The following is a 55,399-nucleotide window of genomic DNA, read 5'->3' as shown; positions in this document are numbered from 1 at the left end:
CTTTTACTCCGCTTCTGCTCTCCCTGAGGGACGGCGGGGACTGGAGCTATTCTTCCGAGGACATAAAGACAATGGCAGTGATGGACAAGACCACGATTTACGATGATGAAAGAAAACTCGGATATTCTCTTGAGGAAATATATTTGTTCGTTAATCCTGAAATTAGAGATGAAGAGGGAACTGTCCACAGGCTTGAGAAATGCGGGAATGAGGAGATGAGATTGCTTGTCAGGCGACCATACAAAGTTCGAGTAATGAGTGACCGCATAATAAAAACTACTGTAAATCCTCTTGAAAAGGAGATAAAGATAGAGGAACTGGCTGAAAAAGAACTCGTTTTCGATGGCTCTACTGCTTATGATATTGCCCATGAGATAGAGCACCTGAGGCAGAAGGAGATCAAAGGCGGGAGTTTGTGGGAGTTCAGGTTTACGGGCGAATTTAGACAATAATACTTTCGCTTCCGCTCTTGCTGAATAGATATATGAACCCAATTCGTTTATATATAATAAGTACCTTCATTTCTGCACAAAAGAAGATCTGGAGGAGGATTTCAGATTTCTTTCTATTAAGGAACTGTACGAGCGCGAGTACGATGAACCCGGAACTCAGGGGAAGACGCATCATCACATTTCATGGATACTCATAGCGGAGAATACCGGGCAAGGATCGGAGGCAGCAATGGATACAAAGGAACACTATGAGAATCACCTGGCGAATTATTATTCCTGGATGTTCGGTGATTTTAACGCTAAACTGAACGAAAACCAGCGATTTTTTCAGTGCCATAATATCAAACCGGTTTCATCGAAAATCGCTATTGATCTGGGAGCCGGTTGCGGCTTTCAATCAATTCCGCTGGCAAAAATCGGATTTAAGGTTAAAGCGATTGATTTTAGCAAAAAACTATTGAATGAATTGAAAAGTAAAAGTAACGGCTTAAGTATCGAAGCAATAGAAGACAATATTTTAAATTTTGATATTTACTCTAACTGCAAACCTGAATTAATAGTTTGCATGGGAGATACTATTACCCACCTTGATAGTCTGGAGTCTGTCCAGAAATTGATTAAAAATAGTTATAAAATACTTTTAAAATCCGGGAAACTGATTTTAACATTCAGGGATTTGACATTTGAACTAAAAGAAGAACAGAGATTTATTCCTGTTAGAAGTGATGATAACAGGATTTTTACTTGCTTTTTGGAACGTCGCTCTACTTATGTAAAAGTTTTTGATATAATTTATGAAAAAGAGAATGGGAGATGGATCCAAAAAATAAGCTCATATAAAAAATTGATAATTTCGCGGGATGTAGTAAAGGATTATTTTAAAGATGCCGGATTTAAAATAGAATTTAACGATATTGAAAATGGGTTAGTTACAATAGCAGGGATAAAATAACGCTACCAGCATTAAATGAAACCATGAGCCTGAAGAGATGCCGCAGAAATCAAGCGAACAGGATAAATTCAAACTAAAAAAGGACTTTTTGAAACCCCTGCTTTCCATAGCACTTCATCGAGCGAAAGCTTTTACTGATATAACATATAACATTAATATGTGAGTGGAAGCTAAAAAATCACTCATTCAATAACATGGGGAGAAAAATATGCCAAAAGTAGTAGTAGTGTACCTGAGCACATCAGGAAACACAAAAGCGATGGCGGATGCCATTGTAGCAGGGATTCAATCAAGAAATGTTGAAGCAATAGCCATGAACTTCAATGAAGCAAGGATAGAAGAATTGGAAGATGCAGATGCGATTGCAATAGGTTCTTCCACATTTTACTATAGAATGCTGCCTCCGATGGAGAAATTTATCGAAAGCCTTGAAAAAGCAAAGATAAAAGCTAAATTAGGAGCGGCTTTCGGCTCTTACGGGTGGAGCGGTGAGGCACCTGTAATGATTGCAGAAAAAATGCGAAAACTCGGCATGGAAGTGATAGACCCGGTATTGCGTATCCAATATCAACCTACCGATAAAGATCTTGAGGAGTGCAAACGTCTGGGAAAAGATATCGCCGTTAAAGTGAAAAAGATACATGGCATGCCGGGAGGCGAACAAAAGCGTGAAGCTGCACCTGTCATGCAGGAAGTCAAAATGGGTGAAGGGGGTCACTGAGAGAAGCATCCACGCCGATACCTTTCGGGTTTTAATCCGCGGTCAACGACTTTGACTGGATTTCCTCCTGTTGGGAAAATCACGATGGATACGCGAAATTTAAATATCTATTGTACCTTTCAGGAGACATATGTTATCCCGCAGAGTAGACCATTTTATGGAGTCGGTCATCCGCGACATGACGCGTCTCTCATTAAAACACGGTGCGATCAACCTGGCGCAGGGATTCCCGGATTTCCCTGCGCCGGAAGAGCTAAAGCGCGCAGCAGCTTCGGCGATCCTGGAGGATTATAACCAGTATTCAATTACATGGGGCGCAAAAGACCTGCGGGAAGAGATATCACGAAAAGCCCGCGAATATAATCATATCGAAGCCGACCCCGAAACAGAGATCACGGTAACCTGCGGCTCGACGAAGCCATGATGGCTTCCATGCTCGCTTTAATAAACGAGGGGGATGAGGTCGTTGTATTTGAGCCGTTCTATGAGAACTACGGCCCCGATTCAGCCGTCTCAGGGGCAGTTCCGCGGTTCGTGCCTTTAAACGATGATAACAGCATAGATGAAGAGGCTCTTGTTTCTGCTTTTAATAAGAAGACGCGCGCACTTATCCTTAACACGCCAAATAACCCGTGCGGGAAAGTGTTCACTGCGAATGAGCTAAAACTGATCACGGAACTATGCGTGGACCACGATATTATTGCTGTGACCGATGAGATATACGAATACATCCTGTATGATAATAAAAAGCATATCAGCATCGGGTCGCTGGATGAGATGAAGGACAGGACGATAACCATAAGCGGATTCTCAAAGACCTATAGCGTTACAGGATGGAGGATAGGCTATGCGCTCGCAGGGAAGAACCTGACCTCGGCTATACGGAAGGTGCATGATTTCCTCACGGTGGGCGCTCCCGCGCCGCTCCAGCATGCATGCGTAACAGCCCTGGGATTCCCTGATTCGTATTATGAAGAGCTTGTGCGGATGTACGACGGGAAGAGAAAGCTGCTCTATAAGGCATTAATAAAAGCAGGATTTAAATGCCGTCTGCCGGAGGGCGCGTATTACATACTGGCGGATATACCTGAGGGCACAGGTATGGATGATATGGCTTTTGCGAAATACATGGTAGGCGAGATCGGAGTTGCTGCTGTGCCGGGGAGCAGCTTTTATAAGAGCGAAGCAGGAAAACATAAATTTCGGTTCACGTTCTCCAAGAAGGATGAGACTTTAATGGAGGCTGCACTGCGGCTTGAGAAGCTTGAGGTTTAATTGGCCCGGATCTCCAGCAACATTGTCCATAAAGTTTTATATTGAACCATAACAATTTATAATTAAATAAGCAACGAGTTTGAAATGGATTAACGTCGAGCCTAATTGGAGTTCGTACAGAGTTCGTATTAGTTCGTTGTTTGTCTTTATGCTATATAAACTACAAGCTGAGGCGATAACATTAACATACGATTTTTAGGAGGAGCAGGCGAAGTCGGAAGGTCCGCAATACTTGTCAATGATGAACTACTTCTCGATTACGGCATCAAACCAACAGACCCGCCCGCCTATCCATTGAATGGCATGCGCCCGAAAACCCTGATAATCTCGCATGGGCATCTTGACCACTGCGGGCTTGCACCCAATCTCATGGACCTTGAACCTGAGATATATTGTACGGGCACAACATCAAAGCTGTCAGGACTGCTGGCAAGGGATACCCTTAAAATAAGCGAGAATAAAGGTCATAACATACCTTACTACAACGAAGAGATCCAGGAGTTCGAGAGGCGCGCAAGAGCGGTAAAATACAGGCAGGAGTTCGAGACAAGTGGCTACCAGGCATGCCTGTACGATGCAGGTCATATCCCAGGCTCATCGTCCGTACATCTTGTAAAAGGTAACCAGAGCCTGTTCTATACCGGGGACATAAACACAATCGAGACCGAACTCCAGAAAGGCGCGGACACGGATTATCCTGAAAACGATATATTGCTGATAGAAAGCACGTATTTTGGCAAGAACCACACGCCCAGGAAGGAACTGGAGGAGCGGTTCATCGGATCTGTAAGAGATACCCTTGATAACGGTGGAAAAGCCATAATCCCGGCTTTCAGCATAGGGAGGACGCAGGAAATAATGCTTATCCTGAGAAAGCACGGGCTTCACGCTTATGTCGACGGCATGGGAGTCGATGTCTTCAACCTGATAAAACGATCGCCTGAACATGTGAAGGATATACACAAACTTGAAAAAGCGTTCACGAGCTTAAATATCGTAGAGCCTGAGCAGCGCAAGGAGATAATCAGCGAGCCCTCTGTGATAGTGACCAGCGCCGGGATGCTGAACGGCGGTCCTGTGCTCTATTATATCAGCGAGATGTATGACGACCCGAGATCAAAGATCCACCTCACGGGTTACCAGGTCGAGGGAACGAACGGCAGAAAAGCACTGGAAAGCGGGTATATAGAGGACAGGAATAAAATAACCCACCTCAAATGCAGGCTTGAGCTATATGATTTTTCGGCGCACTGCGGGGATGCGCAGCTAAGAGACGTTGTAAAAAAATTCTGCGATAACGGAACGCAAACGGTTATCCCTGTTCACGGGGATAATACGGGCGGCTTTGCGAGCTGGATAAAAGAAGAGCTGGGAGTGGATTCGATTGCCCCAGCCAACGGAGAAACTGTTTACATTTGAATATGAGAATAGTCATTTTAAGGCTCGGGCATAGAATCCAGAGGGACCAGCGGATAACCACGCATGTGGCGCTCACAGCGCGCGCCCTGGGCGCTGAGGGGATGCTCCTTGATTCTGATGATGCAGGCATCGAAAAAAGCCTGGATGAAGTAAAGAACAGGTGGGGCGGCTCTTTCTACGTCAGGAGAATAACTAGCTGGAAAAGCGAGATCAAAAAGTGGAAAGAAGCCGGAGGCAAAGTGATGCACCTCACGATGTACGGGCTCAATCTTCCGGACGCGATCGATGAGATCACGACCTGCAGCCTTATGATTGTCGTGGGGGCTGAAAAAGTGCCGCCTGAGGTCTATGAGCTTGCGGACTGGAATGTCGCCGTGGGTAACCAGCCGCATTCCGAGGTTGCAGCCCTTGCGATCGTGCTTGACAGGCTTAATGCATCATCGGGCAAAGATTCCCTGAGCTCCCGGTTTACAGGCGGCGAGATTGAGATCATCCCATGCAGGAAAGGTAAAGAGGTAAAGAGCAAATGAAAGTACTTGTGATTTGCAAGAGCAGCCGCAGTATCGTGTGCTCTGCAAAAAAAGCGGGACACACAGTCTATGCCCTTGACCATTTCGGCGATGTGGACATGGTAAAATGTGCAGATAAAGCGAGTTCCTTCGGGGATATTCCTGAGACAGGTATATACGAGCTGGCTCGCTCTTTTGGCGATGTCGATGCTGTGGTACTAGGACCGGGTTATGAAAAGCTGAAATTCAAAAATACCCTGAATAACAGGTTATCGTTAATTGAAGAAGTGAATGACAAATTAAAGATAGCAAAGAAATTCAGGTCAATGGAGATACCTCATCCTGAGACCGAGCCGCTTGATAAAGCATCGGGGCTTGGATTTCCACTGATGATAAAACCGAGGTCGGGCTCCGGGGGTATGAGGAACGCCATCGCCATAAACGAAGATGAACTGGCTGTTTTTAGCGCGCGGGATGATGCTGGCGAGCTCATAGCACAGGAATTCGTGGAAGGCATACCGTGCAGCGCTTCTTTAATAGGCACCGGGGATGATGCCGTTGTCGTGTCCCTGAATGAGCAGTTGATTGGTGTTCCCTGGCTTACAAGACTGCCTTTTGCTTATTGCGGCAACATCACGCCGTTCGTTTCAGGATTTAGCGAAGAAATGATAAGATATTCGACACAGATAGCTCTGGAATTCGGGCTTGCAGGTACAAACGGCGTGGATTTCATCCGGACGGAGAACGGAATAGTCGCCATCGAGGTCAATCCGCGTTTCCAGGGAAGTATCGACACGGTGGAGCTGTCAACCGGAATAAATGTTTTTGATGCACATGTGGAGGCATTTAAAGGCTGGCTTCCAGAACCAAAAAAAGCTAAGTGTTTTGCAGCCAAGACCATACTGTACGCAGACAGGAAAGTTGTTATAGATAACAGGCTCTCGGACAGGTTAATTAAATGCATGAATACCGGACGTGCTGTGGATGTCCCTCAAAGCGGGTGGATTGTGCAGCCCGATGAACCTGTGACCACATTCCTTGGAACTGGCAAAACACGCGAGACAGCTTTAGGGGAGGCGGGCAGATATGCACATAGTATTAAGGTCACGACGGAAACTTAAAGTCATAATAAATCAAGAATAGGATGGTGATGATTTTTGGTTGATTTGAATGATCCCGTTATCAGAGGTTATTTCATAAATCTTGTTGGCGACGAGGGTTTCAAAGTCGTGCAAAAGATGCCCGAAGGCGAGGTTACGGATGAGAAGATAGCCGAGGTGACCGGAGTTTTATTGAATATCGTAAGGAGGACCCTTTTCATTTTATACGAGAACAGGCTTGCACTGTATCGCAGGGTAAGGGATACAGATAGCGGCTGGCTTACGTATCTATGGAAGCTTGACCTTGGCAGCCTGAACCGACAGCTTGAAATTGAGGCTAAAAGAACTTTGAGGAACCTCAGGGCCAAGCTTGAATTTGAGGACGGGAAAGTTTTCTATACATGCAAGAACCAGTGCGGACGTTATCTTTTCGATGATGCGGCAGAGCTTGATTTTATGTGCCCGGTATGCGGTGAGGACCTGGCATACCAGGACAATGAACCTGTTATCAAAGCCCTGAAACAGAGGATATCAGAGCTTGAAGCAATGACCGCAGGTGCGCCTGCTTGAGATCAACTGGTGCGCGCAAAAAAGAGGGACATCAATAAGAGTAGATGTGGACGCTGTTTTCTCAGGCGGGCTGCTTCATGATATCGGCAGGTCAAAAACACATGGTATCGACCATGCAGTTAAAGGCGCCGGGATAGCGCTTGAGAATGGGCTTGGCGAAAAAATAGTGAATATTAATGAAGAAAAGGTAGTTGCGCATGCGGATAATCTTGTATCCGGCTCCAGGGTCGGCACTATGGATGAACTGTTACTGACCCTGAGAGAAAAACTGTTTGATGAAAAAATAATCAAACGCTTTATTGAGTTAAATAATGAGATTAACTCTATGATATGCTAATAGGTTTTTTATTAACTAAAGCACTTTTGATTAAATCCACGTACTCTTCTTTTAATGAGTACACAGTGGGTGTTTTATACGATTCTTTGAAGGCATGCAGGATGCCTAGCTTGGAGTGGATATAACCCAGTGTTGAAGCCACAGCACTGTAAGAAACTTTGAATTTTTTATTTATCTCACGATACAGCATGTCTACAGTTACCTTTTTTAGTTCCAGCAGTATATTTATTACAAATTTCCTAATCCCGTCTATGTCAAGTTCCAGGTATACTTCAAGGCGCCTTTTTATTCTAAGCCTGAGTGGCTCCATCGTATCACCTTATTTAAAACTTTCTTTCATAATATATATACTTTTCTGAATTATAATTAATTACAATTAAATACATTTGACCGAAAATTACCGGGTAAAGCACTGATATTTTTATATATATCCAAAACATAGAGGGAAAGAAGGAGATCCGAATGATAGAAATTACAGATGCAGCCGCATCAGAATTGAAACAAATACTTGAAAGTGAAAAGAAAAGCGACCATGGATTGCGCATATTTGCAGCCGGTATGGGCTGCAGCGGTGTCCAGTATGGTCTTACGCTTGAAAAATCCCCAAAAAGCGACGATACGGTACTGGAGAGCAACGGGATAAAGATATTCTTCAATAAAGACCTCCAGGAAGATATCGATGAATTCAAAATCGATTACATAGATAACGATCACGGAAAGGGTTTCATTATAGATAACCCGAATGCCAGGTGCGGTTCAGGATGCGGCAGTTGCGGGTGAGTTAGATGTTCCCGGGACTTGGCAAGGGTATCAATCCCCGCAAGATGGCTTCGATGATGAAGCAGATGGGAATTGACATCAACGAGATAGAAAATGTGGAAGAAGTGATAATCCGGACCCCTGAGAAGGAGCTTATATTCAAGGATGCGCAGGTCACAATAATGGATGCCAAGGGCATGAAGACATATCAGGTTGTCGGGACTGCCCAGGAAGTGGCGCGCGAAGCAAAAATCCCGGAAGAAGATATCAGGCTTGTGATGGAGCAAACGAAAGCAAGCGAGAGCGACGCAAGAAGCGCGCTCAAAGAGACAAAAGGGGATATCGCAGCCGCAATATTGAAACTCAGTAAGACCGGTTAGTTTTTAATTTTTTCGCCAAGTCCAATCTCATACAAATGTTTTTATCGATTCAGTCACTTTAATGGAGGCAATGACTGGCACGGATAATAAAAAAATAGGGTTTATCGGCACCGGAAAAATGGGTGAAGCCCTCATCAAAGGCATTCTTACGGCTAAACTCATTGCACCTTCGAAAATCTATGCAGGCGACGCTGACCATGCAAAACTGGAGCTGCTGGAGAAAGAATGTAGAATCAACATTTGCAAGGATAATTGTGATGTTGTCCTCGGTGCAGATATAATCATTATCGCGGTCAAGCCGCAGACTATCCCGGCTGTTCTGGGAGAGCTCAAAGATTCTGTAAAGAAACAGCTCATTATATCGATAGCAGCCGGTGTCCCGATAGAGACCTTTGAAAAAGCCCTGCCTGCGGGGACAAAAGTGGTAAGGGTGATGCCCAATATAGCCGCTACCGTGAGAGAAGCAGCCTGCGCAATAAGCCCTGGAAACGCCGTATCTGAAGAGGATGTATCCCTGGTGAGCGATATCTTCAGTTCCATCGGCAGGACAGTATTATTACCGGAACATCTTATGGATGCAGTTACGGGATTATCAGGAAGCGGACCGGCATATATTTTCATGATAATAGAAGCGCTTGCAGACGGCGGCGTGCATGAAGGTCTTGACAGGAACACGGCTAGGCTGCTGGCGGCGCAGACAGTTCTCGGGGCGGCTAAAATGGTACTTTCGAACGCGACCCATACAGGCGAATTAAAGGATATGGTTACCTCACCCGGCGGGACAACAATCCGGGGCATCAGGGTTATGGAAGAGCGCGGCGTCCGCGTTGCAATGATGAACGCTGTGATTGCTGCATGCGAGCGTTCAAAAGAACTGGGCAGAAAGAAATAATCGTAATCTAATCGGTTTATGGGAATTATTTCTGACATCGAAAGAAAAGCAAGGGAGAACCATGCAAGGATAGGGCTTGGTATCGGCAGGCTCTCCGAAGAGTTCATTAAAAGCGCAGAAGACGTCGGCGATTATGCCGAGGTTGTGCTCGTAGGTAATGAAGAACAGATAAGAACGACAGGTACAGGTCTTAAAATAGTACATTCCACAGAGCCGTCCGGGAAATTAGTAGAGCTTCTGGTAAGCGGAGAGATAGACGGGGCTGTACGGGGAACGCTCAGTGCTACAAAAACTCTCACAGCGCTAAAAGGCTCATTTGGTATGAAGAAGCTTTACAGGGCGGCATTACTTGAAACCGCAGAGGGAACTCCGTTTTTCCTGGCGCCTGTGGGGATCGATGAAGGAAATTCGGTAAAGGATAAGGTTGAACTGGTAAAGCGTGGCGTCGAATATTTCGAACGCCTCGGTATCCAGGCGAAAGTCGGGATTCTCTCAGGCGGTAGGTTCGAGGATGCCGGCAGGGATAAACAGGTAGACAGGACGCTTGAAGAGGCTGAGCTTGTTACAAAAAAAGCATGTGAGTCGGGGATTAATGCAAAGAACTATTCGATCCTGATAGAGGATGCCATCAAGGAGGCTAATTTCATCATTGCACCTGATGGAATATCAGGTAACCTTATTTTCAGGACGCTTGTGTTCCTGGGCGGCGGACATGGCTATGGTGCGCCCGTACTGATGGAAAAAGTGTTCGTGGATACCTCCAGGGTAAAAGAGGATGCTGCCCGGGCTATCATGCTTGCAAGCGCGCTTGTGAACCTCGATACCAATGTCGATTAAAGACCTCCTGAATAACAAACTGCCTCAGAAAAAACTCTTCCTCCTGCCGGGCGGTTTTGAGGTCATCGGGGATATCGCGATTATCAATATCCCTCCAGCACTTGATAATGAAAAATATCTTATCGCACAGGCGCTGGCGTCCCACAGGAAAGATATCAGGACAATCCTGCGCAAGGTAAATATGCTAAGAGGGGAAAAGCGTATCGGGGAATTTGAGCTGCTTCTTGGTAATACCACCAAAACCCTGCACAGGGAGAACGGCTGTGTTTTTCAAATAGATATAACAAAGACCTATTTTTCAGGAAAACTGGCTTTTGAACGGAACAGGATCGTAGAAAAAGCGAAAGATGGAGAAGATATCCTTGTATTATTCTGCGGTGTCGGACCGTTTCTGATTCCAATCAGGAAGAGGAGAAACGTGAATGTAACAGGACTTGATAATAACCCGGATGCATGCGCTTTATTCAAAAAAAACACAGAACTCAATAATATTGACGCCAATATTGTCCTTGGTGATGCGAATTTAATGGCTAATCTTTTCAAAAAACCTTTTGACAGGATAGTGATGCCTGCCCCTTATGGTCACGACCGCTTTTTAATGCTTGCTTGCCCCATATTGAAATCCGGGGGAACGATCCACTTTTATACATTCAAGAAGGATTTTGAGATACCACATTTTAAAAGGTTACTGGAAGGAAAAAATTGGAAAATTGACTTTTACAGGGCATGCGGCGGTGTAGCGCCGCGAGTAAGTAGATATGTCTTTGATCTGCAGAGGCGATAACTTAAATAAGTAACAGTAGCTGCCGACTGGTACCGGATAAAAGAAGTGTTTGGTTTATGTTGAAAACGGGTCTATCAGATGAGGCATAATCTGTACTGTTCTCCAGTTGCGTGCCGACGGTTCGCGGTTGGGGAGTTGGGGAGTTGAAAAACAGTGCTAACCGCGGCCCGCAACCTCGGCTTAATACCTTTTAATGACTTATATAGTTTTTGCTACTAATATGGGGGTAAAAAATAACTACCCATAAAATAGATATGGATGATAAAATATGTTAGCGCCGTGAGCAAAACGTGATTTCTGGACAAGGGAAATTAATTAACCGCCGGACAAAGACGGCTGGAAAAGAATACGACCGTTTTTTTATCTATGTACCTGCCGAGGTTGCAAGGGACGGGCTCTTCCCATTTAAGGAAGGTGATAAGCTGATAATCACGGTGGATGCTGATAATAAGCGCCTGATTATTGAGAGAAACACACAGTCAACGAATTAATACTTTTTATAGTTTATTTGAAACTCTTTAAACGAGCCAATAACTCCGGAATACCTGAACAGAGAATGATTGATCGCTCAATCATAAGATTTACAGTGCCTTCAATGCCCAGGGTGCGAAAATCAGTCCTCAGTCCAAGTACCGGCTTACCGAGCGCATAAGCATACCCGATCTCCCATGACGTCCCGGAATCAACATCCGCCCCATCAATTACAGCAACGAGTATATCCGCTTTATCGATCGCAGCCAGGTTTTTATCAAAGATAATTTTCTGCCTGTTTTTCTCATCCTTTATGTTATTTGAGTCCTCCTGCGGCAGGAAAACATTGGAGCCTGCTTTCTTTATCTCATCCCTGAGCTTGCGGTTAAAATCAAGCTCAGCCCCCGTAAAAAGTGGTGCTGCAAGATAAACGGTTTTCATATGCCTGATATAGTCCTTATAATAAAATAAGTTTTCTTAAGCGATTTCAATAATTTCTTATAAAATTCTCTACGCTGTAACCTTTTATATCCTTTAAAATACACTCAAGATTAACCAGATACGTATCGCAAGAAGGGGCTTATGCGCACAAAAATAATATGGCAATGTCCGAAATGCTGTTTTAAGGTAGAACATAACATCGAACTGGTTAAAAAACATGGTGAGCCTGTTTGTATATGCGGGGAATATATGCTAATCGGGGTAGAGCTGGAGCAAGAAGATCGCTCCCAGGCATAGTTATGAAATTAATTTTACTTACCCCGTTTATATTGAACACCCGGACAGATTTTAGAGCCGGGGTAAGTAAATAATTTGAGGCTATTGTTAACCATCTTTATCAGTGCGTTATCTATACACTCTCTTCCTGCTTCTCTATTACCATATCCTGTATAGCAACTTCAAATACCTTGCTGAACTGGCTTCTTCTTCCATTCCATGTGTGCTCAGAAGCACGGTTTACAAGACCGCTCCAGAATAAATCCATATTAATCACCTCGCTCAAAAATAACCCGGTCGGTATATATGGGCGCTCCAAGCGGGGTGAAACTAATCATTTCCCCAGCTGGATTACTACTTTAACCTAAAAAAGTAAATTGAGACCTTTATCAGGTCACAATTACTTTTCCGTGCTGCATACTGGGATGGACAATGCAGGAATATTCAAAGGTACCTGCCGTATTAAATGTGTAGCTAAATGTCTGCCCGTTACCTATGGACCCCGAGTCAAAAATTCCGCTTGTACTTGTTACTGTATGCGGCGCACTATCCATATTTGTCCATGTTACGGTTTGTCCTTTCGAAAAACAGAATCTTTAAATCATGAAAGCACAATGGAAGCCGCGTGACTACAGATGTAGTATTAGTAAGATATGATGAACTTGCCCTGAAAAGCAACAGGGTGAGAGCAAGGTACGAACAGGCACTGGTAAAGAACCTGAAAGCGATGCTTTACGCTGATGGCAGCTCATATTCGGAGATCAGCAAGGAAATGGGCAGGGTCTTCATACATACCGAAGACCCCGGCGCCTTGAAAAGCGCGGTAAAAGTTTTTGGCGTAGTATCCGCAAGCCCTGCTTATACGTGTGAGCCGACCCTTGAATCGGCTGCAAAGCTCTGCGCAGAAGTTGCAGGCAGTATCATGAAGGAGGGGCAGTCCTTCGCTATCAGGGCAAGGCGGGCCGGGAACCACGATTTTACATCCCGTGATATAGGCGTTGTATGCGGAGATGCGGTTTTTCAGCAAATGAACAAAAATATTACGGTTGACCTTGATAACCCTGATATAGAGATTTTCGTGGAGATCAGGCAAAAATGGCGTATGTCTTTACGGAATCGGTAAAGGGCGCCGGCGGCTTGCCAATGGGAACACAGGGCAAGATGGTCGCGCTCATCTCAGGCGGCATAGACTCGCCTGTGGCAGCATGGCTGATGATGAAAAGGGGCTGCGAAATAGTACCGCTGTATCTCAATAACGAGCCTTTCTCGGATGAGACCACACGCGAGAGGGCGATGCAGTGCATCGATGTTCTCCAGAAATGGTCGCCGCAGAAAAAATTCACAGTATACGAGGCTCCTCATGGCGAAAACCTCCTGGCATTCCTGAGCAACTGCGATAACAGGCTGAACTGCGTGCTGTGCAGGCGGATGATGTACCGCATCGCATCCGAGGTTTTGAAACTGGAAAGCGCGCATGGCATTATCACAGGCTCATCGCTCGGTCAGGTGGCATCCCAGACATCGCAGAACATGCTTGCTGAGATGTACGGCATGGAATATCCTATCTATCATCCCCTGATAGGACTGGATAAGCTCGAGATAACGGATATTGCGCGTAAAATTGGCACATTTGAGCCATCGACAAAGCCCGCGACCTGCTGCATGGCAGTCCCGGAATACCCCTCAACTGCTGCCAAACCGCAGGAAGTGATCGAAGCTGAGAAGCTGATAGACGTTCCCTCGCTTACGGGCTCGATGGTGAAAAATCTTAAGAAATTCACCCGTTAAACCTTTTAACAGCCAGGAGAACAAGTGCTACCATTACTGGTAATGTCTCAAACCCAGGCGATTCTTTTGGCAATTTCCCGCTGGAGCGCTTTATCTCCTGCACCATCTCTTCAGGTCCGAGGTAACCGATATGCCTTGACAGCTCCTTCCCTTTTGGGTCCAGGAATACAACAGTGGGATAATAGGCTATACCATACTTGCTTTCTATATCTATTCTCTTTTGTGTATCGACCTTTATTGCGATAAAATTCGCCATCTCCCCGACTACGCGCGGGTCCGGGTAAGTCCCCTCTTCCATCGCTATGCACGGCTGGCACCAGTCTGCATAGAAATCCATAATTATGGGTTTATCCTTTATGCTTGCTGCAAGGATGCCTTCCTCGTAGGTGTACCACTGTGTGGGCTGGGCGGTCGCCGGGATAATGGCGGTTGAAAGGATAAAGAGCGACAGCAGCCCTATTAGCTTCATCATAGCAGAATTGGCCTGGAGGTATAAAGAATATTCGAAATTTTTGTTTAAATTTATATGCTAATTTGTTAACAGCTTGTGTTAATTTAAATAGATTTAACAACTAACTCGTACGAACTCACAACGAACTCATTGTTGAATTTTGTAACAATACTAAGCTAACTTAGCCCGGCTAATCATAGAGTTCGTACGAGTTCGTATTAGTTCGTTGTTTGTATCTAAAGAGATTAATTCCGGGACTGATAACATATGTTACAGCTCTTTCTTATGTTAACAACATCTATTAACAGGCAAAAGCCCTTAAATAAAATTAAACATATATCAAATGTAATATGCGAAGGAGATATTAAGAAATGCAAAAGAGGCGAATCTTCAACTGTTGAAGAATCAATATGATTTCACATATCTATGGAGAAATAGCGCACAGGGGCGAGAGTTTTGTGGTGATTGATGTCGGAGGCATTGGGTATCAGGTCAATGTCACGCAGCCTGCACTTGCTGAACTTGGCGACAGGAAAGAGAAGGTAAAGCTGTACACGCACCTGCAGGTCAGGGAGGATGCGCTCATGCTTTACGGATTTACAAGCCCAAGCGAGCTTGAGATGTTCAAACTTCTTATCAGTGTTACGAGAGTGGGACCCCAGATAGCGCTTAATATCCTTTCCCAGATTAGGATTGAGGAACTTGCAGCAGCGATAATCAATGAGGATGAGAAAGTCCTTACACGCATTTCTGGTGTAGGTCCAAAAAATGCGAAGAGGCTGATACTGGAACTCCGGGACAAGATGAAAAAGAAGATGGAAGGGGTCGTGCTTGCCGGCGTAAGCAGCGCTAATTACGATGCCGTGAGCGCCCTTGTCTCCCTTGGATTTACGCAACGCGAGGCTAAAGAGGCTGTGGATGCCGTAGCTGCGGGATTAAAGGAACCAACGGTGCAGGCACTGGTCAAGGCGGCGCTGGCGAGGTTGAAGGAGAGGTAAATCTTCTTAATTTCATTCCGCCGCATCTCCTTCACAACCTCACCCGCCGCGCTGCCCTTTTTGATGAAACAAAGACGCTATATTCCCAATTTTTAAGCGCGCCAAGAAGTACCAAAATCCGCAAGCCAACCCGGGAGAATGTTTATATAAACAGCGGGAGATAAGAAATCTATTAAATCAGTCGAAGACGACTTCATAAAAGGGTACGAATACTTAACATGGAAGAAAGAATCATTGCATCAACCCCGCTGAGAGACGAAAGTGAAGATACTACGATCCGTCCTGCAAAGCTTGATGAATTCATCGGGCAGAGTTCCCTCAAGGAATCCCTGAAAATATTTATCGAAGCCTCCAAAAAACGCGGAGAACCTCTTGACCATATCCTCTTCTCAGGACCTCCCGGCCTTGGCAAGACCACGCTTGCGCATATAATAGCGAACGAGATGGGCACAGGCATCAAAGCTACATCAGGACCGGTGCTTGAGCGCCCGGGCGACCTTGCTGCTATACTGACCACGCTCAAGAAAGGGGATGTGCTCTTTATAGACGAGATCCACCGCCTCAATCATGTTATCGAAGAAATCCTGTATCCTGCAATGGAGGACTTTGAGATCGACGTCATGATAGGTGAAGGACCGAGCGCCAGGTCTATAAAACTTAATCTTGAAAGTTTTACCCTTATCGGCGCAACCACAAAAATCGGCATGCTGGGCTCACCGTTCCGGGACAGGTTCGGTTTCACTGCGCGGCTTAACCTGTACCGGGTTGATGAACTTGTGCAGGTAGTAAAGAGAAGCGCCTCTATTCTGGTCATTCCCGTAACAGCCGACGGTGCGCTGGAAATCGCGAAGCGCAGCCGCGGCACACCCCGTATCGCCAACCGACTGCTCAGGCGGGCGAGGGATTTTGCGATCGTGAAAGCTGCCGGGGAAATAACGCAGGAGGTTGCGGATAATGCACTGACCATGCTGGGCATAGACAGGCTCGGGCTTGATGACCTTGACAGGCGCATCCTTAAAGTGATCGCAAAAGATTTCGGAGGCGGTCCTGTGGGTGTCAAGACAATCGCTATCTCCATAGGTGAAGAGGTCAGGACTATCGAAGAGGTTTATGAGCCGTATCTAATCCAGGTAGGATTCATCAAGCGGACGCCGCAGGGAAGGGAGACGACCGCGGCGGCAAAGGAACACATAATAGAGCCTGGCAGATAAGCTCAATATCCTTCTTCTCTTTTCATTTTGGCTTTTTTATTACCTCAAATATACTTTTTTTCGCTGTCATGTAGTAAATAATAATCGCTCCTACGACAATTATTATTCCCAGGATCAGAAAAATATTAACCGGGGATGATTCCCTGACCTCTATCAGCTTCTTCTGCCCGAGTATCTCGACCGTGTAATTACCCGCCGGCAGAGCTACTTCCTGATTGAAGGTGATCTCTTTTACCTCGCCGGGAGCAAGAGTGACAGGCTTGCTACCAACCTCGGTGTTATTAATTATCAGCACCACCGGAAGAGTATCTTTTTTCGTACCGGCGTTTGTTACGTTAGATCTGATCACAGCCGTCTGCCCTGTGGAAACAACTTCAGGATCGATGTTAATATCAAGCGCCTTATACTCCGAATAAGGCATCCTGATATCAATATCCCTGGCGGCAGTGGTATAACCGCTCTTTGAAGCATATATAGTATGAGTCCCGCTCTCTTCAAGCGTGTACTTCACGGCGCCGCTGCTATCAGTCTGACCTGCTGTTATATTGTCGAACAAGACGGTCACGCCGCTGACAGGCAGGTCGTTTTGTGTAACTTTTATAGTTATTGTCTCGAACTGGTTTGCCTTTACAGGCGCATCTATGCTCAGCCTGTTCTCAATATACTCCTTTATTTCTATGCCCTTGCTTGCCTTCTGGTATCCAAGCTTGGTCGCGGTCAGGTTGTATAAACCGCCATCCAGTGTTTTTTTCAGGGTATAATTAACGATACCATCCCTGTCAGTCTGTACGGTATCGGAATCAATCCCGACCGATGCTCCTTCGACCGCCTTACCTCCGGCTGTAACTTTTACAATTATAGCATCTCCGGCAGAAGCCCTGGCAGGAGCGTCAATCAAAAGCTGGTTCGCAATCATCTCAGGCGTCACCATGACAAAAGGATATAACCTGACATCGCTGGAATCCGCTACCCTGAACTTGATATTGCCCATCAGGTCTACAGTGCTGCCGGAGGAGAGACCAATAGAGTTCTTATTTTCCATCCTGATACTATTCGCATCAACACTGCTAATTTCCATTTCGCCGTACCTGTCCCCTGTTTTCACCGGGATAAAGGATTCGGATATCTGGAAAATGCCCCTTACAAAGGCAGCATTTACTTCCCTGCCCCTGAATATATCATCGAAGTTAATAGCTATGATGGGCAGATCGCTTTCAGCCCCAACTTTTTTGGAATATATATAAGTATCCTGTCCGGAAACAACATCGGTATCAACCTCGCTGCCATCCTTTAATAATGCGATCAGAATCTGCCCCTGCCCGGCACCGATGTCTATGTCTTTCATTTTCAGCACATAGCCCTCTTTTAAAGTCAATGTGCTCCCCTGGGAAACAATGCGCTTTGTATCATCGTCAATAAGCACCCTGTGCAGTTGATTCCTTCCAAGTGTGCTTTTTACTTCTTTTCCGGAAATGGCACTGTTTTTGGTAAAGCCTGCAAAATATTTGTCAGCCATGAAGCCGATCACCTGGTATTTGCCAAAACCTGAATAACCGAAGCCGATCTCCTGTGATGATGTAGAATATTTTAATTTACCCCTTGGAATCGAGGAACCGCTGATCTGCTCGATTCTCAGGTTTTCGTTCCCTATGTCCTGATCTATATCGTAGTAAAAGCCTATGTTCGTGCCGCCGACATTGAGACCGAAGTTCAGGGGCGTCCATTCATCAATCGCGGGGTAAACCGTTCCCCTTACTTCGAAAGTACCTGTTTTTTCTACAGATAAGGCAAATCGCAGAACATCGCTGTCTGCGACCGTGAGTTTCAGGTCACCCATCAAATCTACTGTATTTCCCGGAGAAAGGCTGATAGAATTCCTGTTTTCCATATCGATTCCGCCCAGACCGACGTCGCTTATCTCCATTTCGCCATACCTGTCACCGTTTCTCACCAGAGTAAAGGACTCAGAAAGCTGGAAAACACCTCTGACAAAGGCAGCATTCACTTCCCTGCCGCGGAATACATTATCAAAATGCACCGCTATAATCGGCAGGTCAATTACGCTCCCCACTTTTTTCGAATATATATAGGCACTATCCCCGGAAACTACGCCGTTATCAACTTCGTTCCCGTCCTTCAATAGAGTAATCCATATCTGTCCGGGACCGGCGCCTATGTCAACTTCCTTCATTTTCAGTACATAACCCTCTTTTAAGGTCAGCGTACCGCCCTCGGCAACAATCCGTTTATCATTATCATCAAGAAGCACCCTGTGCAGTTGACTTTTACCAAGCGTGCTTTTTACTTCTTTGTTGGAAACAATGCTGTTTTTGGTATAACCTGCAAAATATTTGTCAGCCATGAAACCGATTACCTGATATTTGCCAAAGCCCGAATAACCGAAACTTACCTCCGCAGGGGCGGTCGTGTACCGGATATCGCCTTCATCTATTGTTCTTTTTATATTCCTGATAGTAAGCTGCTCGGTCCCCAGATTATCATTAAGATTGTAATAAAATCCTGCAAAACTGTACGAGTTCCACGTGTAAGTTGTCGGCATCCCTTTACTGCCGTCCCATACCCTGTTACCCGTTGAGGGAGCTGCACCGGCAATGCCGCCGGACAATAATATCAGTATTGTAATTCCAATAGCAATCTTGAGCAGACGCTCTGCACAAATATTCCCCTTGATCATCCATATCACCTTTTTTTGAAACTTTAGTTTTTTTTTAAGTAATAGATATATGAGGGTTGGTAAACCATTAAAGTATAAAAACCCTGCCATTCAACCAAGCCCATCCAACCCTGCGATAGTAGCAGATAGCGGATTGTACGCCAGTGCTGATATCAACCATTAAAGCTTTAATTACGCACACGAATTTATTTGTGGTGATACTATCAAACCAATACTTCAGGTCGCGCTTGATATTTTAGAGACAGACCGGGCTATCCAGATAGCAAAAGAAGCTATAGAAGGAGGGGCGGACTGGATAGAAGCGGGGACCCCTCTGATCAAAAGCGAAGGCATGAACGCTGTAAGAAGGCTTAAAGCGGCATTCCCGGAGCATGCTGTCCTGGCTGATATGAAAACCATTGATACGGGTGCCCTTGAGGTTGAGATGGCTGCTAAAGCGGGCGCTGATATAGTAATCCTTCTCGGCAGCGCCGATAGCTCAGCTATCATGGATGCGGTACGGGCAGCCCGTAAATACGGTGTGAAACTCATGGCTGACCTGATTTCCACAGACGATCCGGCAAGGAGAGCAAAAGAACTGGTGGAAATGGGGATTGATTATATCAATGTGCATGTAGGCATCGATCAGCAGATGACGGGTCAGGACCCTGTCAGGATACTCAGGGATCTCAAGATTAACGTGCCCGTCGCGGTAGCCGGGGGGCTGGATGCGCAGAGCGCTGCGAAGGCGGTCATATCAGGGGCGAGTATAATTATCATAGGAGGGAACATCGTTCGTTCATCCAGTGTAACAGAGTCTGCAAGAGCTATCCGCCGGAGCATCGATGCCCCGGAAGTCGCCGAGGAGCCTGAGAGATCAATCGATGAGCAGACGCTTCTTTTACTCAGGCGTGTATCTACACCCAACATCTCCGATGCCATGCACAGGAAGGGAGCCATGAAGAACATCCGCTGCATCTGTCCCGGCAACAAAGCTGTGGGCAGGGCTGTCACGGTCCAGACCTTTGAGGGCGACTGGGCAAAGACCGTAGAAGCTATCGATGTTGCAAAAAAAGATGATATCATAGTTATCTATAACGGCAGTCCGCACGTCGCTCCCTGGGGGGAACTGGCGACATTGAGCTGTATCAATAACGGCGTATCAGGCGTTGTGATCGATGGCGCGGTGAGGGACGTGGACGATATCAGGCGGCTTAATTTCCCCGTATTCGCAAGTTCAATAATGCCTAATGCAGGCGAGCCGAAAGGGTTCGGGGAGATAAACGCAGAGATACAGTGCGGAGGTCAAACAGTCAAACCCGGTGATTATATCGTAGGGGATGATAACGGCGTTGTCGTGATACCCAAAGAGAGGGGATACGAGGTCGCGAGGCGGGCTGTTGAAGTCGAGAAAAACGAGCGCAGAATCCGGGATGAGATCAAGAGGGGGAAAACGCTGTCAGAAGTGCTATACCTGCAAAAATGGGAGAAAAGATAGGTAACCAGCATAAATCAATGTTAAATAGGGCATATATTTATTAATAATGAATACTAATTTTAGCTTAATAAATAGGAGATTGAACAAACCGAGGGTGTATGGGTAACTATCATAATCAATAGTTATATACATACCTTCTATATAATATGTACTCAGGAGAGTTAGACAATGGAACTCACGCCTATTCAGAAAGAGATTTTAACTGCGTTAATTAATTTATACAGGGAAAGGAAACTGGCTATCAAGGGTGAAGATATTGCCGAGGTTATAAACAGGAACCCCGGGACTGTCAGGAATCAGATGCAGTCCCTTAAAGCGCTGGGGCTGGTGGAAGGTGTGCCGGGACCGAAGGGTGGATACAAGGCGACCGGCGAGACATACCGCGCCCTCTGCTTATTAGAAATGGAAAAAGAGACCGTAGTCCCGATAAAGCGGAATGATGAACTCATCCCTAACGCGACAGCCGCTGAGATCAGTTTTACGACTGTCAGGCATCCTGACCTTTGCAATGCTACGGTACACGTTATCGGGGATATAAAGAAATTCGATATCGGGGACATTATCATGATCGGACCCACGCCTGTTAATAAACTGGTAATGCGCGGGGAAGTTATCGGCAGGGATGATATCCAGAACTCGATATTATTTGTTATACAGGAAATGGTTTCCCTGCCCAAAAAACCTGTTAAGAACTATATCAAAAAACAGACCATAACCATACCTGCTATAGCCACGATACAGGAAGCATCGAGGATCCTTGTTGATAATAAAATCCATGGGGCGCCTGTTAAAGATAAGAACGCCATCGTGGGTATAGTGACACTTACCGATATCGGAAAGACACTTGCGGATGGTAAGACCAGTCTTAAGATAAAGGATATTATGAGCAAGAGGATAATATCCGTTGATGCGGAACTGCCTCTCTATGAGGTTGTAAAGGTCTTTAGCAAAGAGAAAGTGGGAAGACTGCTTGTCAGATCGAACGGGGATATTGTAGGGCTTATCTCAAAAACAGATATACTGGATAAACTTGCAGTTTATGGATAAAAACTTGTGGTTTGCTGAAAGTCCCTGTATTTCCGGGACTTATTGCGCCACATCAGTCAGGCCGTTCTCGTCGTTCTTTTTCAGCCTCTTTGTTACCTCGATAAGCGGATGCTTGGCATAATCAAGTATCTTGATATCCGAGAGTGTATGCAGACCTGCCGAGGCGGCTGTTTTTTCCATGCCAAGGCGCACATCATCCCCCAGCGGGATAACATAGGCGTCCATGCTTTTTATTCCGAGCTTCCTGGCTGCAATGACCCTGTGGTGACCATCGACAAGTATGAGCTTATCCGGTTTCTTTATCACAACTATCGGTTCAGCCAGGCCTTTTTTCAGCTCATATATCCTGCCGTCAAGTTCATCCGCATAGACCTTGGGCTGCGTCGGAATAAGTTCGTCAATGTTGACGGTCTCACGAACCACATCAACGTGGATGTTATGGATAGCTTCAAGCGTCTTCTTGAGAGTCCAGACCTTCTGCGGGCTTGTTTTTTCTATATGGGAGCGTATGACATCAGTATTCGTAATAATACCGCGCAGGTGCTCGTTTGAGTCCACAACAGGCAATTTTGATTTGCCAGACCTGAATATCACACGCGCCACGTCGTTCATGTCCATCTCCGTATCCGCCACAAGCATATCCCTGCTCATGATGTTTGAGATTTTCTCATCGAGGCTCTTTTCAAGCATATCAGCCGCAGAAATATATCCTATGACTCTACTATCCCTGACAACGGGAAAGCCATCATGACCCGTTCTCCTTATCAGCCGTATGGCATCCCTGACCGTATTGTCGGGTGAGACCGTATTCACTTCCGTTGTCATGTAATCCTTGACTTTTGGATGATCCGCCATAATAGCACCTGTTGTTTTAATATACATGGGTTTCATCCCCTAAAAATTATTGCATCATACCAATCTTTAATATCAATCGCAGCCAACTTTCATGGGGTGAAACGATACGGCAAACCAGAACAACGAGATTCTTGGCATCTTCAAAGAAGCTATAGCGATCGAGATTTACGGAAAAGAGTATTATTCGATATTCAGCGAAATCATTGAGGAAGAGAACGCAGCGGCTATATTCAGGGGGCTGGCAAAGGATGAGGGCGACCACAGGGAATGGCTTGAGAAAGAATACAAAAAGCTCTCAGGTAAGTCCATTGACATCCAGGTAATGGATGAAGAGAACAGGGAAAAGGCGCGCAGCGTCTTTCCGGAATCGCTCCAGCCGCTTAACGTAGCGCAGACCGGGGATGCGCTGAAGCTTGGCATCAGGACTGAAGTAAGGTCTATCGAGTTATACTCCGGCGCAGCACAAAAAACAGATATTAAATCAACAAAAGATCTTTTCCACAAGCTCGTTCACTTCGAAGAAGGACATAAGAGGATACTTGAGGATGCGCTGTACTATCTTGAGCAGGAAGGCACCTGGTATGGCTATTCCCCTCCGACGATAGAAGGTTGAATGGAGCGCCTGCTGTTTGGCACAGCCGGCACCCCGCTCAGTTCAAAAGGGAACGACAGCCTGTCAGGTATCAAGCGGGTGAGAGAGCTTGGTCTTGGATGCATGGAACTTGAGTTCGTCCGGGGCATCAGGATGGGTGAATCCATGGCGCACATGGTCGCAGAAGTGGCAAAGGAGCTTGATGTACGGCTGAGCGTGCATGCCCCGTATTATATCAATCTTAACGCCGCGGGTGATACGCTCGCTAAAAGCAGGGAGAGGATACTTAATTCCGCCAGGATAGGGAGCATCTGCGGAGCAAGAAGCGTGGTTATCCATGCGGGTTATTTCCAGGGAGAAACAGGGCAGGCGGTGTACGGGAAAATTAAAAAGCAGCTAATGGAACTCATAGAGCAATTAAGGAGCGAGGATATGAATATCACGGAAGGGGTTTTTGCCATGCATCGATTTTTCACATCTGCACGCAAGGACCGGAAAGTTCAATTCCCGCGAGGAATTTGCATATGTTCTGGAGCAGATAGAGAAAAAGCTTGGGCGCGAAGGGCTTGATAATATGCACATACACGTCTCAGGGATAGAATATTCGGACAAAGGTGAGAGAAGGCATCTTGTATTCGCGGAGTCGGATTTTAAGTACATGGAGCTTGCGCAGGTTTTTTCGGAGTTTGGTATAAAGGGAATGGTCATAAGCGAAAGCCCGAACCTTGAGGGGGACGCGCTGCTGTTGAAGAGGGAATACGAGTCAATCAGATTGCCACAAAACACCCTATCCGGCTTATTCAAAAACGAATGAGATTATTCAAAAATGGATTGTTAGCGCCAGCCTGTCCCCCAATATATCATTTCACAGCCACCCCATTCATATCGAATATTTGACTTAGAGCAGCGAGTACTTCCCCGTATTTTGCACCTTTTCGCACTATCTTCAGGTTAACAAGGTCAACGACAGTCGAAGGTTCACCCCTGCAATCCCCCCCGTCAATGATATAGTCCGCGCTTACCTTTATTTCTTCCACCCTCGCAGGCGGCGCCTCACCCGATATATTGGCGCTGGTCGAGGTAACAGGGACGCCTGCAAGCTCGATGAACCCGGTTGCAAGTTTATGAGCCGGATAGCGTATGCCCACCAGGTCAGTTCCCGGCGTCAGGATATCGGGAACCGTCTTTTTTTTCTTCAGTATAACGGTCACAGGTCCGGGAAGGAATTTTTCAATAAAACTTCTCTCATTTTCGCCGATATATACCAGTTCATCCATCATTTTAAAACTTGATACTGCGACTGAAACGGGTTTATCCGGGAACCTGTTTTTAACCTCAAATACCCTCCTCAGGGCTTCTTCTGAAAAAATATTGGCAGCTATGCCGTACACGGTCTCGGTCGGATAGATGACAATCCCGCCTTTTTTTATGATATCTGCGGCTTTTTTGATATCCCTGCCCGTATTATCATTTTCAGAGCGCCGCATGCGGAGTATATTATTAAAAACAATATGTTATAACTGGACCATTGCCAGGGAGCCGACAGGGCAGTTCTTGGAGCATATGCCGCAGGCGATGCAGGTGTTGTAATCCACTACAGCCGCGCCGTTGGTAACGTGGACCGCAAGTTTTGCGGTGTTGATATCGAAGTCCTCGGCCTTTGACAGTTTTGTATTTGTGGGGCAGACCGTAACGCATATCCCGCATCCGTTGCAATTTCCTGATTGGACAAGTTTCTTATCTTTTGCCATGATGGTTGATACTGCTCTGGACAATATGAATATTTTGGTTTGTAAAATTGAACGTTGATTATAGTTTGCCCGCTATAATATTTAAGCTCAATATACAGGTTCCAGTCCCTCAAGCCTCTCTGCTATGAGCCTATTCTGCTCGGACAGCAGTTCCTTTTTCTCACGCTGTTTCTCTACCGCCCCTACCCCGATCTTGAATAGCCTATCCAGTTCTGAAGATGCACCGATCGATAATATTGTCAGCACTCGTGGAACTTCGCCCTTATGCAGAAGCACTCCTTTGAATACCTGGCCCACCTCACAGGCTAATTTTTCAACCTCACTCGTAATATCGTTAATATTAAGATACTTCTGGTCACCTTCCAGGATTATCATGGCCCTGTTCGCTTCACTATAAGGGTCAAGCTCGAAAAGTAGACCCGCATGTGAAAGGCTGTGCTTGATAACCGACTTGACGGGAGTATTTTTATCACCCTCGCCGTAACCCATAGTAGCAAGCCTTGAGCCCCCGGACATAACGCTCTTAAAGTCCCCCAGGTCGGTAACCATCATCATTTCACTGTCAAGCGCTTTTAAAAGGAACAGGAACCGGTTCGCAATGGTACTGTTGATACCATCATAAGCGGTTTTTATATCTTTGCCAAGATGTTTTAAGAACTGGTTGTCCACGATAAGATTCCCATCGGCTTTCCCGTCCATGACTTCTTTCAGGCAAAAGATGGCATTCTGCAGGTAAATCGCACCTTCTTCCCTGAATGGAAGCACAAGAACCCCGTAAACATTGAATTTATACCGTTCTTTCATAGCCTCTATAAGGAGTGGCAGGAACGATGATCCCGTACCGCCAGATGCCGATGCAATGACAAAAGCAACATCAAAATCCCCCCGTTCTTCTATGGTACTGAGCAAAAGTTCCTTATTTTCATCGAAACAATTTTTCCCTACGCTCCGGTTCGCTCCCACACCATGGAGATAAGGTACGTGTATCCTGTCCCTGGCTTTTGTGAATCTTAATTCCTTCAGGTCGTTCACAGCCGTATTAATCGCAATTGTCTCGACGTGGCTTGTGAATTTCTGCTTGCCATAATATTTAGATACCATCCCCCCGCCAAAAGCTTCCTTGTTTATTGCATCAAGAATCCTGTTGCCACACTGTCCTACACCGATTAATAGTACGTTTAACATGTCTCCTCTTAATATGAATATTCTCTATGTCTTTTTATTGCGAATGTTGCCAGTCCGAATGCTGCTACAACTAAGGGTAAAACAACATACAGGTAATTTTTTTCTGTCGCTGTCACATTGATTGTTTCAGAATCCACTTTTATACCGATTTGATCATCATTATAAACCGTTCTCAAATTGATTGTGAAATTCCCCGCTTCGGTTGCTTTTAAGGTTACTCTGTACTCTTTTGTTTCACCTGGAGCTATACCTTCATCATAGTAAACTTTCCTTAAATCTCCTTCAATGACTTCCATGCCATATGGGGGTATGCCATCTACAACTACCGATCTTGCATAGGCTTTCCCGATATTAGTGACTCTTATTGTGGCTTCGATAGAGTCATCGATATTAATTTTATTTTTATTTAAAATAATTATTGTTGTCAGGTTTGATTTTTCCTCCATAATCGCCGCAACCTTCAGTGTAATCGAGTTTGACCTGTTCGTTTTTGACCCATATACAACAACTGCCGGCTCAACAGTGAACGTGCCTGAGTCAACAGCCTTCAGGGCATAATAAACCTCCTGGCTTTCTTCGGCGGCAAGTTGGGTATTTATCACAGGCGGGAACCTTGAACCCTTAGCGCTGGAAAAACCGTTGGGAAGCTGGTCGGTCAGTGTAAGGTTATATGCAGTGGCATTTCCCCTATTTTCAACTTTGATTTTAAATTCTGCAACTTCCCCGATATTGAGACTGGTTCTATCTACCGATTTTGTCAGGACGATATCAGGAACTCCTACCGGATGGGTGGGTATGACTACCGGGTATATTTTTGGGTAACCCCATCCGGTCGGGAATTCTATGGAAATCCTGGCAGTATCGGAAACGGTATATGCTCTGAGACTTATCTGGTTAAACGTGATAGGGGCTTCGCCCTCGTATAAATTATTAATCTTAGACAGGTTGCCAAATGTCAAATTCACTTTGGCATAAACTGGCGGACTGATCTCAATGACCTCAATAATATACGCGCCGTTCTCAAAATTTATGGCGGTATTGTTTGGGACAGTAAAGTTGTATGTTTGTGTTGCAGCTTCTCCTGATACGGGAAGCGCCAGCAATACAAATAACAAAAAGTAGATTGGTCTCATCCAGTAGTCCATTTTGCCCATACTACCATTAATTAACATTCAATAATATATAAACCTTATGAGTATTAACATTATGATAATGAATTTACTGAAGAAAAAAATTACGTTTACTGTTTAATCCTCAGACTGATATCAAGCCATAGGGATGAATGCGTAAGTGCGCCGATAGATATAACATCAACACCGGTTTTTGCATAATCACCTGCGTTCTCCATTGAAATGCCTCCTGAAGCTTCAAGGATTAACCCCTGCCGCAGTCCCTTTTCATCCAGCCTTTTAATGCATTTTTCGATCTCATCAGCCGCCATGTTATCGAACATGATAATATCCGCCCCCAGTTCCGCCGCACGAACAGCGGAATCCGTATCTTCTACTTCAACCTCTATTTTCTGCGTGAAGCTGGCTGCATCTTTTGCGCTTTTCAGAGCCTTTTCAAGTCCGAGAACTGCAATATGGTTATCCTTTATCAGCACAGTATCTGAAAGGTTGAACCTGTGAGGGTCGCCGCCTCCGGCTATGACGGCTTTCTTTTCGAATTTCCGGAATCCCGGCGTGGTTTTCCTGGTACATGCGATCTTTACACCATTAGCCCTGCCAACATATTTGCGCGTCAGGGTCGCGATCCCGCTCATCCTCCCCAGGAAATTCAATGCCAGCCTCTCAGCCCGGAGTATAGACCTTGCGCCGCCTTCAAGGGTGAAGATGATGTCATCTTTTTTTATGGCTGTACCTTCAGCAAGGTCAGTGGTCGCAAAAACCTCAAAATATTCGAATACCTGAGTAGCTTCGGCAAGCCCGGCAACGATGCCGTCTTCATTTGATACCACTTCAGCCCTGACCTTACAGTCCGGAACTACAGTGCATGAGACATCATTATAACCTAAATCTTCTTCAATGAAACGTTCAAGTTCTACCAGTAACATAATCAATCCCTACAATTAATATTCTTCAATTACATATATACTGCTGTTAATGGATGCTATCGGAAACAGAATACATTATGCTTAAAATCGGAATAATCGGATGCGGTTCTATCGGCACGGAAATTTGTAAGGCTATCGATGCAAAGCTCATAAATGCACAGCTTGTAGCTGTCTATGACCGGAGCGAGGAGCACGGTGGGAAGCTGCTTGGAGCGCTCAGTAACATGCCCCGATTGCTATCTGTGGATGACCTGATATCCGAATCCGATATAGTTGTTGAATGTGCCTCAGCGGCAGCGGTCCGCGAATACGGGCTTGAAGTACTGGAAAGGGGAAAAGACCTTATGATACTTAGCGTTGGAGCCCTGACAGATCCGGAGCTTCTGGAAAAGCTCGTTAAAACGGCTGCAACCCACCATAGCAGGATATATATACCATCAGGAGCCATTGCAGGAATCGACGGCTTAAGATCGGCCTCTATTGCCAGTATAGATAAAGTAATGCTTACAACTACGAAGAACCCGGCAGGATTGAAAGGGGCGCCATATATTATAAATAACAATATTGACCTCGGTTCTTTCCGTGAAAAGACGCTGCTGTTCGAAGGAAATGCGGAGGAGGCGATCGCAGCCTTCCCGGCAAATGTCAATGTCGCCGCATCACTGAGCCTTGCAGGTATAGGTGCAAAAGAAACTCAAGTGAGGGTTTTTGTTGACCCCGGGGCGGTGAGAAATATTCATGAGATCACAGTTGAGGGGGCTTTCGGAAAATTTACATGCCGTATTGAGAATGTCCCCTCGCCTGGCAATCCGAGGACGAGTTTCCTTGCCGCATTATCAGCCATAGCTACATTGAAGAAGATAACAGAGCCGCTACAGATAGGAACTTAAGATGCCGCTGGAAGATTATACACATATACTTTCCGAGTTAAGAAAGAAACTGTTTTACATAGCAGCCCTTTTCGGAGCTGGAGCTATATTTTCTTTCCAGTTAATGGGGAACGTAATAAAAAAAATAGAATATGATATGTTCTATAAATTGAACCTGCCTGGTAACCCCGGTTCAGGACAACTGGTTGAAATCTCAGACTCTCTCTCCCGGATGTCAAAGGAACTTATAGTCAATAATCCTGCAATAGCGCAAAACCTGACGAGAATATCCGCTGATATATTAAATATATCCCAGAATATAAATACTTATAAACCCACCATTATTTTTCTTACTCCCCTGGAAGTGCTGATGCTTGAGTTCAAAATGTCTCTTATATTCGGGATTATCATAGCATCTCCGCTCATTATATATTATGCCTATAAAGGGCTGAAGGGAAGGTTTACAAAAATCATACCCTTTAAAAAATCCTCAGTGATTTTCATAATACTTGTAGCCGCGTTGTTGTTTTTGCTGGGGGCAGGATATTCTTATTTTGTCATGCTGCCTTTCTTCCTGAGTTACATCTACCAGGATGCCATAAGTCTTGGTGTAAATGCGACCTTCTCGATATATGAGTTTATCTATTTTATTGTCCTGACCACCCTGATCTTAGGGTTTGCCTTTGAATTACCCCTTATTATGACAATGCTTGTTCACGCAGGCGTTACCACGCGGCAGACCCTTGCTTATTACAGGAAGCATGCTTACATCATCCTGCTGGTTGTTGCAGCCTGGATCACCCCTGATCCGAGCATGTTCAGCCAGATAATGATGATGCTGCCATTTGTTATTTTATATGAGGTCAGCCTTGTAATGCTGAGATTTACGGGTAAATAAAGACAACAGAGCCGAATCTAAAACCCATGCGCAGCATACGGCGCGAACGCGACGAACACAAGCGACATAAGGATAAGGACTGCAAATAAGATTACGACAGCATTGGTTATTTTTTCGGCCTTCTCACCATTACCTATTATCCTTGAGAGTGATGAGGTCATAACATCGCGGAATACATGTCCGCCGTCAAGGGGAACCGCCGGGAGGCAGTTGAAAAGCCCAACATAGAAATTCATCCAGCCGACCCACATGAGTATATTCAAAACCCAGAAAATCCCGTTTCCAAAAGGAGCAGCCCAGCCTACCGGTTCATAGAAGTAAGTCATTAAACCGCTGAACCCCGGGAAACCATTACCTGTAAATCCATATATAGGCAGGCTGAACAGGTATACCCAGCCCTCAACCCTGTTTAACAACGAAGGTATGCTCTCCAGCATATTCAGGAAACTTTTAGCCTGGAATTGACCTACCCCGATGCCTGAAGAATAGCTCACAGCCCCGGTATCGGGCGCATAAGAGATACCCAGGAATCCTTTTTTTGCATTTTTGTCATATGGATAGCTGGTTAATTCGATGTTCTTGAATACTTCCGTCGATGCATTCGCAGAGTTGTTGCTGAGAACATAGACATCTATCTTCTGCCCCGGCTCTGTGGAATTCATGAAACTGACAAAATCATCAAGTCCCCTGATCTCAGTATTATTGACCCTTACAAGGACCATGTCCGGTTTTATGCCGGCAGCTTCTGCAGGAGAGCCGGGTACTACATCGTACACTTTGATACCCTGGTAAGTACTATTATCCGATGTTGTTACAAGGTCTATTACTTTTCTTTCCCTGTTTTCGATAACGTTCAGCGTTATTTTACTTCCCGGCTGCAGTGTGTTCATATAGATCATGAACTCTTCAGCGCTATTCACCTGTTTATCGTTTAGCTGCGTGATTATCATGTTCGGCTTTACACCGGCTGCATCAGCAGGATGCCCCGGAATCACGCTTGTTACCATCACTTCTCCAACCGGGGAAATAGACCCGAGAAGCGAGAAGAACAGAATAAAGGCGACAAATGCTGTGGCAAAGTTAGCCATGACACCCGCTGTAAGCACCCTTACGCGTTCACCCCTTGTTGCAACCTTTTTGGGTGGGGCTGGCTCGGGCTCTTTCTCATTTTTTTCCTCTTTTTTCCCGAGAAGCTGATCCTCATCGGGTTCTGCAAACCCCCCTATCGGGATTACTGCCAGCAGTATCCCCATTGATTTTACCCTTATACCTTCGACTTTACAGAGGATCGCATGCGAGAACTCATGCACTATAAGGGTCACTATCAATGCAATGACTCCCCACTCAAAGGGTATATACTCGTTAATTCCGGGTATAAGGAAAAAATTACGCGGCTCGTTGATCCTGGTGGGAGGCGGGATGGTTTGCGTCTGGAAAGATCTTATCAAAGCGAAATCAACGAATAATATCAGCAGGAACATTACAAGCATGCCTATGAGCATTGCAGGAAGACCGATGTTTGCAAATATCCTCCAGAAACTCTTATGGACGGCGAGTTTATCGAGCAGTCTCTGACCTTTCTGGGTCCTGACCATCAGTATCGGTCCGTACGCTGTGATATTGTATTTGCTTAATATTCCCCGCCTGTCAAGGAACATGACAAATAACCAGTACAGCAAGAACAGGAGTAAAAGATTATAATAATTCAACTGCAGTCTCCATTAGCATTTTATTTAAACACATCGCGCATATTAAGTATGGGTGCCCTTATGTTTTCAATCATATATATAACCGCTGGCAATTCGGAAGAGGCTCGCAGGATCGGAAAGAAGCTTATTGAAGAGCGCCTTGCCGCCTGCGTGAACATTTTCCCTATTACTTCGATTTACAGGTGGAAGGACGATATAGAAGAATCAGATGAGTTCGGGATGATAGTCAAGACAAAGACCGAAAAAGTAAAAGAGATCGAAAAAAGGGTGAAGCAGCTCCACAGTTATGAAGTACCGTGCGTATTGTCGTTCGATGTAGGCGAAGGTTCGGCAGAATATCTTAAATGGATCGGCGAATCGGTCACAAACCCCGTACAAATGTAACGAGGCATGTAAATAGCGTTTTTTGCATTATGTTTACACCGCAACGCGTCACGGTGAACATATTTCTTATCATCTGCGACTAATTAAAAATAAGTAAAGGCGAAGTATTTACCTCGCCGCTTTTGCAACACGCTCGATGTTATCCTTCTTGCCCATGGCAAAACCTTTGACATCGTAGTTGGCTGCTGCGATTATCTCTTCGGCAAGCGCATCGACGTATGATTTCCTTGTGCCGAATGATGCCTGCTGCGCACCCTGCGCAATTAATCTTAACGCAGTATCCACACGGCGCTGCGGAGCCGTATCGACAGATTTCGGGACAGCGATACCGCCGTATTGCAGCCTGACCGTCTCTTCCCTTGGTCCTGCGTTTGAAACAGCGTTGACAAGCACCTGCAGGGGGTTCTGCCCTGTCTTTTTGTTAATGACCTCAAAGGCATCCTGTACCATCCGGATTGCGGTGATCTTCTGGCCGGTATTGTTCTCCTCGCGTATTATCTTGTTGATAAGCCGCTCGACGATGTTCAGGCTGGATTTGCTGAACTGCTGTTTTGCGTTCTTTCCGCCGCTGTGCGGTATAGTTACAGGCGAAAGATTCACGTAGCCCTTGATGCTCGGGTCTTTGACCTCAACCTCGGTAAAATCCCATTTTCCAAACAATTTGTGCATATTATCTCACCGGTTTTTCCTTCTTGCCGAGAACCAGTTGTCTTAAGTCCACGTTATTGACAGCCACTACCTTCCAGCGCACACCGGGGATATCTCCCATTGCGCCGCCCATCCTTCCGCCTATCCTTTCCACGACAACCTCATCATGTTCGTCAATATAGTTGATAGCACCGTCACCGGGGCAGAAAGCTGATATCTGTTTTCCGTTCTTGATAAGCTGAAGCCGTATGCATTTGCGGATAGCCGAGTTTGGCTGCTTGGCCTCGACCCCGACCTTCTCAAGCGCAATGCCGCGAGCCATAGGCGCTCCTCCAAGCGGGTCTGCCTTTACATCGAGATTAAGTGCGCGCCTGCTGTAGTTCCTGTCGCTCCATCTGAATTTCTTATGTTCGCTCTTTAACTTGCGAGCGGCGTATATTCCTTTTCCCATGAAGTTATGTTCCTCCGGTGTATTATGATTTTAATTTCGTTACGCTAATCGATTGCGTTCTCAAGGGACTCAACCCTTGATGATCACATCATCTATATTATGGTGCCTCAGGGAGAGTTTTTTTACCTTTTCGATATTTTTGCCGTCTCTCCCGATGGCAAGCCCCTTCTCCTTAGTAAGTACCTCTACATAAGCTATGCGCTTGTCATCCTTAACAGTAATATTAACATTCTTTATTGAGACGGGGTGAAAAGCATTTTTCACGAACTCAACAGGGTCCTCCGAGTGCTCGATGACCTCTACATGCCTGCCAACGGCTTTCTTGACGCGGTTAATGCGGTCCCCGCCTTTTCCGATAGCCAGCCCCATGTCCCCGCTTTTTACTACGAATACCAGCCTGTTGTTCTCGGCATCCTCAAAGCAATCCCTTGCTCTGGCTCCTGTCAGGCTCTCAAATAATGCAATATATCTTATCCCGTCCGTACTTAGTTTGACTTCACTCATTCGTGCTCCCGAAAGAAAGTATCTCCGATTCCCCCGGCTCCAGTACCGCGAGTGTTGTAATCGGATACGGCTTGCCGCATGCGACACCCAGGTCAACCCCTGCTCCCGGGTATTTTATTACAGGCACTCCTTTAAGTTCATTCAGGGTTTGTTCCATACAATTGGAAGATACTACAACTACCTGTGCTTCCCCGTTCTTCACAGCATCAATAGTCTGCCTTGCGCCAATAAGTACTTTACCAGTGGATATAGTGCTTCGCAGTACTTTGCTTATATCGGTTTCCATAATTTAACTCCTTTGTGCGGGTTTTTTCGCGATCAATCTGACATTTCCGGTCCCAAGCCTTATCGGCTGGCCTACTATAACATTTTCTGTTACTCCCCGCAATTCATCGACATCCCCGCTCATGCCGGAATCAAGCAGGTGGTTCACGGTTACCTCGAAAGCCGCGCGTGCGAAGACGCTTGCCTTTTCTCCGGATACACCGTGCCTGCCTATCGGTTTCACATCCCCGTCAACTGTCATTATATCAGCTACAAGCATGATATGCCTCACATCCACGGTCAGACCCTGCTCTCTCAGGGTTTCCGTAGCTTCATGTATCAGGGACAGCCTGGCTGCCTCTATTCCCATTACTTCAAATATCTCATTGACGTTGTTCGTCCTTGTTCTGGTAGCATCAACGCCGTCTATTGCAAGCACTTCCTTAAGAGCTGAGCCCTCGGTATACAGGACATACTCGCCGCTGTCTTCTTTCCTGATAACGACTCTTTTGATATCCTTAATGCCTTTCAGTATTATGGACTGCACGCTTTTAACGAGCTGGAGCAGTTGCCTGTATGATGCTTCTTCAGGCCTCATTATTAAAGTATCGCCTGATATCTCTGGAGAATTGCCTATTTCCTCTTCAATCTTATCGGCAATCTCTTTTGCTGTCATATTCCGCTGTACAAGCGATTTTTTATTAAGGTCGATTATTATTTTCATCTCGGTGATGTCCGTGGACATGCTGCCCAGCACGGTAATTCTGGTAGCCTCTATCTTCCAGGCAAGTTCACGCGCTTTATCCCTGTCAAACGCAAACTCCTTCTCAAGGAAAATGGTCATCATAGGGGTGCTCGGATTTTTCCTTGCATCCACTATTTCGATCAAGCGCGGCAGTCCCAGGGTGACGTTGATTTCAGCCACACCTGCGTAGTGGAAAGTTCTCATTGTCATCTGCGTACCAGGTTCACCGATCGACTGCGCAGAAACGACGCCGGCTGCCTCGCCAGCCTGTATCCTGGAATAATCGTACGTGGCAAGTGTGTTCTTCACGATCTCATCCAGTTGTTTCTTTGTGATCTTGACGCCTTTGAGTTCACGCATCAGGTTATCAATGACCCTCTGGGGCAGCTGGAGAGATGAAATTGTCTCCTCTATGGTTTTTTGATCCATGCTCATTCCTCCCCGTTCACAACATTTTCGATGATCCGCTTGACAGCGTCAGGTTTGCTGAAATCGCTGTTCATCGGATTGATACCGTCTTCCCCGTATTTGAACTGGATTATCATTTTCCTGGTATCCCTGACAGTCCCGTCGTACTGGACTTCAAGGTCCTGCAGAGCGTTCACAAGCCGCCTCTGCAGATAACCGGACTGGGAAGTCCTGACCGCCGTATCCACAAGACCTTCGCGCCCTCCTATGGCGTGGAAGAAGTACTCTGTTGGTGATAACCCGCTCTTGTAACTTGCTCTTACAAAGCCGTGCGCCTGTGCTCCCAGGTCGCCACGCTCAAAATGAGACAGTGTGCGTCCCGCATAGCCTCTTTTAATGCGCTCGCCTCGCACTGCCTGCTGGCCGACACAGGCTGCCATCTGGGTAAGGTTGAGCATCGAGCCTCGTGCGCCCGAACGCGCCATTATCACAGCGGAATTATCCATTCCCAGATGCCTTCCTGCAATATCACCGGTCGCGTCCCTTGCTTTGGAGAGTTCTTTCATTATTTCCATTTCAAGCGTTTCAGCCAGTGTCCGCCCGGGCAGCTGCTCAAGCTCTCCTGCCAGGTATGCCGAGATCAGTTTTTCAACTTTATCTCTTGCCAGGTTCATGACCTCATCAATCTGGTTCTGGGCATCGGGGGGTATGTATTCATCGTCTATGCCGAAACTGAACCCTTTTCGCATGATGCCTCTTATCGAGAGGCGGGTAGCGTCGTCGATAAATTTACACGCGATCTCGGGATTGAACTCTTTCATCAGTTTATCAAGTATTACGCTCTTAAAAGCGCCTATGGCTTTTTCATCAATTACTCCATTCTCAAGTACCCCATCCCTGATGACCACGTAAGCGTCGTTCTCACAGTCAATGCCCTTGCAGACATCACAGTGGTCGCAGATCTCAGCCTTGAACTGGAGATTCAGGCCCTTTGGCAATATCTGGCTGAATATCTGTTTTCCTGTCCAGTACGGCTCACCGTTCTCTTTTCCAGCCGGTTCGGGCAATTCCCTGATCTCAGATTTCCCGAGAAGCTCCAGAGCATCGTTCTTATTTATCTTATCCTTGCTGCTCGTGAGCAGGAAAAGTCCTGAAATATGATCATGGATGCCGCCGATGATCGGACCGCCGAACCTCGGAGACAGGATGTTCTCCGCCACATGCATCAATATCTTCGCTTCTGCACGCGCTTCTTCTGTCTGAGGCACATGCAGGTTCATCTCATCGCCATCAAAGTCTGCGTTATAAGGTGGACATACAGCGGGGTTGAGCCTGAAAGTCTTGTATGGCAGCACCTTTATTTCATGAGCCATAATGCTCATCCTGTGAAGCGAAGGCTGCCTGTTGAATAATACGACATCGCCGTCTTTTATCTGCCGGTCAACTTTCCATCCGAGTTCTATCAGACCTGCAAGTTCCTCGCGGTTGATATCAGTGATTTTCACCCTCCGCCCGTCAGCCCTGACGATATAATTCGCGCCCGGGTGGTTCTCAGGACCTCTTTTCACATATTCTCTTACTTCTTCGAGGTTCCTTGGTGTCACGTTCATTGTAATGGTAAGTTCTTTTGCCACCTCTACCGGTACTCCGACCTCGAATATCCTGAGATTAGAGTCAGGTGAGATCACAGTCCTTGCAGAGAAATTGACACGTTTGCCTGATAAGCTTCCTCTAAACCGCCCTTCTTTACCTTTTAATCTCTGTGAAAGGGTCTTGAGCGGTCTTCCGGACCTGTGCCGTGCCGGGGGAACGCCTGAAACAGCATTATCGATGAATGTAGTCACATGGTACTGCAACAATTCCCACAGGTCTTCTATAATAAGCTGCGGCGCTCCGGCTTCCCTGTTCTCCTGGAACCGCTGGTTGATCCTGATTATATCCACAAGCTTATGAGTGAGATCATCCTCACTGCGCTGACCTGACTCAAGGGTGATCGACGGTCGCATCGTGACCGGGGGTACAGGCAATACGGTTAGAATTATCCATTCGGGGCGCGCATTCTGCGGGTCCATTCCGATCACTTCTATATCCTCGTCAGTGATCTTCTCAAGACGGGAACGGATATCCGTAGGCATCAGTTTATGTTCGTTCTCGATATATGTTGTCGGCTTCTCGAACTTGATTTCCTGCTGCACCTCGTTGCAGTACTGGCATTTTCCGGATTTCCGTGCTTCCTTGAACACCTCGTTAACAATATCCTCTATAGGTTGCCCCATTTTTTTCAGTGTTTTTATCTGCTCAAGGTACTTTTTCTTCTGGGCAGGCTCAAGAAGCAGCGCTCCGCAATTCCTGCAGGTAGCCCTGAGGATCTTGCGTATAAGCTTTGCAAAACCTACGTGGATGACCGGGGCTACAAGCTCGATATGCCCGAAATGACCGGGACACTCGCCAGCCCTTCCTCCGCACGTTTTACACCGCAAGCCCGGGTCAATGACGCCGAGCCTTGTATCCATCAATCCCATCTCGATCGGAAAACCGTCATCATCATATGTATCTGCCGTTATGATCCTTGTGACGCTCATTTTCCGGAACTCTTTTGGTGAGATAAGCCCGAATTTTATCTGTTTTATTCTTTTTGGGGTAGTGATTACCATAATATCCTCCTAAACGGCGTCCTCCAGCACAAGACGCGGCGCAACGCCGAGGGATAGTATCTCGTCAAGCAATAATTTGAACGCATAACTCATTTCTACAGGATGTATGCCCGTTTCCGCATCGCAGGCAGGACATACGGTAATGTTCTTTCTTTTATCCAGGGTACCTATCATGCCGCAGTTGGAGCAGACATACTCCACTACCCGGTCGGATTCATCAAGCAGCCTTTCTTTCAAAGCCATCGCAGCGCCGTGCCCGATAAGGACATCACGCTCCATTTCACCGAACCTCAAGCCTCCTTCCCTTGCCCTGCCTTCGGTCGGCTGCCTGGTCAGTACCTGCACAGGTCCTCTTGACCGCGCATGCATCTTTGAAGAAACCATGTGGTAGAGCTTCTGGTACAGGATAACACCCACGAATATATCCACCTGGATCCTCTTGCCCGTTATACCGTCATACAGTGCTTCTTTACCGCTGTTCGAAAAACCAAATTTCAGAAGGGCTGAACGCAATTCCTCTTCAGACGCTCCCGAGAAGGGGGTGCCGTCAACCTGTTTTCCTTCAAGCGAACCAACTTTACCGCCTATCATTTCAAGAACGTGCCCGACGGTCATTCTTGAGGGTATGGCATGCGGATTGACAATAAGGTCGGGAACAGTACCGTTCTCCGAGAACGGCATATCCTCATGCGGCACTATAAGACCTATTACTCCTTTCTGACCGTGCCTGGATGCGAACTTATCCCCGATTTCGGGTACTCTCTGGTCGCGAGTCCTGACTTTTGCAAGCCGGGAACCGTTTTCAGATTCGGTCAGTATTACCGTATCAACTATGCCTTTCTCATTCGAGCGCATCGTTACCGAACTCTCTCTCCTCTGGAGAGGACTTATCCCAAGCTCGGTGGGTTCTTCCAGGAACCTTGGCGGACTTGTTTTGCCTATAAGGACATCATTCGGTCCTACAGGGATTTCCGCGTTCACAAGGCCGTCGCTGTCAAGCTGCTTGTAAACCTCTGCGCCCCTGGCTCCTCTTACCTCGGCATCAGGGATCTCGAACTTGTCCTCCTGCCCTCCGGGGTATTTGCGCTCCTCGCCCTCATTTGTCCTGAAGAAATGGCTCCTTCCGAGCCCGCGCTCGATAGAACCTTTGTTTATGATTAGCGCATCTTCAATATTGTAACCTTCATACGACAGCACAGCTACCACGAAATTCTGCCCCGCAGGTCGCTTATCAAAGCCGATAGCTTCAGCCGTCTGCGTCGACACCAGTGCTCTTTGGGGGTAATGCAGGACGTGCGCCCTCGTATCCGGACGCAGCTTCAGGTTCGGCGTGGACATGCCCAGGCATTGTTTTATCATGCCCGCCCCCATCGTATTCCTTGGGGATGCATTGTGTTCCGGGAAGGGCACCATGCCTGTACAAATACCCAGGATTAACGCTGAGTCTATCTCAAGATGCGTATGCTTTTCCGTGATATCTTTTTCATCTATCGCTATGAGCGCATTTTCTTCTTCCTCTGCGTCCAGGTACTCTATCAGGCCATCGTTAACAAGACTTTCTAGATTTGTCTCTCCTTTATTTAACCGCTCGATATGTTCCTTTGTCACAAGCGGCATGCCTTTTTCCACGATTATGGCGGGGCGCCTGGCTCTTCCCTGGTCGGAGTTGATATATATCTCGTTCGTATCCTCGTAGTAGATGATGTTCACCTGTTTCTTGAGCTCGCCCTGCCTTCGCTTTTTCCGCAGCTCTGCTGCAAGCTCTTTTGGATTATCGTGAGTTCCTATGAGCTCGCCATTCAGGAAAATCCTTGTCTTATTCAAAGACTTCAACCTCCTCTTCAGGTTCGACTTTAAGTTCTTCTTCCTCTTCAAGCGCCTCAAGCTCGGTCGCGTAAGTGGTGACCACTTCTTCAACTCCTACAAGCTGCGGGATGATCGGCATTACACCCAGTTCGTAAAGATGGTTCTTAAGTAATTTCTCATCCCCGGCGCTGGTTGAAATTTCGACCAGCTGCGCAAAGTTCTTCACAAGACCGCAGTTAGGTCCTTCAGGCGTTTCCGACGGGCATACCCTGCCCCACTGGGTAGGATGCAAGTCCCTGGCCTCAAAATGCGGCTGCGATCTTGACAGCGGCGAGATGACCCTTCTCAGGTGCGAGAGGGTGGCAATATAATCCGTGCGGTCAAGCAGCTGGGATACGCCTGTCCTGCCTCCTACCCAGTTGCCCGTAGCCAGCGGGTGCACGAGCCTCTCTGTCAGTACATCCGAGCGCACAACTGTAGCGACGTTCAGGTCCCTGTTCCTCATGCTGGCTCTCTCCAGCTGGTATTTGACATCCCTGGTAAGCCTGTTGAACGATACCCTGAACAGGTCTTCCATAAGGTCGCCTGCCAGTTTCAACCTTTTATTGGCATAATGGTCTTTATCATCGCTTTCCCTCTTGCCAAGCGCAAGTTCGAAGCATGCCTGCGCCATGCGTCCGAGGAACTGCGCCTTCAGCAGGCGGTGGGCTTCATCATTCCCCAGATGCGGCAGCAGGTACCGGTCAATGACATAGTTTGCCCTCTTTATCTGGTATTCCCTTGCCTGGCCCGACGCCACGCGCGTCCCGATCTTCTCCATTGCTTTTTCTTTATCCGGGACCTCGGCCTCTTCCAGGTTCTCAAGCATGAATTTAACTATCTCCGGGTCGCTGGACACGGCGTTAACGATGTCCTGGTCAGTCTCGACACCGAGCGCCCTCATCATTGTGACAAAATTGATCCTTCCGGATATCGACGGGAACGAGACCTCAAGGATGGATTTCCTGTTCCGCTCCACGACCACAAGCGCACGATAACCGCGGCGCTGGGAGAATACTTTCGTAACTTCGATATTCTCACCGTACCGTTCCTCGAATTCCACGAGGATCTTATTAGGAGCCAGGTCTTCAAGTGTGGTGATAACGCGTTCCGTACCGTTGATTATAAAGTATCCGCCCGGGTCCTGCGGGTCCTCCCCCAGCTCGACCGATTCCTTTTCAGTCAGCCCGACAAGATTGCACTTTTTTGACCAGATCATCATCGGCAAAAGTCCTATTTCCGCTTCTTTCTCTTCCTTTTCGCCGTCCGGGCTTATGATGGTCATACCAAGATAAAGCGGCGCAGCATAGGTTATGTTCCTGAGCCTTGCCTCTGTGGGATAGAGTTTATCGACAGCACCGTCAGCTTCTCTTACCACCGGATGGCTTACCCGGATCTTTCCGAGTTTTACGTAAGTACCTTCGATCTCGGTCTCGATAATCCTCTGCTCATCAATAACTTTCTGGAGGCCAAAATCCAGGAAATCGTTGAAAGAATCCACATGGTGGCGCACTATATTCTCGCTTGTAAAATACGCTTTTGATAATACTCTTCTATCTAACATATAACCTCATGATTCGGATCTATGCGATAACCAGGCGGTAGAAAATGGCTTTACCCGCGGTCGGGCTATCACGGATTATGCGGACAACATCGCCAACTTTGGCTTTTATGGCAACAGCCGCAGGATCTGAAACGCGGATCTTGGGCATCTGTTCCTTTTCTATTTTATATTCCGCCAGTATTTTCGTAAGATCGTTCTCTTCCAATATCTCATGCCTTGGTACCAATTTATGTCCTAAGGGGTTAAACCCCCTTTCAGTCTGCTCTTTCTCCTTCATACGATTACCTCCCAGGCAAACGGGCTCGGAGGGATTTGAACCCTCGACCATCGGGTATCTTTTCCACGTAATTTGCGCCGGAATAAAAGCCCGGTGCTCTGCCTGACTGAGCTACGAGCCCAAACCTGTCATCATCTATTCTTACGCTGCCAACCACTGAAGATAAATACTCTCTAACAAATCGCAATTCTGTTAAAACCTCGTAGACGTGCGCCCCTTGAACACAACCTCATTTAACTTAAACCTTTCTCTGTTTACATATTAAATAACTTTTGCATTGCCTTAGAATCATACATTTTTCACAAGGTCAAGAAGTGCAGCTCTGGGGTCTTTTGCTTTGATGACTCCGGACGCAAGAAGTACGCCCGCAGTCCCGAGCTCAAGTGCCGCGGCAACGTCCTCGCCTCTGGAGATGCCTGCGCCGCAAAGGACCTCAACGTCCGGGGCTATCTTTTTTACAGCCGCGACAGAATCTCTCACAATATCGGGGTCGGCTTTTGAGACCGGTATGCCTGAGCCTATAAGTTCCGGCGGCTCGATCGCCACGAAACCGGGTGCAAGCACGGCTGCCGCTTTTGTGACAGCGATATTGTTCGTACATATAATAGCTGTGAGCCCTGATCTCTTTGCAGCCTGGAGCGCGGAATCTATGTCAGCCAGTACGAGGCGGCGTTCAGAATGGTTGATAAGCGCACCTCCGGCACCGGCAGCTTTGATGCTATCCGCTGTGATATGCCCCGTATAGCTCCCTGCCCCCACGCCATCGATATGCTGGGCGAAAACCGGTATTTTTACCGCCGATGCTACCCTGTATATGTCCGGCGTCTGGGGGCATGCTATGATATCAACCCCGGAATCCCTGCTTACTTCCTCGCAGTATTTTGCCATCCTGACGGCGTTTTCACCCGTGCCTTCGGTGTAGGTTTTAAAATTAACCACTATCAACGGCTTTTTACCCATGGTCCCACCTCTGAAAAAATTAAAATTAACCTGTGTAAACTTCTTCGTGCGGGTGTACCACTATTCCGCTTGAGGTTATTTCATAGGGATGGATATTCTGGCTGTGGTTTGAACCTCTCATCTTGAATATCTCGATGCTGCGTACCCTTACGGCATCTGCCCGTTTATAGTACATCAGGACAGTACCTTCAGTGACGAAGGTCTCGACGCCAAAACGACTGACAGAGTTCTCATCCGTGATCTCGCATGTCATCAATGAGGTCAATCCGAGGATCTCAAGGGTAGTGCTCAATTTCAGCAGTTCCACCCTTATCTTTGCCGGATCCTGGAGATAAAAACCTATGGACGTGGTCCCGTCGACCAGCGCCCTTTTTGCATCAATATCTTCCTGTATCGCTATGACCTGGTCCATCATCGAGCGCATATCGAAAGGCCTGACATCGACATACTTCTCATGCGAAGGTATGCCTATTTTAGTTGAACATGCATCAAGTATCGCGAGTCTACCCTCATCTTCCAGAGCTTCAAAATCCCATCCGAACTGTTTGACATGCTCCCTTACCTGTTCAGGGCGCTCTTCTGTGGCAATGTATATGCCGTTCTCCCCGTACTTCGTAATGCCGTTGTAAATATACTGGAGACCGAATATGGTCTTGCCTGCACCGGCCGCCCCTGACAGGAGGTATGTCCTGTTCCTGAGCAGCCCCCCGCCGCATAATTCATCAAACCCCGGTATTCCTGTAGGGACTCGTTTGGAATCAGTTGCTTCAGTTTTGGTCTGCTTTTTATCTGCCATAGCTAAACACCGAGTGGATAATATAGTATTACTTGTAGAAATACTTATTTCATATTAATCATTATCATGAATGAAAGCATGGTCCAAAAAAGTCATGCGCCTACGTATTTTTTAGAGGTTTTTATAAAAATTACAAGTTATAAAGGTACAAAAAATATATCTCATAGTAATACGTTTCCGATGCGGTGGAAACCATATGGTACTTCCGGATAAATTCAAATGCGTCATAACGAACTGGGACTATATTTACGATCTTTGCAGACACGTTGCCGACGATGTTAAGAACTCGGGTTACAAACCTGATACGATAATCGCGCTGGCTCGCGGCGGCTGGTTCGCGGGAAGGGTATTATGCGATTTTCTCGGGCTCAATGACCTGACAAGCCTCAAGATCGAGCATTATACAGGCACAGCCACAGCCGGCAGCGGACCTGCTATACGATACCCTCTTGCAAATAACGCAGTGGCAGGCAAAAAGGTGCTTATCGTAGATGACATCACGGATACGGGCAAGAGCATCGTGCATGCAAAGGAGTATGTTTCCGGGCAGGATCCTGCCGAGGTGAGGACCGCAGTTCTCCAGTACCTGTACACATCCGATGTAAAACCCGATTACGTCGGCGAGGTCGTGGAAGAGTGGGCATGGATAGTATATCCCTGGAATTTCATCGAGGACATGATTGATATAATATCACGTCTTATGGCAAAGGAGAAACTCTCCGAATGGACAGTTGAAAAGATCAGGTCGGGGCTGTTGAAATACCATAATATCGACCCTATCAGTTTTGAGATAGCCCAGCCGAACCGGATAGAGGAAATACTGCAGGAGATGGTCCGCAGAGGGATACTTAAAACAAAAACAGTTTCAGGCCAAAAAACATGGATGTACGAAGGAGCATGAATTATGCAGGCAGACATAGCAATAATCGGAGGAAGCGGTGTATATGACGTCTCCATGCTTGATAACGTGAAGGAAGTTGAGATAAATACATCCTTCGGGAAGCCGTCGGATGCTATTACGCTCGGCTCTTTCGGGGATATTAATGTCGCATTCCTCCCCAGGCATGGTAAAGGGCACAGGATTTCCCCGAGCAAATTGAATTCCCGGGCAAATATCCTTGCTCTCAAGAAGCTCGGCGTAAAGAGAATAATCTCAGCCTCTGCGGTAGGAAGCCTTAAACTTGAGCTCAAGCCGCTTGATATCGTGATCCCCGACCAGATATTTGACAGGACAAGAATACGCGACAGCACGTTCTTTGAAGACGGGGTCGTTGTCCATATCGGCTTTGCAGACCCGTTCTGCCCTGAGATGAACTCCATACTGGCGGATATTACAGGCGGCCTCGGATACAGAGTGCACAGGAAGGGGACGTATGTCTGCATGGAAGGACCGCAGTTCTCCACGCGGGCGGAATCAAAGGTCTACCAGAAGCTCGGATTTGACATAATAGGTATGACCGCGCTTCCGGAAGCGAAATTAGCAAGGGAAGCGGAGATGTGCTATGGCATGATCGCAACTGTGACTGATTATGATGTATGGCACGAGGATGACGTCACCATAGAGACCGTGATCGAGAATGCAATGAAGAACGAGGAAGCGGTCCGCAACGTTATCAAGGAGGCTATTACGAGGATACCTCTTGAGAGGAACTGTGTTTGTGCAAATTCATTAGCAGGGGCAATATTAACAGCGCCAGATAAGATCCCTGTTGAGACTAAAAAGAAGCTCGGCGATCTGATAGGAAAATACATTTAATGATGTTTTGAACCGGAAGCCTGCACAGGTGCGGTACTGTGCTTGCTTTAAAAAAATCATACCGCTGAGGTAAATGAAAGAGCCCATGGATGGACATATGGTATCAAAGAACGAGATTTATTTCCAGGAAGGGCGAGATGTAATTCTTGTGGAGATGGGTCGGGATGACGTAACAATCTCCTGCACCCAGGGCAAGATCACGCTCTGGTTTGGCAGGCAGGTCAGTGAATCTATTATACGGCATGTCCTTTTCGGGATATCCAATATTGATTCCTCTATAAGTTATGAACTGGAAATAGTATGCGATTTTAATACGATCTCGAAGTACGAAAGCATGGGCTATACTTTAATATCATATGCAAAATCCAGGGGCGGGTACAGGGCCATATTCAACCTGCCATTCTCAAAAAGAATCGCACTGGCTCATTTTGCAAATTCGATCTTTAACCGGTTAAAAGAAAGGGATGTAAGAAAGATCCTCCACTGGAATGGGAACTTTGACATGGTAATCCTGGTGCATGGTGAGTTAAAAAAGCTTGATGACTGGGTTATTAAGCGAATCGAATATAAGGCTGTAGAATAAAATAGGTACCTGCATGAACGGCGATAAAAAAGATTGTGAAGCTACTATCGAATCGATGAATTTTATTGCAAATCATATAAAAAGAATAGCGTTGAACCTGGATACGGATTCTGTGACATCCCTTGTTGATAGTATCATGAACGCAAAAAGGATATTCCTTATGGGCGCAGGCAGATCCGGTCTTGCAGCAAGGGCCTTTGCAATGAGGCTGATGCATATGGGGTTCAACGTGTACGTTGTAGGAGAGACCACGACTCCTGCGGTACAGGTGGAAGACCTGGTGATCGCAGTATCCGGTTCAGGTGAGACTACATCTATAGCGGGTCTTGGCCAGATCGCAAAAAAGATAGGCTCAAAACTGGCTACAATAACCTCAAATAAGGATTCTTCCCTCGGTAAGATATCGGATATCGTCGTTGTAATCCCGGGCCGCCCGAAAGATGATGTGATTTATGAGAACTATCACGAGCGCAGGATGATAGGATACCCGCAATTAGCGCCTCTGGGGACAGTTTTTGAGATATCTGCGCTCGTTTTTCTTGATGCCGTTATATCGGAAATGATGGTCAGGACCGATGCCAGCGAAGCTGAGTTGAAGAAAAGGCACACGGTATTCGAGTGATATACATGTTCTCAGAAAGGGTAAAAAGCATCGATATCTCCGGTATCCGCAAGATGTTCGAAGGGGCAGGACCGAACGCCATTAACCTTGGTCTCGGACAGCCTGACTTTGATACCCCTCTCCATATAAAAAAAGCGGCTATCGAGGCTATCAACCAGGGTTTTACCGCCTACACCATGAATCTTGGAATCCCGGAACTGCGTTCTGCCCTGTGCAGGAAATTCGAGCGGGAGAATCATTTTGAAGTTGCGCCTGATGAGGTGATAGTCACATCCGGTGCCTCAGAAGCGCTTCATCTTGCACTGGCAGCCCTTATTGACAAGGGTGACGATGTCCTGGTTCCCGACCCCGGTTTTGTTTCTTATGCGGCCCTGACGAGGATGGCGGGGGGAAACGTCGTGGGCGTACCTCTTGGAGATGAACTCACAGTAGAACCGGAAAAAGTGAACGAATGTATCACGCCCAGGACTAAGGTACTTATCATAAATTCGCCCTCAAATCCAACCGGCACTGTCCAGACAAAGCAGGAGATAAAAGCGCTGGCTGAGATAGCTGAGGATACCGGCATTACAATAATTTCGGATGAGGTCTATGAGCATTTCATCTATGATGGAGAGCACGTCAGCCCTGCACAGTTCACTGATAATGTCATAACGATCAATGCCGTTTCCAAGACATACGCCATGACCGGCTGGCGCATCGGCTATGCAGCCGCGCGTAAGGATTATATCGAGCAGATGCTCAAGGTGCACCAGTACATCCAGGCGTGCGCCTGTTCGATAGCGCAAAAGGCTGCGCTGGCAGCGCTTGAGGGACCGCAGGACTGCGTGAGAGAGATGTGCGCGAGCTTCAAAGCGCGAAGAGACCTGCTGCTTGATGGATTGTACGGCATGGGAATAAATTGCGTGAAGCCGCAGGGAGCGTTCTATGCGTTCCCTGAGGTCGCGGATGAGGATACGCCGCAGAAGCTGATAACTAAAGGGGTTATCGTTGTCCCGGGGGCGGCTTTCGGTGAGAACGGGAAGGGGCATATCAGGATATCATATGCGACCTCGGAAGAGAATTTGAGGAGGGCGCTGGGGATAATGGGGAAAATCCTTACCTGAGAATTCTGAATAAGATGCGGGGGAAGGGATTTGAACCCTCGAACTCCTGCGAGAATAGATCTTGAGTCTATCACCTTTGGCCGCTTGGTTACCCCCGCGTGGGGCTGTGCTGAATTATCCTTATTGAACATAAGGGTGTCGTTCTTTAATATATAAATCGCCGTATCCAAAAGTATTAAGTATTGAATGCTTTATTAAGCATTTGATTTGTGAATATTCACAACTTTAATCCTAATGATCTGGAGGAAATTATTTGGCAGTAGCAAAAGCAGAAGGATGGAAATCCAAGCAATGGTACAACTTAGTTGCACCTGAAATGTTCGGAAAAGCGAATATCGGAGAAACCGTGGCTGATGTGCCTGAAAAACTGGTCGGACGGGTGGTTGAAGTAACCCTCGGAGAGTTGACAAACGACCTTACAAAACAGAACATAAAACTGGTCCTGAAAGTGGACAGTGTCGGGGGCGACTCGGCATATACTAAATTCGTAGGTCACCAGCTCACGCAGGACTACCTGCGCTCGCTCGTAAAGAGACAGACATCGAGTGTAGAGTCAAATATCTCGGTAAAGACCAGGGATGACTACACAATAAGAGTAAAGCCGTCATGTTTCACTATAAAAAGAGCGCGGGCAAACCAGGTAAAAGAGATACGCCAGATAATGAACAATGTCATAATGTCACGAGCCAAAGAACTGGATATGGCGCAGTTCGTTCAGGAAATCGTGACCGGAAAGCTCTCAGCCGGCATTTACCATGATGTTAAACCGATTTATCCACTGAGAAGGGTAGAGGTCAGAAAGACAGAGATAGAGGCTGAACCCGGCTCTGTAGCCGCGTAATTTTACAGGTTTTTTACCCTTTTTAGCTCGTTTATTTTTTCTTTCATCCGCTCGTTATCTATTCTCAATACAATGAACGATGCTACAAGCAGGAAGAAAGCTACGAAGTTCACCAATAAAGTGATAAGCAGCGGACTGTATGTGGAATAATTCAGCTCAGCGACAGGGTGCATCGTAGCCCTGTTCCACAGCCTTATGGACATGTAGCTGAGCGGCACTCCGACGAACCCTACTATCCCGAACACGGCTGATAATCTGGCTCTTTTCTCAGGTTCCTCTACAGCCTGCCGTATCATCAGATAAGCCAGGTATATCAAAAACAGGACAAGCGATGTATTGAGCCTTACGTCCCACGTCACCCAGTATGCCCCCCAGGCTGACTTTGCCCATATCGATCCGCTGGCAAGGGTCAGGAAGGCAAAAATAACGCCAATCTCAGCAGCGGAGAGCGCTGTTATGTCCCATTTCTGCTGTTTGCCCCGCAGGTATAAAACGCTTGAAATGAACACCGCGGCAAAAGCAAGATAGGATGATATTGCAATCGGGAGGTGGAAATAGAATATTTTAAAGTTTGCCGGGTCTCCCGGGGCATTTTTTACGCTTACCGGAATGGGGGAATAATCTGAAAACACCGCATATATGGAGATTATCATCAGCACCGCGGTTAATGCAAAAAGTATCTTTTTTAACATATCTTCTTCACTTTACATGAGTTGTAATTATCTTATTTATAACAGCAATCTTTATAACGATATTGGTTTCAGTCCTCAATAGTGTATTCGAATACCAGTTGCGCTACTATGAAAAAAATTATATCATAGACCGCAAGTATCTGAAGTTCGCCTGCTATATCGGAAATCTCACCCGATGCGAGCATAGTCCCCGTTGCTGTCACCGCTGAGAGTATCACGGGGAGCAGCACAGGGAACAGGATTACAGGAAGCAGGATTTCACGCGTCCTTGTGTTTACAGCTAAAGCCGAGAGAAGCGTGCCCACAAAGATAAATCCGAAAGTTCCCAGAACCACGACCAGCAGCATGCCGGTAATGTTTTTTATATCATAGCTGAAAAGTACGGCAAAAACAGGTATGGTTATGATCTCCATAAGGAACATCAGTACGGCATTGGACAGGACTTTTCCATTGTATATATCGCTCCTGTCCACTGGGCAAAGCTTCAGACCTTCAAGGCAGCCTTCCTCTTTTTCGCTTGCAAATGATCTTGAAAGACCGAGCATCCCGGCGAAGGTAAATGCGATCCACAGTATTCCGGGCGCGAGCAGATCGACGACCTTTTTATTTATGCCCTGTATGAATATCGATGCCTCGTTCCCGAACGCGAAGCTGAATATAACTATCACAAGAAGCGCAAAAATCATCATGGAATTGAGCATCTGTTTTGTGCGGAACTCTGCCCTCAGGTCCTTACCTGCTATCTCAAGGAACTTCATGCGCGCTCCACTACATGTTTCTCGTATATCGCCCTGCACTGCACCAGGTCGTGGATTTCGGTCTTGCTCATTTCGTGTGCAATATTGCCATTCGTCAGGATGATTGCACGGTCGCACATTGCAATGCCCCGCTCTATATCGTGGGAGATGAGCACACGGGTCTTATCGTGCGCGTTCGTGCCGGAAAGTATCCTGTCAAAAGTGGCGCTTGCATGCTGGTCAAGACCTGTGTACGGCTCATCGAGTAAAAGTATGGGCGGGTCGTGTATCAACGCCCGCGCTATCGAGAGGCGCTGTTTCATTCCCCTGGAGAACGTCCTCACACGGTCGTTCTTCCTGTAGCCCAACCCTACCTGTTTTATCAGTTCATCTATCCGGGACTCGATATTCTTTGTATCGTACATCCTCCCGAAGAACCGCAGGTTCTCGGCAGCGGTCAATTCATGGTACAGGTATGTCTCGTGAGATATCACGCCGATTTTCTTCCTGATATCGATTGGATTCTCCTTGATATCTATACCATCTATAGTGACCCTGCCTGCCGTGGGGCTTACAAGGGTGGAGATTATTTTTATAAGAGTTGTCTTCCCCGCGCCGTTAGGACCGAATATTGTCAGGAATTCTCCCTGCTCTATCTTGAGATTGATGCTCCGGAGTACTATATTGGTGCCGAACGCTTTTGAGAGGTTTTCAATGGAGATTATATGGAGCTCACCTGCTTTTTGTTTATTTAGAAAGCCGCCGGAGGGGTTTGAACCCTCGATCTGCTGATTACGAATCAGCCGCTTTGCCGGGCTAAGCCACGGCGGCATGAAAGAAGTGTATATCGGTGGTTTTGTCTATATAGTTTACCTTTTTGACCAGATAATATTTTAAGTATAAAAAACAATTAAAAGAATATGCTGGATATTTTAAAAATATTATTCTGCACACCATTCCTGATATACTCATGTTATTCAGATATTAAAACGCGCCGCGTTACAAATAAACTATGGTTGATAATGTTGGCTGTCGGCAGTTTTTTTGTATTTTATGATATTTACAGGTTGGGATATGTATACATCCCCCGCGTATTGATTTCAGCCGGATTGATCTTCGTTTTTGTTTATATTATTTTTCAACTGGGCACATTCGGAGGTGCCGACGCCAAATCGCTTATTGTACTATCAATAATCCTCCCCGCTTATCCAAAATTTGGTGTTTTAGGGATTAATTTCCCGTTGAATGAGCCTTTAATTGATCTTTTTGCATTCGGCATATTCGGAAATGCTGTCCTGCTAACAATTATAGTCCCTTTTGGGTTAGCTACATATAATCTGGCTAAGATGGGATTGCATATCGATAAGCCTGCATATATTTTCATAGGTTATAAAGCTAAAATTAAAGAGCTTGCAGGCAGGCATATCAAGTTGATAGAGAATTTTGAAGAGATAGAAGGCAATGTTAAACAGAATTTTAAACGGGGCGGCGTGGAGATTAATGAAAAAGTGATTTCTGAGCTTCAGGCTCTTTCTGAAAAAGGCTTGATTAAAGAGGAGGTTTGGGTAACTCCGGGACTGCCGTTTATGATTTCAATAACTTTAGGGTTTTTCGTGGCTGTGTTTTACGGAGATTTGATTTTTGAGCTAACAAAATATCTAATTTTAAATTGATGCTTAATAATAATTCGTTGAACTAAATTTCTCCCGAAAAATTTCATGCTTTCTTCCGACTTTCAGGATACCACCCTCCAGGAACCACTTCAAACTCCCAAATATCCTTAAAAGGGTATAAACATTTGATTATATCATTGGCACTCATCTTCCCCGTCTTTACATTTTTCCAATCCTTTTTATCCATTGTGCCGTAAACAAAATATTCATTGCCAATAATATCCGGCGCATTTTGCTCAAAAAAGGCTGCAAGAAGTCTTTCTAAGTCTGCTTTTCTAACAATAATCAGATCACAGCCGGGACAATATCGGCAGGACTTGTTAAGAGATAATAAATGCCTGGACTCGATGTGAATAAGTAAGCAAAACTTTCTAATTTTGGTTTTTCCTTCACATTTCGGGCAAACTGTAAAAGCCATATCATCATAAGGGTTCAAGAAAAAGTAATGTCGTGATTCTTTTGGCTTCGTTTGAGGCGGCTTTCGTTCTGTCATAGTCTTCTACAAACTCGCGTTTAATATCATCAACTGCTTTCGGTCTTCTTAAATCGCTCATAAGCGTCCTTTATGCATGTCCACCATTCCTGCGGGTCATCGACCTCATCAAAATCTGTTGTGCTCAGCCATATAGCTTCCCAATTATAAGCACGAACTTCCCCGATAAATTCTTTACGACCATTTTTTAGGACTGCAAATACAGTGGCAACACCTACATCAGGCCAGTCAATGCCTCCGTCAAGCTCTGAATCATCAATTTCATAGCTTACATAAAGTCCGGGTTTTATTTTGCCCTTTTTCGGAAGTTCTGGGAGTGTATCAAGGAACTCCTTAGTTCCACTTTCTTCAAGTGCCCAGGTTTGGAGGTCTATCGCCTGTCCTTTACTAATGCGCCATCGAGACATTGTGAATCATCACCCACTTAATTTAAGACTGTTCTCTACAAAACTAATCATCTCATTTAATGTTTCAATAATTCTCATGGGATCTTCTTTTTTAAATTCAGTAGAGCAAAGATACCTTGCAGAAGGTCGTAAACTATTCAATTTATTTAATATAGTAGAATATTCAAACTTAACATTTCCTAAAGTTGCCCAGTTTTGAAACCTCATAACTTTCAAATCGTGATCTTTTCCATGAAGTATTTCTTTATCCGGTAGCTGCAATAGAATTGCTTTTGCGGCAAGTTCTGCACATGCAAAAGAATTTTCAAAAAAAGGTCTTAATCGATTTTTTGATAGATTATCCTTGGCGCTATCTAAAAATTCTCTTGATGCCTCAATATGTTCTTTAATCCTCTTTTTATTGTATCTAAAATCGAATGCAACGTACCATTTTTCCTTAAACAACATTAAAGTTATATGAGCACAATTAGGGTCTTGTTCTGTTAACTCTATCGATTCTATATCCTCAATTTCGTGTTCATAACAAGGTTCGTCCTTATTTTTTGGGATATTCATTTTGCATTGAGCAATTGCCTTGACCTCATCATTCAATCTAACTTTATTCCAACCTCTATCTAAAGAAAAGATTATCTGTGCTGCTTTAAGTTTAAAATTAGAGGGTAGCATGTTTTCTTTTTTTCTTTTATCTATCTCTGGATTTATCCACATATCCATTGTTTGTTGAAAAATTCCTTCAGACAAGTCATTTATCATATAACCATGCTTTAATTCTGTTATTATACAAAAAATTAGTAGTAATATTAGTAGTAATAAGTGAGCATAGCAGCTTTCTGCAGTTCCCTAGAGTTCGCACATCATAGTACAATGCAGAACGTAGACGGGCTTAACTGCTGTGTTCGAAATGGGTACAGGTGTTTCCCCGCCGCTTTGGCCGCTATACTCTCTTATGACGGTAAGCGTCGCACCCGCTTCAATGCGCACAAATGCTCTGCGAGCATGTGCGGATTTTTACGAGCACAACGTAATCCATGTATCATACACAATCTGAATATCGCCCGAATGTAGCAAAACAAAATCTAGCGTGGACGTTAGTAGTCGGCGGGCTGAACACCTCGTCACCTTGGTGCTTACACCCCGACTCTATCAAACTCGTCTTTTACGAGAGTCCTGAGAGGTCTCTTTTTAGGTGAGGTTTCAAGCTTAGATGCTTTCAGCTTTAATCCTTTAGTGCGTAGCTGCCCTGCGTTGCCTTGCCAGACAACAGGTCCACCAGTGGCACCGTTGCACAGTTCCTCTCGTACTAAATGCAACTTACCCTCAGACCTCAAAACACCCCTTATAGATAGTAACCGACCTGCCTCACGACGGTCTAAACCCAGCTCACGATCTCCTTTAATAGGCGAACAACCTCACCCTTGGCTGCTGCTGCACAGCCAGGATGGAAAGAACCGACATCGAGGTAGCAAGCCGCCGGGTCGATATGTACTCTTGCCGGCGACGACTCTGTTATCCCTGTGGTAGCTTTTCTGTAGTCAATAGCCCTCACCAAGAAGGCGTAGTGGTTCGCTAGACCAGACTTTCGTCCCGGGATTTCTTGTTGTGTGAAATCCAGTCAGGCTGACTTATGCTCTTGCACTCTACTGCGGGTTTCCGACCCGCATGAATCAACCTTTGGGCGCCTTGATATCTTTTCAAGGGCGTGGCGCCCCACCCAAACTGCCCACCTATGGGTGTCCTCGTCTCCAAGTTAGGGTCGTAGTCTCAGAAGGGTAGTGTCTCATTGTCGGCTCCACCTTACCCGAAAGTAAGGTATCGACGCCTCCTACCTACACTGCGCATCCAAGACCACAACCCAGCCACAGGCTGCAGTAAAGCTCAACGGGGTCTTCACTTCCCCTAAGGGGTCTCTAGACTCTGCACTAGAACGTAAAGTTCACCGGGTTCTGACTAGGGACAGTAGAGCACTCGTTGATCCATTCATGCAAGTCGCCAATTAAGCGACAAGGTACTACGCTACCTTAAGAGGGTTATAGTTACCCCCGCCGTTTACAGGCCCTTCGTCCCGTTGTACCGGGTTTTCAGGTACCTGCACTGGGCAGGATTCACCAACTGTACACATCCTTACGGATTGGCAGTCAGCTATGTTGTTATTAGACAGTCAGTGCTCCCTGGTCACTGCGACCTGCCTTCTTCAAGGCAGGCACTCCTTCTCCCGAAGTTACGGAGCTAATTTGCCGAATTCCCTTAGCCAGTTTATGCCGACACGCCTTAGTCTTCTCAACTAGGGGCACCAGTGTCGGTTCTTGGTACGAGCATTCAGTCACCTTTTCACGGGCACCTGGAATCAATCAACTTGAGCCATCACGCTTTCACCGGCTTCTCACCATTACGGTTCTCCACCAGTTTCCGCGCTTGGACAGGCAGGCATGCCTGCTTGATCTACCCGGATGCGTCAGTCCCTTGCGGGAAAGACTGAATGGTACAGGAATATTAACCTGTTTCCCTTTTGTCGTATTCGAATTACGGTACGACTTAGGATCGACTAACCCTCGGCTGACAATCATTGCCGAGGAACCCTGGCCCCTACGGCGGTCCGGATTCTTACCGGACTTTGGTGCTACTATTGCCAGGATTTTCGTTCCCGTATGGTCCACAGGACTTCACAGCCCTGCTTCTACCCAAACGAGACGCCTTCCTACAGGATCACCTTTCGGTGCCCCGTGGTATCGGTGGTCGGCTTGAGCCCCGTCCATTTTCGGGGCCCCAAACCTCGACTGGTGAGCTGTTACGCACTCTTTAAAGGATAGCTGCTTCTGAGCTCACCTTCCAGTTGTCTAGGGCTTGGGACACCCTTTTTGTGTTTACACTTAGCCGACACTCTGGGACCTTAACCACGGTCTGGGTTGTCTCCCTCACGCACTGTTAGCTTACCCACCAGTGCGGACTCCCGCCTTCTACGATGACGGCGATTTTGGAGTTTGACAGGAGAGCTAGAGGTTTCCCTCCAGGTATTCCCCAATCAGTGCTCTACTTCGCCGACGATCTCCAGCAAGGTCATGCTGCGACATGTTTCGGAAGGAACCAGCTATCACCCAGCTCGATTAGCCTTTCACTCCTAGACGGGGATCACGCGAATGATTTGCAAATCAAAAACGCTTGCGGTCCTCAACGCCCCTTTCGAGACGCTTCAACCTGCCTCCGCCTAGATCGCTAGGATTCGGGTCGTACTCTA

63 protein-coding genes, 3 tRNA genes, 2 rRNA genes and 3 pseudogenes (1 of these 71 cut by a window edge) are annotated in these 55,399 nt (G+C 46.4%); 36 read left to right on the top strand and 35 right to left on the bottom strand.

The window, feature by feature from the left end; translation table 11 throughout:
- From MNV_RS13340 to MNV_RS13295, 10 genes are all read left to right on the top strand, one after another.
- On the top strand, positions 1–452 hold the 3' portion of the coding sequence (locus MNV_RS13340; protein WP_096206448.1) for a putative ATP-dependent zinc protease. 85 nt of this gene lie to the left of the window's left edge; only the last 452 of its 537 coding nucleotides appear in the window; the start codon falls outside the window, past its left edge; it ends in the stop codon at positions 450–452.
- 229 nt (positions 453–681) lie between these two features.
- The gene (locus MNV_RS13330) at positions 682–1,404 is read left to right on the top strand and encodes a class I SAM-dependent methyltransferase (RefSeq protein WP_096206446.1); all 723 of its coding nucleotides are present in this window, start codon (positions 682–684) and stop codon (positions 1,402–1,404) included.
- Between the two features lie 208 nt (positions 1,405–1,612).
- Positions 1,613–2,125, top strand: a complete 513-nt coding sequence (locus MNV_RS13325) for a flavodoxin domain-containing protein (RefSeq protein WP_096206445.1) — start codon at positions 1,613–1,615, stop codon at positions 2,123–2,125.
- A gap of 130 nt (positions 2,126–2,255) precedes the next feature.
- Positions 2,256–2,549: an aminotransferase class I/II-fold pyridoxal phosphate-dependent enzyme gene (locus MNV_RS20295; protein ID WP_218838027.1), complete on the top strand. Its 294-nt coding sequence runs from the start codon at positions 2,256–2,258 to the stop codon at positions 2,547–2,549.
- Positions 2,550–2,557: 8 nt separating this feature from the next.
- A complete protein-coding gene (locus MNV_RS13320; protein ID WP_218838026.1) occupies positions 2,558–3,400 on the top strand; it encodes a pyridoxal phosphate-dependent aminotransferase in 843 nt (280 codons plus the stop codon).
- Between the two features lie 180 nt (positions 3,401–3,580).
- Positions 3,581–4,819 carry an MBL fold metallo-hydrolase RNA specificity domain-containing protein gene (locus tag MNV_RS13315; protein ID WP_096206444.1) on the top strand — a complete coding sequence of 413 codons (1,239 nt, stop codon included), beginning with the start codon at positions 3,581–3,583 and terminating at the stop codon, positions 4,817–4,819.
- Between the two features lie 2 nt (positions 4,820–4,821).
- Positions 4,822–5,349, top strand: a complete 528-nt coding sequence (locus MNV_RS13310; RefSeq protein ID WP_096206443.1) for a tRNA (cytidine(56)-2'-O)-methyltransferase — start codon at positions 4,822–4,824, stop codon at positions 5,347–5,349.
- Complete coding sequence (locus MNV_RS13305) at positions 5,346–6,449, top strand: ATP-grasp domain-containing protein (protein WP_096206442.1); 1,104 nt, start codon at positions 5,346–5,348, stop codon at positions 6,447–6,449. Before MNV_RS13310 ends, MNV_RS13305 begins: the two co-directional genes overlap by 4 nt.
- A 36-nt stretch (positions 6,450–6,485) precedes the next feature.
- Complete coding sequence (locus tag MNV_RS13300) at positions 6,486–6,998, top strand: transcription factor (RefSeq protein ID WP_096206441.1); 513 nt, start codon at positions 6,486–6,488, stop codon at positions 6,996–6,998.
- Positions 6,985–7,335: an HDIG domain-containing metalloprotein gene (locus MNV_RS13295; protein ID WP_096206440.1), complete on the top strand. Its 351-nt coding sequence runs from the start codon at positions 6,985–6,987 to the stop codon at positions 7,333–7,335. Before MNV_RS13300 ends, MNV_RS13295 begins: the two co-directional genes overlap by 14 nt.
- Here MNV_RS13295 and MNV_RS13290 read toward each other — a convergent pair.
- Positions 7,322–7,645 (bottom strand): DUF2551 domain-containing protein, encoded by a 324-nt coding sequence (locus MNV_RS13290; protein ID WP_096206439.1) that lies wholly within the window; start codon positions 7,643–7,645, stop codon positions 7,322–7,324. The genes MNV_RS13295 and MNV_RS13290 overlap by 14 nt on opposite strands.
- 152 nt (positions 7,646–7,797) lie before the next feature.
- Here MNV_RS13290 and MNV_RS13285 point away from each other — a divergent pair, with 152 nt between their 5' ends.
- The 6 genes from MNV_RS13285 to MNV_RS13260 all read left to right on the top strand — a co-directional run bounded on the left by MNV_RS13285 (position 7,798) and on the right by MNV_RS13260 (position 11,478).
- A complete protein-coding gene (locus tag MNV_RS13285; protein WP_096206438.1) occupies positions 7,798–8,115 on the top strand; it encodes a HesB/IscA family protein in 318 nt (105 codons plus the stop codon).
- Positions 8,116–8,120: 5 nt separating this feature from the next.
- On the top strand, positions 8,121–8,474 hold the full coding sequence (locus MNV_RS13280; protein ID WP_096206437.1) for a nascent polypeptide-associated complex protein: 354 nt from the start codon (positions 8,121–8,123) through the stop codon (positions 8,472–8,474).
- A 70-nt stretch (positions 8,475–8,544) separates the two neighbouring features.
- On the top strand, positions 8,545–9,366 hold the full coding sequence (gene proC / locus MNV_RS13275) for a pyrroline-5-carboxylate reductase (protein ID WP_096206436.1): 822 nt from the start codon (positions 8,545–8,547) through the stop codon (positions 9,364–9,366).
- 18 nt (positions 9,367–9,384) lie between these two features.
- Positions 9,385–10,203, top strand: coding sequence for a methanogenesis marker protein Mmp4/MtxX (gene mtxX, locus MNV_RS13270; protein WP_096206435.1), 819 nt, complete (start codon positions 9,385–9,387; stop codon positions 10,201–10,203).
- Positions 10,193–10,987 carry a class I SAM-dependent methyltransferase gene (locus MNV_RS13265; protein ID WP_096206434.1) on the top strand — a complete coding sequence of 265 codons (795 nt, stop codon included), beginning with the start codon at positions 10,193–10,195 and terminating at the stop codon, positions 10,985–10,987. Before mtxX ends, MNV_RS13265 begins: the two co-directional genes overlap by 11 nt.
- Positions 10,988–11,277: 290 nt before the next feature.
- Positions 11,278–11,478, top strand: a complete 201-nt coding sequence (locus tag MNV_RS13260) for a hypothetical protein (protein ID WP_096206433.1) — start codon at positions 11,278–11,280, stop codon at positions 11,476–11,478.
- Positions 11,479–11,491: 13 nt separating this feature from the next.
- On the opposite strand, the gene MNV_RS13255 is transcribed toward MNV_RS13260, so the two are convergent.
- Entirely contained in the window at positions 11,492–11,899 is a 408-nt protein-coding gene (locus MNV_RS13255) for a nucleoside 2-deoxyribosyltransferase (RefSeq protein WP_306453649.1), read from the bottom strand.
- Positions 11,900–12,040: 141 nt separating this feature from the next.
- Here MNV_RS13255 and MNV_RS19785 point away from each other — a divergent pair, with 141 nt between their 5' ends.
- Complete coding sequence (locus tag MNV_RS19785; RefSeq protein WP_179293989.1) at positions 12,041–12,196, top strand: hypothetical protein; 156 nt, start codon at positions 12,041–12,043, stop codon at positions 12,194–12,196.
- A gap of 112 nt (positions 12,197–12,308) precedes the next feature.
- Here MNV_RS19785 and MNV_RS20840 read toward each other — a convergent pair whose 3' ends face one another.
- Positions 12,309–12,443 carry a hypothetical protein gene (locus MNV_RS20840; protein WP_257000063.1) on the bottom strand — a complete coding sequence of 45 codons (135 nt, stop codon included), beginning with the start codon at positions 12,441–12,443 and terminating at the stop codon, positions 12,309–12,311.
- Between the two features lie 121 nt (positions 12,444–12,564).
- Positions 12,565–12,747: pseudogene (locus MNV_RS13250) on the bottom strand (plastocyanin/azurin family copper-binding protein); the annotation flags it as partial.
- 53 nt (positions 12,748–12,800) lie between these two features.
- Between MNV_RS13250 and thiI the strand changes: the two are divergent.
- Positions 12,801–13,963: pseudogene (gene thiI, locus MNV_RS21370) on the top strand (tRNA uracil 4-sulfurtransferase ThiI).
- On the opposite strand, the gene MNV_RS13240 reads toward thiI, so the two are convergent.
- Complete coding sequence (locus tag MNV_RS13240; protein WP_096206430.1) at positions 13,953–14,435, bottom strand: thioredoxin family protein; 483 nt, start codon at positions 14,433–14,435, stop codon at positions 13,953–13,955. The pseudogene thiI and the gene MNV_RS13240 overlap by 11 nt on opposite strands.
- 389 nt (positions 14,436–14,824) lie before the next feature.
- On the opposite strand from MNV_RS13240, the gene ruvA reads away from it, so the two are divergent.
- Positions 14,825–15,412 (top strand): Holliday junction branch migration protein RuvA, encoded by a 588-nt coding sequence (ruvA, locus tag MNV_RS13235; RefSeq protein ID WP_096206429.1) that lies wholly within the window; start codon positions 14,825–14,827, stop codon positions 15,410–15,412.
- 218 nt (positions 15,413–15,630) lie between these two features.
- Entirely contained in the window at positions 15,631–16,623 is a 993-nt protein-coding gene (gene ruvB / locus MNV_RS13230; RefSeq protein WP_096206428.1) for a Holliday junction branch migration DNA helicase RuvB, read from the top strand.
- 22 nt (positions 16,624–16,645) lie between these two features.
- On the opposite strand, the gene MNV_RS13225 is transcribed toward ruvB, so the two are convergent.
- The gene (locus MNV_RS13225) at positions 16,646–19,318 is read right to left on the bottom strand and encodes an S-layer protein domain-containing protein (protein WP_179293988.1); all 2,673 of its coding nucleotides are present in this window, start codon (positions 19,316–19,318) and stop codon (positions 16,646–16,648) included.
- A 187-nt stretch (positions 19,319–19,505) separates the two neighbouring features.
- On the opposite strand from MNV_RS13225, the gene hxlA reads away from it, so the two are divergent.
- Both hxlA and MNV_RS13215 read left to right on the top strand, forming a co-directional pair.
- Complete coding sequence (gene hxlA / locus MNV_RS13220) at positions 19,506–20,795, top strand: 3-hexulose-6-phosphate synthase (RefSeq protein WP_306453651.1); 1,290 nt, start codon at positions 19,506–19,508, stop codon at positions 20,793–20,795.
- Positions 20,796–20,963: 168 nt separating this feature from the next.
- Positions 20,964–21,842 carry a CBS domain-containing protein gene (locus MNV_RS13215; RefSeq protein ID WP_096206425.1) on the top strand — a complete coding sequence of 293 codons (879 nt, stop codon included), beginning with the start codon at positions 20,964–20,966 and terminating at the stop codon, positions 21,840–21,842.
- 39 nt (positions 21,843–21,881) lie between these two features.
- On the opposite strand, the gene MNV_RS13210 is transcribed toward MNV_RS13215, so the two are convergent.
- Positions 21,882–22,724, bottom strand: coding sequence for a CBS pair associated ParBc domain-containing protein (locus tag MNV_RS13210; RefSeq protein WP_218838025.1), 843 nt, complete (start codon positions 22,722–22,724; stop codon positions 21,882–21,884).
- A 100-nt stretch (positions 22,725–22,824) separates the two neighbouring features.
- Between MNV_RS13210 and MNV_RS13205 the strand changes: the two genes are divergently transcribed.
- Genes MNV_RS13205 through MNV_RS21035 form a run of 3 tightly spaced genes read left to right on the top strand, consistent with a single transcriptional unit; the run spans position 22,825 to position 24,103 of the window.
- Complete coding sequence (locus tag MNV_RS13205; protein WP_096206423.1) at positions 22,825–23,310, top strand: ferritin family protein; 486 nt, start codon at positions 22,825–22,827, stop codon at positions 23,308–23,310.
- Entirely contained in the window at positions 23,311–23,859 is a 549-nt protein-coding gene (locus tag MNV_RS13200) for a TIM barrel protein (protein WP_306453648.1), read from the top strand. It begins immediately after the preceding gene.
- A gap of 4 nt (positions 23,860–23,863) precedes the next feature.
- A complete protein-coding gene (locus MNV_RS21035; RefSeq protein ID WP_306453647.1) occupies positions 23,864–24,103 on the top strand; it encodes an apurinic/apyrimidinic endonuclease family protein in 240 nt (79 codons plus the stop codon).
- A 46-nt stretch (positions 24,104–24,149) separates the two neighbouring features.
- On the opposite strand, the gene MNV_RS13195 is transcribed toward MNV_RS21035, so the two are convergent.
- The 5 genes from MNV_RS13195 to nadC form a co-directional block, all read right to left on the bottom strand.
- Positions 24,150–24,776 (bottom strand): L-threonylcarbamoyladenylate synthase, encoded by a 627-nt coding sequence (locus MNV_RS13195; protein ID WP_096206422.1) that lies wholly within the window; start codon positions 24,774–24,776, stop codon positions 24,150–24,152.
- Positions 24,777–24,803: 27 nt separating this feature from the next.
- On the bottom strand, positions 24,804–25,040 hold the full coding sequence (locus tag MNV_RS13190) for a 4Fe-4S binding protein (RefSeq protein ID WP_096206421.1): 237 nt from the start codon (positions 25,038–25,040) through the stop codon (positions 24,804–24,806).
- Between the two features lie 87 nt (positions 25,041–25,127).
- Entirely contained in the window at positions 25,128–26,225 is a 1,098-nt protein-coding gene (locus tag MNV_RS13185) for an FtsZ/tubulin family protein (RefSeq protein WP_096206420.1), read from the bottom strand.
- 8 nt (positions 26,226–26,233) lie between these two features.
- A complete protein-coding gene (locus MNV_RS13180) occupies positions 26,234–27,379 on the bottom strand; it encodes a BatD family protein (RefSeq protein WP_179293987.1) in 1,146 nt (381 codons plus the stop codon).
- 86 nt (positions 27,380–27,465) lie between these two features.
- On the bottom strand, positions 27,466–28,281 hold the full coding sequence (gene nadC, locus MNV_RS13175; protein ID WP_096206418.1) for a carboxylating nicotinate-nucleotide diphosphorylase: 816 nt from the start codon (positions 28,279–28,281) through the stop codon (positions 27,466–27,468).
- Between the two features lie 77 nt (positions 28,282–28,358).
- Here nadC and MNV_RS13170 point away from each other — a divergent pair, with 77 nt between their 5' ends.
- Both MNV_RS13170 and tatC read left to right on the top strand, forming a co-directional pair.
- Positions 28,359–29,171 (top strand): aspartate dehydrogenase, encoded by an 813-nt coding sequence (locus MNV_RS13170; protein WP_096206417.1) that lies wholly within the window; start codon positions 28,359–28,361, stop codon positions 29,169–29,171.
- Between the two features lies 1 nt (position 29,172).
- Positions 29,173–30,048, top strand: coding sequence for a twin-arginine translocase subunit TatC (gene tatC / locus MNV_RS13165; protein ID WP_096206416.1), 876 nt, complete (start codon positions 29,173–29,175; stop codon positions 30,046–30,048).
- A 17-nt stretch (positions 30,049–30,065) separates the two neighbouring features.
- Here tatC and MNV_RS13160 read toward each other — a convergent pair whose 3' ends face one another.
- A complete protein-coding gene (locus tag MNV_RS13160) occupies positions 30,066–31,757 on the bottom strand; it encodes a site-2 protease family protein (protein WP_257000060.1) in 1,692 nt (563 codons plus the stop codon).
- Between the two features lie 60 nt (positions 31,758–31,817).
- On the opposite strand from MNV_RS13160, the gene cutA reads away from it, so the two are divergent.
- Entirely contained in the window at positions 31,818–32,141 is a 324-nt protein-coding gene (gene cutA, locus MNV_RS13155) for a divalent-cation tolerance protein CutA (RefSeq protein WP_096206492.1), read from the top strand.
- 108 nt (positions 32,142–32,249) lie between these two features.
- Here cutA and MNV_RS13150 read toward each other — a convergent pair whose 3' ends face one another.
- The 12 genes from MNV_RS13150 to MNV_RS13095 all read right to left on the bottom strand — a co-directional run bounded on the left by MNV_RS13150 (position 32,250) and on the right by MNV_RS13095 (position 43,257).
- Complete coding sequence (locus tag MNV_RS13150) at positions 32,250–32,810, bottom strand: 30S ribosomal protein S7 (RefSeq protein WP_096206414.1); 561 nt, start codon at positions 32,808–32,810, stop codon at positions 32,250–32,252.
- A gap of 1 nt (position 32,811) precedes the next feature.
- Positions 32,812–33,240, bottom strand: coding sequence for a 30S ribosomal protein S12 (locus tag MNV_RS13145; protein ID WP_096206413.1), 429 nt, complete (start codon positions 33,238–33,240; stop codon positions 32,812–32,814).
- Positions 33,241–33,309: 69 nt separating this feature from the next.
- The gene (locus tag MNV_RS13140) at positions 33,310–33,744 is read right to left on the bottom strand and encodes a NusA-like transcription termination signal-binding factor (RefSeq protein WP_096206412.1); all 435 of its coding nucleotides are present in this window, start codon (positions 33,742–33,744) and stop codon (positions 33,310–33,312) included.
- A complete protein-coding gene (locus tag MNV_RS13135) occupies positions 33,737–34,030 on the bottom strand; it encodes a 50S ribosomal protein L30e (protein ID WP_096206411.1) in 294 nt (97 codons plus the stop codon). The genes MNV_RS13140 and MNV_RS13135 overlap by 8 nt, the downstream gene beginning before the upstream one ends.
- Positions 34,031–34,033: 3 nt before the next feature.
- The gene (gene rpoA2, locus MNV_RS13130; protein ID WP_394336546.1) at positions 34,034–35,182 is read right to left on the bottom strand and encodes a DNA-directed RNA polymerase subunit A''; all 1,149 of its coding nucleotides are present in this window, start codon (positions 35,180–35,182) and stop codon (positions 34,034–34,036) included.
- Positions 35,183–35,184: 2 nt separating this feature from the next.
- Positions 35,185–37,815, bottom strand: coding sequence for a DNA-directed RNA polymerase subunit A' (locus MNV_RS13125; protein ID WP_096206409.1), 2,631 nt, complete (start codon positions 37,813–37,815; stop codon positions 35,185–35,187).
- Between the two features lie 9 nt (positions 37,816–37,824).
- Positions 37,825–39,639, bottom strand: a complete 1,815-nt coding sequence (gene rpoB / locus MNV_RS13120) for a DNA-directed RNA polymerase subunit B (RefSeq protein WP_096206408.1) — start codon at positions 39,637–39,639, stop codon at positions 37,825–37,827.
- Positions 39,632–41,224: a DNA-directed RNA polymerase subunit B'' gene (locus MNV_RS13115; RefSeq protein WP_096206407.1), complete on the bottom strand. Its 1,593-nt coding sequence runs from the start codon at positions 41,222–41,224 to the stop codon at positions 39,632–39,634. The genes rpoB and MNV_RS13115 overlap by 8 nt, the downstream gene beginning before the upstream one ends.
- Before the next feature lie 19 nt (positions 41,225–41,243).
- Complete coding sequence (locus tag MNV_RS13110) at positions 41,244–41,501, bottom strand: DNA-directed RNA polymerase subunit H (RefSeq protein ID WP_096206406.1); 258 nt, start codon at positions 41,499–41,501, stop codon at positions 41,244–41,246.
- 20 nt (positions 41,502–41,521) lie between these two features.
- Positions 41,522–41,622, bottom strand: a tRNA-Lys gene (locus MNV_RS13105).
- A gap of 167 nt (positions 41,623–41,789) precedes the next feature.
- On the bottom strand, positions 41,790–42,461 hold the full coding sequence (tpiA, locus tag MNV_RS13100) for a triose-phosphate isomerase (RefSeq protein WP_096206405.1): 672 nt from the start codon (positions 42,459–42,461) through the stop codon (positions 41,790–41,792).
- Between the two features lie 25 nt (positions 42,462–42,486).
- Positions 42,487–43,257 (bottom strand): ATPase domain-containing protein, encoded by a 771-nt coding sequence (locus MNV_RS13095; RefSeq protein ID WP_096206404.1) that lies wholly within the window; start codon positions 43,255–43,257, stop codon positions 42,487–42,489.
- A 196-nt stretch (positions 43,258–43,453) separates the two neighbouring features.
- Between MNV_RS13095 and MNV_RS13090 the strand changes: the two genes are divergently transcribed.
- The 5 genes from MNV_RS13090 (at position 43,454) to MNV_RS13070 (ending at position 47,324) form a co-directional block, all read left to right on the top strand.
- Complete coding sequence (locus tag MNV_RS13090) at positions 43,454–44,158, top strand: phosphoribosyltransferase (RefSeq protein ID WP_096206403.1); 705 nt, start codon at positions 43,454–43,456, stop codon at positions 44,156–44,158.
- A gap of 3 nt (positions 44,159–44,161) precedes the next feature.
- Complete coding sequence (mtnP, locus tag MNV_RS13085) at positions 44,162–45,013, top strand: S-methyl-5'-thioadenosine phosphorylase (RefSeq protein ID WP_096206402.1); 852 nt, start codon at positions 44,162–44,164, stop codon at positions 45,011–45,013.
- A gap of 73 nt (positions 45,014–45,086) precedes the next feature.
- A complete protein-coding gene (locus MNV_RS13080; RefSeq protein WP_257000059.1) occupies positions 45,087–45,596 on the top strand; it encodes a hypothetical protein in 510 nt (169 codons plus the stop codon).
- A gap of 13 nt (positions 45,597–45,609) precedes the next feature.
- Positions 45,610–46,218, top strand: a complete 609-nt coding sequence (gene hxlB / locus MNV_RS13075; RefSeq protein WP_096206401.1) for a 6-phospho-3-hexuloisomerase — start codon at positions 45,610–45,612, stop codon at positions 46,216–46,218.
- A gap of 5 nt (positions 46,219–46,223) precedes the next feature.
- Complete coding sequence (locus MNV_RS13070) at positions 46,224–47,324, top strand: pyridoxal phosphate-dependent aminotransferase (RefSeq protein ID WP_096206400.1); 1,101 nt, start codon at positions 46,224–46,226, stop codon at positions 47,322–47,324.
- A 15-nt stretch (positions 47,325–47,339) separates the two neighbouring features.
- On the opposite strand, the gene MNV_RS13065 is transcribed toward MNV_RS13070, so the two are convergent.
- Positions 47,340–47,422: transfer RNA gene (locus tag MNV_RS13065), tRNA-Leu, on the bottom strand.
- Between the two features lie 155 nt (positions 47,423–47,577).
- Here MNV_RS13065 and MNV_RS13060 point away from each other — a divergent pair.
- Positions 47,578–48,165: a 30S ribosomal protein S3ae gene (locus MNV_RS13060; protein WP_096206399.1), complete on the top strand. Its 588-nt coding sequence runs from the start codon at positions 47,578–47,580 to the stop codon at positions 48,163–48,165.
- A gap of 2 nt (positions 48,166–48,167) precedes the next feature.
- Here the strand turns inward: MNV_RS13060 and MNV_RS13055 are convergent, their stop codons facing one another.
- The 4 genes from MNV_RS13055 to MNV_RS13040 form a co-directional block, all read right to left on the bottom strand.
- Positions 48,168–48,857: a cytochrome c biogenesis protein gene (locus MNV_RS13055; RefSeq protein ID WP_096206398.1), complete on the bottom strand. Its 690-nt coding sequence runs from the start codon at positions 48,855–48,857 to the stop codon at positions 48,168–48,170.
- A gap of 68 nt (positions 48,858–48,925) precedes the next feature.
- On the bottom strand, positions 48,926–49,615 hold the full coding sequence (locus MNV_RS13050; protein WP_096206397.1) for a heme exporter protein CcmB: 690 nt from the start codon (positions 49,613–49,615) through the stop codon (positions 48,926–48,928).
- On the bottom strand, positions 49,612–50,262 hold the full coding sequence (locus MNV_RS13045; protein WP_257000068.1) for an ABC transporter ATP-binding protein: 651 nt from the start codon (positions 50,260–50,262) through the stop codon (positions 49,612–49,614). The genes MNV_RS13050 and MNV_RS13045 overlap by 4 nt, the downstream gene beginning before the upstream one ends.
- Positions 50,263–50,351: 89 nt before the next feature.
- Positions 50,352–50,425: transfer RNA gene (locus MNV_RS13040), tRNA-Thr, on the bottom strand.
- An 89-nt stretch (positions 50,426–50,514) separates the two neighbouring features.
- On the opposite strand from MNV_RS13040, the pseudogene MNV_RS20825 reads away from it, so the two are divergent.
- Together MNV_RS20825 and MNV_RS20820 are read left to right on the top strand one after the other, a co-directional pair.
- Positions 50,515–50,808 (top strand): annotated as a pseudogene (locus MNV_RS20825) (A24 family peptidase); the annotation flags it as partial.
- Between the two features lie 27 nt (positions 50,809–50,835).
- Positions 50,836–51,267, top strand: a complete 432-nt coding sequence (locus MNV_RS20820) for an A24 family peptidase C-terminal domain-containing protein (RefSeq protein ID WP_257000067.1) — start codon at positions 50,836–50,838, stop codon at positions 51,265–51,267.
- Positions 51,268–51,310: 43 nt separating this feature from the next.
- Here the strand turns inward: MNV_RS20820 and MNV_RS13030 are convergent, their stop codons facing one another.
- The 5 genes from MNV_RS13030 to MNV_RS13010 all read right to left on the bottom strand — a co-directional run.
- Positions 51,311–51,760 (bottom strand): hypothetical protein, encoded by a 450-nt coding sequence (locus tag MNV_RS13030; RefSeq protein ID WP_096206394.1) that lies wholly within the window; start codon positions 51,758–51,760, stop codon positions 51,311–51,313.
- A 29-nt stretch (positions 51,761–51,789) separates the two neighbouring features.
- The gene (locus MNV_RS13025) at positions 51,790–52,167 is read right to left on the bottom strand and encodes a hypothetical protein (RefSeq protein ID WP_096206393.1); all 378 of its coding nucleotides are present in this window, start codon (positions 52,165–52,167) and stop codon (positions 51,790–51,792) included.
- A 9-nt stretch (positions 52,168–52,176) separates the two neighbouring features.
- A complete protein-coding gene (locus tag MNV_RS13020; protein ID WP_096206392.1) occupies positions 52,177–52,920 on the bottom strand; it encodes a HEPN domain-containing protein in 744 nt (247 codons plus the stop codon).
- Positions 52,921–52,984: 64 nt separating this feature from the next.
- Positions 52,985–53,106: ribosomal RNA gene (gene rrf / locus MNV_RS13015) — 5S ribosomal RNA — on the bottom strand.
- Between the two features lie 130 nt (positions 53,107–53,236).
- A 23S ribosomal RNA gene (locus tag MNV_RS13010) occupies positions 53,237–55,399 on the bottom strand; the annotation flags it as partial.

Origin of the sequence: Candidatus Methanoperedens nitratireducens (assembly GCF_900196725.1) — an archaeon.
Lineage (GTDB): Archaea > Halobacteriota > Methanosarcinia > Methanosarcinales > Methanoperedenaceae > Methanoperedens > Methanoperedens nitroreducens_A.
Note: the sequence above shows the minus strand (reverse complement) of the source record. Positions and strands in the feature narration are given on the sequence as shown.

Excerpts from the sequence above, each read along its gene's own strand:
- MNV_RS13255 (WP_306453649.1), bottom strand. The coding sequence starts at position 11,899 with ATGAAAACCGTTTATCTTGCAGCACCACTTTTTACGGGGGCTGAGCTT.
- MNV_RS13190 (WP_096206421.1), bottom strand. The coding sequence starts at position 25,040 with ATGGCAAAAGATAAGAAACTTGTCCAATCAGGAAATTGCAACGGATGC.
- MNV_RS13210 (WP_218838025.1), bottom strand. The coding sequence starts at position 22,724 with ATGTATATTAAAACAACAGGTGCTATTATGGCGGATCATCCAAAAGTC.
- tatC (WP_096206416.1), top strand. The coding sequence starts at position 29,173 with ATGCCGCTGGAAGATTATACACATATACTTTCCGAGTTAAGAAAGAAA.
- MNV_RS20295 (WP_218838027.1), top strand. The coding sequence starts at position 2,256 with ATGTTATCCCGCAGAGTAGACCATTTTATGGAGTCGGTCATCCGCGAC.
- MNV_RS13240 (WP_096206430.1), bottom strand. The coding sequence starts at position 14,435 with ATGATGAAGCTAATAGGGCTGCTGTCGCTCTTTATCCTTTCAACCGCC.
- MNV_RS13070 (WP_096206400.1), top strand. The coding sequence starts at position 46,224 with ATGTTCTCAGAAAGGGTAAAAAGCATCGATATCTCCGGTATCCGCAAG.
- MNV_RS13080 (WP_257000059.1), top strand. The coding sequence starts at position 45,087 with ATGAAAGAGCCCATGGATGGACATATGGTATCAAAGAACGAGATTTAT.
- MNV_RS13185 (WP_096206420.1), bottom strand. The coding sequence starts at position 26,225 with ATGTTAAACGTACTATTAATCGGTGTAGGACAGTGTGGCAACAGGATT.
- MNV_RS13050 (WP_096206397.1), bottom strand. The coding sequence starts at position 49,615 with ATGAAGTTCCTTGAGATAGCAGGTAAGGACCTGAGGGCAGAGTTCCGC.
- MNV_RS13170 (WP_096206417.1), top strand. The coding sequence starts at position 28,359 with ATGCTTAAAATCGGAATAATCGGATGCGGTTCTATCGGCACGGAAATT.
- MNV_RS13290 (WP_096206439.1), bottom strand. The coding sequence starts at position 7,645 with ATGGAGCCACTCAGGCTTAGAATAAAAAGGCGCCTTGAAGTATACCTG.
- ruvA (WP_096206429.1), top strand. The coding sequence starts at position 14,825 with ATGATTTCACATATCTATGGAGAAATAGCGCACAGGGGCGAGAGTTTT.
- MNV_RS13285 (WP_096206438.1), top strand. The coding sequence starts at position 7,798 with ATGATAGAAATTACAGATGCAGCCGCATCAGAATTGAAACAAATACTT.
- hxlB (WP_096206401.1), top strand. The coding sequence starts at position 45,610 with ATGAACGGCGATAAAAAAGATTGTGAAGCTACTATCGAATCGATGAAT.
- MNV_RS13215 (WP_096206425.1), top strand. The coding sequence starts at position 20,964 with ATGGAACTCACGCCTATTCAGAAAGAGATTTTAACTGCGTTAATTAAT.
- MNV_RS13115 (WP_096206407.1), bottom strand. The coding sequence starts at position 41,224 with ATGTTAGATAGAAGAGTATTATCAAAAGCGTATTTTACAAGCGAGAAT.
- MNV_RS20840 (WP_257000063.1), bottom strand. The coding sequence starts at position 12,443 with ATGGATTTATTCTGGAGCGGTCTTGTAAACCGTGCTTCTGAGCACACA.
- MNV_RS13305 (WP_096206442.1), top strand. The coding sequence starts at position 5,346 with ATGAAAGTACTTGTGATTTGCAAGAGCAGCCGCAGTATCGTGTGCTCT.
- MNV_RS13150 (WP_096206414.1), bottom strand. The coding sequence starts at position 32,810 with ATGCACAAATTGTTTGGAAAATGGGATTTTACCGAGGTTGAGGTCAAA.
- MNV_RS21035 (WP_306453647.1), top strand. The coding sequence starts at position 23,864 with ATGCACATACACGTCTCAGGGATAGAATATTCGGACAAAGGTGAGAGA.
- MNV_RS13135 (WP_096206411.1), bottom strand. The coding sequence starts at position 34,030 with ATGGAAACCGATATAAGCAAAGTACTGCGAAGCACTATATCCACTGGT.
- cutA (WP_096206492.1), top strand. The coding sequence starts at position 31,818 with ATGTTTTCAATCATATATATAACCGCTGGCAATTCGGAAGAGGCTCGC.
- MNV_RS13110 (WP_096206406.1), bottom strand. The coding sequence starts at position 41,501 with ATGAAGGAGAAAGAGCAGACTGAAAGGGGGTTTAACCCCTTAGGACAT.
- MNV_RS19785 (WP_179293989.1), top strand. The coding sequence starts at position 12,041 with ATGCGCACAAAAATAATATGGCAATGTCCGAAATGCTGTTTTAAGGTA.
- mtnP (WP_096206402.1), top strand. The coding sequence starts at position 44,162 with ATGCAGGCAGACATAGCAATAATCGGAGGAAGCGGTGTATATGACGTC.
- MNV_RS13195 (WP_096206422.1), bottom strand. The coding sequence starts at position 24,776 with ATGCGGCGCTCTGAAAATGATAATACGGGCAGGGATATCAAAAAAGCC.
- nadC (WP_096206418.1), bottom strand. The coding sequence starts at position 28,281 with ATGTTACTGGTAGAACTTGAACGTTTCATTGAAGAAGATTTAGGTTAT.
- MNV_RS13125 (WP_096206409.1), bottom strand. The coding sequence starts at position 37,815 with ATGGTAATCACTACCCCAAAAAGAATAAAACAGATAAAATTCGGGCTT.
- MNV_RS13330 (WP_096206446.1), top strand. The coding sequence starts at position 682 with ATGGATACAAAGGAACACTATGAGAATCACCTGGCGAATTATTATTCC.
- MNV_RS13095 (WP_096206404.1), bottom strand. The coding sequence starts at position 43,257 with ATGGCAGATAAAAAGCAGACCAAAACTGAAGCAACTGATTCCAAACGA.
- MNV_RS13180 (WP_179293987.1), bottom strand. The coding sequence starts at position 27,379 with ATGGGCAAAATGGACTACTGGATGAGACCAATCTACTTTTTGTTATTT.
- MNV_RS13090 (WP_096206403.1), top strand. The coding sequence starts at position 43,454 with ATGGTACTTCCGGATAAATTCAAATGCGTCATAACGAACTGGGACTAT.
- mtxX (WP_096206435.1), top strand. The coding sequence starts at position 9,385 with ATGGGAATTATTTCTGACATCGAAAGAAAAGCAAGGGAGAACCATGCA.
- ruvB (WP_096206428.1), top strand. The coding sequence starts at position 15,631 with ATGGAAGAAAGAATCATTGCATCAACCCCGCTGAGAGACGAAAGTGAA.
- MNV_RS13055 (WP_096206398.1), bottom strand. The coding sequence starts at position 48,857 with ATGTTAAAAAAGATACTTTTTGCATTAACCGCGGTGCTGATGATAATC.
- MNV_RS13320 (WP_218838026.1), top strand. The coding sequence starts at position 2,558 with ATGCTCGCTTTAATAAACGAGGGGGATGAGGTCGTTGTATTTGAGCCG.
- MNV_RS13020 (WP_096206392.1), bottom strand. The coding sequence starts at position 52,920 with ATGATAAATGACTTGTCTGAAGGAATTTTTCAACAAACAATGGATATG.
- MNV_RS13200 (WP_306453648.1), top strand. The coding sequence starts at position 23,311 with ATGGAGCGCCTGCTGTTTGGCACAGCCGGCACCCCGCTCAGTTCAAAA.
- MNV_RS13265 (WP_096206434.1), top strand. The coding sequence starts at position 10,193 with ATGTCGATTAAAGACCTCCTGAATAACAAACTGCCTCAGAAAAAACTC.
- rpoA2 (WP_394336546.1), bottom strand. The coding sequence starts at position 35,182 with ATGGATCAAAAAACCATAGAGGAGACAATTTCATCTCTCCAGCTGCCC.
- MNV_RS13140 (WP_096206412.1), bottom strand. The coding sequence starts at position 33,744 with ATGAGTGAAGTCAAACTAAGTACGGACGGGATAAGATATATTGCATTA.
- MNV_RS13145 (WP_096206413.1), bottom strand. The coding sequence starts at position 33,240 with ATGGGAAAAGGAATATACGCCGCTCGCAAGTTAAAGAGCGAACATAAG.
- MNV_RS13030 (WP_096206394.1), bottom strand. The coding sequence starts at position 51,760 with ATGACAGAACGAAAGCCGCCTCAAACGAAGCCAAAAGAATCACGACAT.
- tpiA (WP_096206405.1), bottom strand. The coding sequence starts at position 42,461 with ATGGGTAAAAAGCCGTTGATAGTGGTTAATTTTAAAACCTACACCGAA.
- MNV_RS13280 (WP_096206437.1), top strand. The coding sequence starts at position 8,121 with ATGTTCCCGGGACTTGGCAAGGGTATCAATCCCCGCAAGATGGCTTCG.
- proC (WP_096206436.1), top strand. The coding sequence starts at position 8,545 with ATGACTGGCACGGATAATAAAAAAATAGGGTTTATCGGCACCGGAAAA.
- MNV_RS13025 (WP_096206393.1), bottom strand. The coding sequence starts at position 52,167 with ATGTCTCGATGGCGCATTAGTAAAGGACAGGCGATAGACCTCCAAACC.
- MNV_RS13225 (WP_179293988.1), bottom strand. The coding sequence starts at position 19,318 with ATGATCAAGGGGAATATTTGTGCAGAGCGTCTGCTCAAGATTGCTATT.
- MNV_RS13325 (WP_096206445.1), top strand. The coding sequence starts at position 1,613 with ATGCCAAAAGTAGTAGTAGTGTACCTGAGCACATCAGGAAACACAAAA.
- MNV_RS13310 (WP_096206443.1), top strand. The coding sequence starts at position 4,822 with ATGAGAATAGTCATTTTAAGGCTCGGGCATAGAATCCAGAGGGACCAG.